At 68.0% G+C, this 52,802-nt stretch carries 60 protein-coding genes and 1 tRNA gene (2 of these 61 only partly in view); 39 read left to right on the top strand and 22 right to left on the bottom strand.

Features of this window, described 5'->3' with window-relative positions; translation table 11 throughout:
• The 3 genes in view from ACIRGA_RS12950 to ACIRGA_RS12940 are tightly spaced (at most 56 nt apart) and all read right to left on the bottom strand, a layout consistent with a single transcriptional unit that may run on beyond the window.
• Positions 1-466, bottom strand: the 5' portion of a protein-coding gene (locus ACIRGA_RS12950; RefSeq protein WP_400940124.1) for a hypothetical protein. 257 nt of this gene lie to the left of the window's left edge; the window shows 466 of its 723 coding nt (coding positions 1-466); the start codon lies at positions 464-466; its stop codon lies beyond the left edge, outside the window.
• Between the two features lie 56 nt (positions 467-522).
• Positions 523-723, bottom strand: coding sequence for a hypothetical protein (locus tag ACIRGA_RS12945; RefSeq protein ID WP_400940121.1), 201 nt, complete (start codon positions 721-723; stop codon positions 523-525).
• Positions 723-1,028, bottom strand: coding sequence for a hypothetical protein (locus ACIRGA_RS12940; protein WP_400940119.1), 306 nt, complete (start codon positions 1,026-1,028; stop codon positions 723-725). The genes ACIRGA_RS12945 and ACIRGA_RS12940 overlap by 1 nt, the downstream gene beginning before the upstream one ends.
• 116 nt (positions 1,029-1,144) lie before the next feature.
• Between ACIRGA_RS12940 and ACIRGA_RS12935 the strand changes: the two genes are divergently transcribed.
• Positions 1,145-1,492 (top strand): winged helix-turn-helix domain-containing protein, encoded by a 348-nt coding sequence (locus ACIRGA_RS12935; RefSeq protein WP_400940116.1) that lies wholly within the window; start codon positions 1,145-1,147, stop codon positions 1,490-1,492.
• Here ACIRGA_RS12935 and ACIRGA_RS12930 read toward each other — a convergent pair.
• Positions 1,461-1,667, bottom strand: a complete 207-nt coding sequence (locus ACIRGA_RS12930; RefSeq protein ID WP_400940114.1) for a hypothetical protein — start codon at positions 1,665-1,667, stop codon at positions 1,461-1,463. The genes ACIRGA_RS12935 and ACIRGA_RS12930 overlap by 32 nt on opposite strands.
• Before the next feature lie 192 nt (positions 1,668-1,859).
• Here ACIRGA_RS12930 and ACIRGA_RS12925 point away from each other — a divergent pair, with 192 nt between their 5' ends.
• The 4 genes from ACIRGA_RS12925 (at position 1,860) to ACIRGA_RS12910 (ending at position 5,052) form a co-directional block, all read left to right on the top strand.
• Positions 1,860-2,933, top strand: coding sequence for an AAA family ATPase (locus ACIRGA_RS12925; RefSeq protein WP_400940113.1), 1,074 nt, complete (start codon positions 1,860-1,862; stop codon positions 2,931-2,933).
• Positions 2,923-3,471, top strand: coding sequence for a kinase (locus ACIRGA_RS12920; RefSeq protein ID WP_400940110.1), 549 nt, complete (start codon positions 2,923-2,925; stop codon positions 3,469-3,471). Before ACIRGA_RS12925 ends, ACIRGA_RS12920 begins: the two co-directional genes overlap by 11 nt.
• A 75-nt stretch (positions 3,472-3,546) precedes the next feature.
• On the top strand, positions 3,547-4,476 hold the full coding sequence (locus tag ACIRGA_RS12915) for an NAD(P)-dependent oxidoreductase (RefSeq protein ID WP_400940108.1): 930 nt from the start codon (positions 3,547-3,549) through the stop codon (positions 4,474-4,476).
• Positions 4,477-4,536: 60 nt separating this feature from the next.
• Complete coding sequence (locus ACIRGA_RS12910; RefSeq protein WP_400940106.1) at positions 4,537-5,052, top strand: hypothetical protein; 516 nt, start codon at positions 4,537-4,539, stop codon at positions 5,050-5,052.
• A 69-nt stretch (positions 5,053-5,121) separates the two neighbouring features.
• Here the strand turns inward: ACIRGA_RS12910 and ACIRGA_RS12905 are convergent, their stop codons facing one another.
• On the bottom strand, positions 5,122-5,418 hold the full coding sequence (locus ACIRGA_RS12905) for a hypothetical protein (protein ID WP_400940103.1): 297 nt from the start codon (positions 5,416-5,418) through the stop codon (positions 5,122-5,124).
• A gap of 522 nt (positions 5,419-5,940) precedes the next feature.
• On the opposite strand from ACIRGA_RS12905, the gene ACIRGA_RS12900 reads away from it, so the two are divergent.
• Genes ACIRGA_RS12900 through ACIRGA_RS12885 form a run of 4 tightly spaced genes read left to right on the top strand, consistent with a single transcriptional unit; the run spans position 5,941 to position 9,569 of the window.
• Complete coding sequence (locus ACIRGA_RS12900; protein WP_005167132.1) at positions 5,941-6,201, top strand: hypothetical protein; 261 nt, start codon at positions 5,941-5,943, stop codon at positions 6,199-6,201.
• 1 nt (position 6,202) lies between these two features.
• Positions 6,203-6,448 (top strand): hypothetical protein, encoded by a 246-nt coding sequence (locus ACIRGA_RS12895; protein WP_400940100.1) that lies wholly within the window; start codon positions 6,203-6,205, stop codon positions 6,446-6,448.
• Between the two features lie 15 nt (positions 6,449-6,463).
• Positions 6,464-9,205 (top strand): FtsK/SpoIIIE domain-containing protein, encoded by a 2,742-nt coding sequence (locus tag ACIRGA_RS12890; protein WP_400940098.1) that lies wholly within the window; start codon positions 6,464-6,466, stop codon positions 9,203-9,205.
• Positions 9,198-9,569 (top strand): hypothetical protein, encoded by a 372-nt coding sequence (locus ACIRGA_RS12885; protein WP_400940096.1) that lies wholly within the window; start codon positions 9,198-9,200, stop codon positions 9,567-9,569. Before ACIRGA_RS12890 ends, ACIRGA_RS12885 begins: the two co-directional genes overlap by 8 nt.
• 72 nt (positions 9,570-9,641) lie before the next feature.
• Here ACIRGA_RS12885 and ACIRGA_RS12880 read toward each other — a convergent pair whose 3' ends face one another.
• Positions 9,642-12,032 (bottom strand): endonuclease/exonuclease/phosphatase family protein, encoded by a 2,391-nt coding sequence (locus ACIRGA_RS12880; protein WP_400940336.1) that lies wholly within the window; start codon positions 12,030-12,032, stop codon positions 9,642-9,644.
• Between the two features lie 246 nt (positions 12,033-12,278).
• On the opposite strand from ACIRGA_RS12880, the gene ACIRGA_RS12875 reads away from it, so the two are divergent.
• Together ACIRGA_RS12875 and ACIRGA_RS12870 are read left to right on the top strand one after the other, a co-directional pair.
• Positions 12,279-13,607 (top strand): BNR-4 repeat-containing protein, encoded by a 1,329-nt coding sequence (locus ACIRGA_RS12875; protein ID WP_400940093.1) that lies wholly within the window; start codon positions 12,279-12,281, stop codon positions 13,605-13,607.
• 125 nt (positions 13,608-13,732) lie between these two features.
• Complete coding sequence (locus ACIRGA_RS12870) at positions 13,733-13,903, top strand: hypothetical protein (protein WP_400940090.1); 171 nt, start codon at positions 13,733-13,735, stop codon at positions 13,901-13,903.
• A 170-nt stretch (positions 13,904-14,073) separates the two neighbouring features.
• Here the strand turns inward: ACIRGA_RS12870 and ACIRGA_RS12865 are convergent, their stop codons facing one another.
• The gene (locus tag ACIRGA_RS12865) at positions 14,074-14,520 is read right to left on the bottom strand and encodes a limonene-1,2-epoxide hydrolase family protein (protein WP_400940088.1); all 447 of its coding nucleotides are present in this window, start codon (positions 14,518-14,520) and stop codon (positions 14,074-14,076) included.
• Between the two features lie 93 nt (positions 14,521-14,613).
• Between ACIRGA_RS12865 and ACIRGA_RS12860 the strand changes: the two genes are divergently transcribed.
• The gene (locus tag ACIRGA_RS12860; RefSeq protein WP_400940086.1) at positions 14,614-15,159 is read left to right on the top strand and encodes a DUF305 domain-containing protein; all 546 of its coding nucleotides are present in this window, start codon (positions 14,614-14,616) and stop codon (positions 15,157-15,159) included.
• A 42-nt stretch (positions 15,160-15,201) separates the two neighbouring features.
• Positions 15,202-15,289: transfer RNA gene (locus ACIRGA_RS12855), tRNA-Ser, on the top strand.
• 47 nt (positions 15,290-15,336) lie between these two features.
• On the opposite strand, the gene ACIRGA_RS12850 is transcribed toward ACIRGA_RS12855, so the two are convergent.
• From ACIRGA_RS12850 to ACIRGA_RS12840, 3 genes are all read right to left on the bottom strand, one after another.
• Positions 15,337-15,543: a CsbD family protein gene (locus tag ACIRGA_RS12850; protein ID WP_037334843.1), complete on the bottom strand. Its 207-nt coding sequence runs from the start codon at positions 15,541-15,543 to the stop codon at positions 15,337-15,339.
• 85 nt (positions 15,544-15,628) lie between these two features.
• Complete coding sequence (locus ACIRGA_RS12845) at positions 15,629-16,081, bottom strand: nucleoside deaminase (protein WP_400940334.1); 453 nt, start codon at positions 16,079-16,081, stop codon at positions 15,629-15,631.
• A gap of 23 nt (positions 16,082-16,104) precedes the next feature.
• Positions 16,105-16,587, bottom strand: a complete 483-nt coding sequence (locus ACIRGA_RS12840) for a tRNA adenosine deaminase-associated protein (protein ID WP_400940083.1) — start codon at positions 16,585-16,587, stop codon at positions 16,105-16,107.
• Between the two features lie 76 nt (positions 16,588-16,663).
• On the opposite strand from ACIRGA_RS12840, the gene ACIRGA_RS12835 reads away from it, so the two are divergent.
• The 9 genes from ACIRGA_RS12835 to ACIRGA_RS12795 all read left to right on the top strand — a co-directional run bounded on the left by ACIRGA_RS12835 (position 16,664) and on the right by ACIRGA_RS12795 (position 24,919).
• The gene (locus ACIRGA_RS12835; protein WP_400940081.1) at positions 16,664-17,893 is read left to right on the top strand and encodes a M20 family metallopeptidase; all 1,230 of its coding nucleotides are present in this window, start codon (positions 16,664-16,666) and stop codon (positions 17,891-17,893) included.
• Positions 17,894-17,926: 33 nt separating this feature from the next.
• The gene (locus ACIRGA_RS12830; protein WP_400940078.1) at positions 17,927-18,397 is read left to right on the top strand and encodes a heme-degrading domain-containing protein; all 471 of its coding nucleotides are present in this window, start codon (positions 17,927-17,929) and stop codon (positions 18,395-18,397) included.
• A 156-nt stretch (positions 18,398-18,553) separates the two neighbouring features.
• Positions 18,554-19,642 carry a chitinase gene (locus ACIRGA_RS12825; protein ID WP_400940076.1) on the top strand — a complete coding sequence of 363 codons (1,089 nt, stop codon included), beginning with the start codon at positions 18,554-18,556 and terminating at the stop codon, positions 19,640-19,642.
• 391 nt (positions 19,643-20,033) lie between these two features.
• Positions 20,034-20,969, top strand: coding sequence for a dihydrodipicolinate synthase family protein (locus ACIRGA_RS12820; RefSeq protein WP_400940074.1), 936 nt, complete (start codon positions 20,034-20,036; stop codon positions 20,967-20,969).
• A gap of 429 nt (positions 20,970-21,398) precedes the next feature.
• Positions 21,399-22,424 carry a fatty acid desaturase family protein gene (locus ACIRGA_RS12815; protein WP_400940072.1) on the top strand — a complete coding sequence of 342 codons (1,026 nt, stop codon included), beginning with the start codon at positions 21,399-21,401 and terminating at the stop codon, positions 22,422-22,424.
• On the top strand, positions 22,421-22,600 hold the full coding sequence (locus tag ACIRGA_RS12810) for an RGCVC family protein (protein ID WP_400940070.1): 180 nt from the start codon (positions 22,421-22,423) through the stop codon (positions 22,598-22,600). The genes ACIRGA_RS12815 and ACIRGA_RS12810 overlap by 4 nt, the downstream gene beginning before the upstream one ends.
• 9 nt (positions 22,601-22,609) lie before the next feature.
• Positions 22,610-22,768: a DUF6307 family protein gene (locus ACIRGA_RS12805; protein WP_170064532.1), complete on the top strand. Its 159-nt coding sequence runs from the start codon at positions 22,610-22,612 to the stop codon at positions 22,766-22,768.
• A 144-nt stretch (positions 22,769-22,912) separates the two neighbouring features.
• Positions 22,913-24,256 carry a diaminopimelate decarboxylase gene (gene lysA / locus ACIRGA_RS12800; protein ID WP_400940068.1) on the top strand — a complete coding sequence of 448 codons (1,344 nt, stop codon included), beginning with the start codon at positions 22,913-22,915 and terminating at the stop codon, positions 24,254-24,256.
• A gap of 168 nt (positions 24,257-24,424) precedes the next feature.
• Positions 24,425-24,919: an Lrp/AsnC family transcriptional regulator gene (locus ACIRGA_RS12795; protein WP_400940065.1), complete on the top strand. Its 495-nt coding sequence runs from the start codon at positions 24,425-24,427 to the stop codon at positions 24,917-24,919.
• Positions 24,920-24,988: 69 nt separating this feature from the next.
• Here the strand turns inward: ACIRGA_RS12795 and helR are convergent, their stop codons facing one another.
• Complete coding sequence (gene helR / locus ACIRGA_RS12790) at positions 24,989-27,193, bottom strand: RNA polymerase recycling motor ATPase HelR (RefSeq protein WP_400940062.1); 2,205 nt, start codon at positions 27,191-27,193, stop codon at positions 24,989-24,991.
• Positions 27,194-27,370: 177 nt separating this feature from the next.
• Positions 27,371-29,182 carry a LamG-like jellyroll fold domain-containing protein gene (locus ACIRGA_RS12785; RefSeq protein WP_400940059.1) on the bottom strand — a complete coding sequence of 604 codons (1,812 nt, stop codon included), beginning with the start codon at positions 29,180-29,182 and terminating at the stop codon, positions 27,371-27,373.
• 77 nt (positions 29,183-29,259) lie between these two features.
• On the opposite strand from ACIRGA_RS12785, the gene ACIRGA_RS12780 reads away from it, so the two are divergent.
• Positions 29,260-29,787 (top strand): hypothetical protein, encoded by a 528-nt coding sequence (locus ACIRGA_RS12780; protein WP_400940056.1) that lies wholly within the window; start codon positions 29,260-29,262, stop codon positions 29,785-29,787.
• Here ACIRGA_RS12780 and ACIRGA_RS12775 read toward each other — a convergent pair whose 3' ends face one another.
• On the bottom strand, positions 29,788-30,252 hold the full coding sequence (locus ACIRGA_RS12775; RefSeq protein WP_400940053.1) for a DUF6328 family protein: 465 nt from the start codon (positions 30,250-30,252) through the stop codon (positions 29,788-29,790).
• Positions 30,197-31,159, bottom strand: a complete 963-nt coding sequence (locus ACIRGA_RS12770) for a DMT family transporter (protein ID WP_400940051.1) — start codon at positions 31,157-31,159, stop codon at positions 30,197-30,199. Before ACIRGA_RS12770 ends, ACIRGA_RS12775 begins: the two co-directional genes overlap by 56 nt.
• 83 nt (positions 31,160-31,242) lie before the next feature.
• Here ACIRGA_RS12770 and ACIRGA_RS12765 point away from each other — a divergent pair, with 83 nt between their 5' ends.
• Positions 31,243-31,794, top strand: a complete 552-nt coding sequence (locus ACIRGA_RS12765; RefSeq protein ID WP_400940049.1) for a superoxide dismutase — start codon at positions 31,243-31,245, stop codon at positions 31,792-31,794.
• Here ACIRGA_RS12765 and ACIRGA_RS12760 read toward each other — a convergent pair.
• Together ACIRGA_RS12760 and ACIRGA_RS12755 are read right to left on the bottom strand one after the other, a co-directional pair.
• Positions 31,791-32,192, bottom strand: coding sequence for a TIGR03667 family PPOX class F420-dependent oxidoreductase (locus ACIRGA_RS12760; protein ID WP_400940045.1), 402 nt, complete (start codon positions 32,190-32,192; stop codon positions 31,791-31,793). The two genes, ACIRGA_RS12765 and ACIRGA_RS12760, sit on opposite strands and share 4 nt — an antisense overlap.
• Before the next feature lie 43 nt (positions 32,193-32,235).
• On the bottom strand, positions 32,236-34,194 hold the full coding sequence (locus ACIRGA_RS12755) for a DUF2339 domain-containing protein (RefSeq protein WP_400940044.1): 1,959 nt from the start codon (positions 34,192-34,194) through the stop codon (positions 32,236-32,238).
• Between the two features lie 483 nt (positions 34,195-34,677).
• Between ACIRGA_RS12755 and ACIRGA_RS12750 the strand changes: the two genes are divergently transcribed.
• The 8 genes from ACIRGA_RS12750 to phoU all read left to right on the top strand — a co-directional run bounded on the left by ACIRGA_RS12750 (position 34,678) and on the right by phoU (position 41,938).
• Positions 34,678-35,055, top strand: coding sequence for a hypothetical protein (locus ACIRGA_RS12750; RefSeq protein WP_400940041.1), 378 nt, complete (start codon positions 34,678-34,680; stop codon positions 35,053-35,055).
• 40 nt (positions 35,056-35,095) lie between these two features.
• Positions 35,096-35,488 carry a hypothetical protein gene (locus tag ACIRGA_RS12745; protein ID WP_400940038.1) on the top strand — a complete coding sequence of 131 codons (393 nt, stop codon included), beginning with the start codon at positions 35,096-35,098 and terminating at the stop codon, positions 35,486-35,488.
• A gap of 18 nt (positions 35,489-35,506) precedes the next feature.
• Entirely contained in the window at positions 35,507-36,652 is a 1,146-nt protein-coding gene (gene dusB, locus ACIRGA_RS12740) for a tRNA dihydrouridine synthase DusB (protein ID WP_400940036.1), read from the top strand.
• A 22-nt stretch (positions 36,653-36,674) separates the two neighbouring features.
• On the top strand, positions 36,675-37,508 hold the full coding sequence (locus ACIRGA_RS12735) for an alpha/beta fold hydrolase (protein WP_400940034.1): 834 nt from the start codon (positions 36,675-36,677) through the stop codon (positions 37,506-37,508).
• 58 nt (positions 37,509-37,566) lie between these two features.
• The gene (idi, locus tag ACIRGA_RS12730) at positions 37,567-38,151 is read left to right on the top strand and encodes an isopentenyl-diphosphate Delta-isomerase (RefSeq protein ID WP_400940031.1); all 585 of its coding nucleotides are present in this window, start codon (positions 37,567-37,569) and stop codon (positions 38,149-38,151) included.
• Between the two features lie 93 nt (positions 38,152-38,244).
• The gene (locus ACIRGA_RS12725) at positions 38,245-38,973 is read left to right on the top strand and encodes a GGDEF domain-containing protein (protein ID WP_400940028.1); all 729 of its coding nucleotides are present in this window, start codon (positions 38,245-38,247) and stop codon (positions 38,971-38,973) included.
• A gap of 827 nt (positions 38,974-39,800) precedes the next feature.
• Entirely contained in the window at positions 39,801-41,195 is a 1,395-nt protein-coding gene (locus ACIRGA_RS12720; protein WP_400940331.1) for an LCP family protein, read from the top strand.
• A gap of 80 nt (positions 41,196-41,275) precedes the next feature.
• Positions 41,276-41,938, top strand: a complete 663-nt coding sequence (phoU, locus tag ACIRGA_RS12715) for a phosphate signaling complex protein PhoU (RefSeq protein ID WP_016337999.1) — start codon at positions 41,276-41,278, stop codon at positions 41,936-41,938.
• Positions 41,939-42,530: 592 nt separating this feature from the next.
• Here phoU and pstB read toward each other — a convergent pair.
• The 6 genes from pstB to ACIRGA_RS12685 form a co-directional block, all read right to left on the bottom strand.
• A complete protein-coding gene (gene pstB / locus ACIRGA_RS12710; RefSeq protein WP_005152681.1) occupies positions 42,531-43,307 on the bottom strand; it encodes a phosphate ABC transporter ATP-binding protein PstB in 777 nt (258 codons plus the stop codon).
• 10 nt (positions 43,308-43,317) lie between these two features.
• Positions 43,318-44,235, bottom strand: coding sequence for a phosphate ABC transporter permease PstA (gene pstA / locus ACIRGA_RS12705; RefSeq protein WP_400940025.1), 918 nt, complete (start codon positions 44,233-44,235; stop codon positions 43,318-43,320).
• 2 nt (positions 44,236-44,237) lie between these two features.
• Entirely contained in the window at positions 44,238-45,155 is a 918-nt protein-coding gene (gene pstC / locus ACIRGA_RS12700) for a phosphate ABC transporter permease subunit PstC (RefSeq protein WP_400940329.1), read from the bottom strand.
• Positions 45,156-45,356: 201 nt separating this feature from the next.
• Positions 45,357-46,481, bottom strand: coding sequence for a phosphate ABC transporter substrate-binding protein PstS (gene pstS, locus ACIRGA_RS12695; RefSeq protein WP_400940023.1), 1,125 nt, complete (start codon positions 46,479-46,481; stop codon positions 45,357-45,359).
• Positions 46,482-46,710: 229 nt separating this feature from the next.
• Positions 46,711-47,586, bottom strand: coding sequence for a mycothiol synthase (gene mshD, locus ACIRGA_RS12690; RefSeq protein WP_400940021.1), 876 nt, complete (start codon positions 47,584-47,586; stop codon positions 46,711-46,713).
• A gap of 63 nt (positions 47,587-47,649) precedes the next feature.
• Positions 47,650-48,399, bottom strand: a complete 750-nt coding sequence (locus ACIRGA_RS12685) for a DNA-binding response regulator (protein WP_400940019.1) — start codon at positions 48,397-48,399, stop codon at positions 47,650-47,652.
• Positions 48,400-48,543: 144 nt separating this feature from the next.
• Here ACIRGA_RS12685 and ACIRGA_RS12680 point away from each other — a divergent pair, with 144 nt between their 5' ends.
• From ACIRGA_RS12680 to pxpB, 7 genes are all read left to right on the top strand, one after another.
• Entirely contained in the window at positions 48,544-49,437 is an 894-nt protein-coding gene (locus ACIRGA_RS12680; RefSeq protein WP_400940016.1) for a DUF2993 domain-containing protein, read from the top strand.
• A gap of 7 nt (positions 49,438-49,444) precedes the next feature.
• The gene (locus ACIRGA_RS12675; protein ID WP_400940014.1) at positions 49,445-49,864 is read left to right on the top strand and encodes a TlpA family protein disulfide reductase; all 420 of its coding nucleotides are present in this window, start codon (positions 49,445-49,447) and stop codon (positions 49,862-49,864) included.
• 226 nt (positions 49,865-50,090) lie between these two features.
• Positions 50,091-50,525, top strand: coding sequence for a DUF4395 domain-containing protein (locus tag ACIRGA_RS12670; RefSeq protein WP_400940011.1), 435 nt, complete (start codon positions 50,091-50,093; stop codon positions 50,523-50,525).
• Between the two features lie 21 nt (positions 50,526-50,546).
• Positions 50,547-51,383, top strand: coding sequence for a sulfurtransferase (locus ACIRGA_RS12665; protein WP_400940008.1), 837 nt, complete (start codon positions 50,547-50,549; stop codon positions 51,381-51,383).
• Positions 51,383-51,691, top strand: coding sequence for a DUF1416 domain-containing protein (locus ACIRGA_RS12660; RefSeq protein ID WP_038521338.1), 309 nt, complete (start codon positions 51,383-51,385; stop codon positions 51,689-51,691). The genes ACIRGA_RS12665 and ACIRGA_RS12660 overlap by 1 nt, the downstream gene beginning before the upstream one ends.
• 306 nt (positions 51,692-51,997) lie before the next feature.
• Entirely contained in the window at positions 51,998-52,621 is a 624-nt protein-coding gene (locus ACIRGA_RS12655) for an FABP family protein (RefSeq protein ID WP_400940005.1), read from the top strand.
• 10 nt (positions 52,622-52,631) lie between these two features.
• Positions 52,632-52,802: the beginning of a 5-oxoprolinase subunit PxpB gene (gene pxpB / locus ACIRGA_RS12650; protein ID WP_400940002.1), read on the top strand. The gene runs 441 nt beyond the window's last position; the window shows 171 of its 612 coding nt (coding positions 1-171); it begins with the start codon at positions 52,632-52,634; its stop codon lies beyond the right edge, outside the window.

The raw sequence follows: 52,802 nt of genomic DNA, 5'->3' as shown, positions 1-52,802 counted from the left end.
ACGGCATCCGCGCTACCTCGTGGAACACCGACCGCACTCGCGGGACCCGGGCCTGGCGGTCCGTGGCCGCGTCGGCCTCGTGCTGGGCCAGCATCCGGACCTGCGAGGCCACGTCACGATAGATCCGGGCGCGGCGGTGCATCACCGCATCCGACGTGCCCTTGACCAGGACGCGAGCGTTGGCCGTCAGCTGGTCGGCCAGCCGATCGAACCGGCGCACCACCAGCGTCTCGACAGTCTCGGTGTGCAGCGGCAACACCAGCGGGTTGCCCGCGGCCAGATCCACCTCGGCCTCGACCAGCAACGCGAGCTGGGCGGCGACATCGCGGTAGACCGTCGACCGCAGCGCGGTGACCTCGACCGGCAGCCCGGACGCCTCCAGCACGGTGGCGTTGCGGGTCAGCAGCGCCGCCAGGTCACGGAACTTCGTGACGATCACGGCGGCCGGGTCGGCGTATCCAGGCATGGCGGTACCTCCACAACAAAGGCGAGAAAGTGGGAAAAGTGAGCGAAAAGGTCAGCTCAGAAACTCGTGTGACGAACGGTCACCAGCAGCGGAATCAGCCGCATGGCCTGCACACCGTGCGGACCGGGAATCTCGGAACGGAGCGCGGTCTCCGTGGCCTCCAGCCACTCCCGGCACCGCGACACCGGAGCGGTCTTCGGCGGCATCGACGCGAACAGCTCGGCGAACACGGCCGGGACGAACAACCGGGCGCCCATCACGCCACCTCGCCGAAGTCGTAAAGCGCAGCCAGAACACCGGTCGACTTGCCCTGCATCGACAGCCCGCCCATCAGGACCGACGACAACTCGAACACCGGAGCCGGGGTGATCGCCACCTCGAACTCCGCCAGCGACATCGCCGCGAGATCTTCTTCCGGCAACTCGAACACCGGATAGCCAGCCTCAGCCGCGGCCAGTGCCTCATTAGCCATATCCAGGGCGACCTCGACATCACGGGCATCGGAGCCCAGGCCAGTGGTGCCCGGGTCGCTTTGGTGGTGGGTCGGTCGTGCGGTCCTCATCGGAAGTTCCTCTCGGTTGTGCTGACCTAAGTCAGACTAGAGCGATACATGTCAGTTGTCGCTAGACCGTTCGAGTGATCTAGGTCGGTATGTGTCGGTCCGGCTAGGATGTGCCCATGACCGCCAAGTACGAGAAATTTGCGGAGATAATCCGGGGCAGGATTCGTAGCGGTGAGCTGGAACCTGACGAAATGCTGCCTGGCTATCGCGTCCTTGCGGAGCAGGTAACGGGGTACTCGCCGGGGACCGTGCAAAAGGCCCTGCAAGTCCTGCTGAACGAAGGCTGGCTGTCGGTAACCCCTGCTGTCGGCTATTTCGTCAACAGGCCCCCTGCGGAGTCACCAGACACTTTGGACTTCACGAGCGAGCTGGCGGCCCTCAAGTCGGCCCTGGGAGAGTTGACCGAGCGTGTCGAGCGTCTCGAAACAGGCGCTATCCGTTCCGGATCGACCGGAAGAACGTGATCAGGCTGTCGATCACGTCGCCGCCGCCGTCAAGGGCGTCGGTGGCGATACCTGCGGATTCTCCGGGAGCCTTGATCACCATCACGACCAGCGCAATTACGACCGCTGTGATGATCAGCTTCTTGAGGATGCCGCCGCCGGTCTTGATGTTGAAGGGGTTGTTCTTGCTGGCCATGTCCGCCTCCTGCTGTCTCGGTTGGAGCGAGGTGCTCGCTGTCTGGAACCGAGTTTTGCGAACCGGGTCACATGTCGGTGACCTCCGACACATGTCAGTGACACTGAGCCGACAACACCAGCCGACAACACCGACAAGTACCGACAACGCCGACAAGCAATGTCACCTGCCAGGGTCGGGGAGTGAGGATCAATGACTCAGCACCGCGAAACCGTGCTGGTTGCACAGCAAGAACTGGGCCGCGTGCTGGCGCACTGGCGCGGCACTGCTGGCCATGGCCAGCACGGCCTGGTCGACTTGCTGAAGCGGGCGGTCCACAACGGCGATGCGCCGCGCGTGCACCCCTACACCCGATCCTCACTGGCCAATTTCGAAGCAGGGCGCCAGCGGCCGGACCGACTCTTCTGCGAGTGGGCCGACGCGACGCTCAAGGCGGGAGGACAGATCGTGCTGGCATATGAGGCGATGGAGCAGGCCGTAGCAACGCTGCATGAACGCTCACGACCAACCGCGACGACGAACGCAGCAGAGTGGCGCCGCGGGGATCACCACGTGGCGCAAGCTCCCGCCGGGTCGCGGCTAGACGACGTCATTCACAACGCATTCGCCGACTCCGACGCGCCCGAGTCCGGCGCACTGGAAGGTCAGGTCTTGGCTGCGCACCAGCTGGCTACCGAGCAGGACCACGCTCTCTCGATGACGTTGGTCACCGGCTTCGCAGGATCGGGAAAGGGTTCGTTCGCGGAGTTCCTGGCCAAGGCCACACGCTGGGCTCAGCTGAACAAAGACACTCAAACCAGGCCGGTAGTCGAACAACTCCTTCTCGCGCTCGGCGGTGACCGACACGACCGCCATTCCGAGCTATACCTGGAAAAAGTCAGGCCTTACGAATATCGCGCCCTGATGGACACGGCAATGAAGAACCTCGACGCAGGCGTGTCGGTTGTGGTCGACGCGCCGTTCATTCGCGAACTGGGCGACGACGCGTGGATGGCCCGGCTACAGAACAACTGCCGCGCTCGCGGCGCGACGCTCTCGGTGATCTGGGTGCGTTGCGACGTCGAGTCCATGTACGACTACTTGTCTTACCGGGCCGCGCCTCGTGACACCTGGAAGTTGGAGAACTGGCAGGAATACATCGCCGGGATCGATCCGGATTTCCGACCGTCTTTCCCGCACTACCTGGTGGACAACAGGCTGAACGCCGCCACCACCCTGGTCGAGCAGGCAGATCGGATTGTGAAGGCGATGCGCCATGGCGAGTAGTCGCGGTGTCCTGCTCTACGGCCCGCCGGCCGCGGGAAAGGACACCATCACCGAGCAACTGATCACGATCGGCCCGTACACGCATTTCCAGCGGCTCAAGGTCGGACCGGGCCGGACCAGCGGCTACCGCATGGGCACAATCGAGCAGCTGACGTCGTTGCGCGAGCGGGGGCAGGTGATCTACGAGAACCAGCGCTACGACTCGGCCTACGTCGTCGACCGAGGCGAACTGGACAGCATCGTGCGCGAGCACGAGCAGGTTCCGGTGCTGCACATCGGCCAGGTCGATGCCATCCACGCGATTCGGCGCGGGTACCCGCTGATCTGGACAGTCGTGATGGTGTTCTGCCCTCGGGAGGAAGCAGAGAAGCGGCTCGTCGAGCGGAACGACGCGCGAGTCGACGAGCGGCTGTCGGTGTGGGACGAGACCCTCGCCGAAGCGGACCTCGCGCTGTTCGACCTGGTCGTGAACACCGGCGCGTTCGAGCCTGCGCATGTCGCGACGGCGATCGATTGGTGTCAGCGCCACCGCCAGTAGTCCATGCCCCGTGAGGGCAGGCCCCCTGAGCACACTCTCCGCTTCCCCTCTGAGACAGGGAAAGGACGGTTTCGCATGACGAAAGTCCTTATCAGTTGCGAGCCCGACGACCAGATAGGCGCCGACCTCCTGAGCTCGTTCGAGGACGTCGAAGTCCTCCGCTACGACCCGAACGAGTCCGTACTTACCGAGGCACAGCGGCAAGCCGAGATCCTCGTGGTTTCATTCCGGGGGAGCCATCGGCCGATCCCGCTGGTTTCCCAGCTCCCTCACCTGAAGATGACTCAACTCCTGTCGGCCGGAACCGACGAATGGGCGCCGCACGTGCCCCCTGACGTGGTTCTCGCCAGCGCTCGCGGCGGCCACGCGCATTCTGTCTCCGAATGGGTCCTGTCCGCGGTTCTCTGCCTCTACCGAGGCTGGCCTGCCCTGCTGGACTACCAGCGCGAAGGTATCTGGGCGCACCGCAAGGTCGCCCCCGACACCGTCGCGGGGAAACGGGTTCTCGTCATCGGCGCCGGCCACATCGGCACAGCCTCGGCTGAGCGACTTCGCAAGCTCGATGCCGCCACCACGCTGGTCGCAAGTACCGCACGGGGTGGTGTGCATGGCGCCGACGACATCCCGAATTTGATCGCCGACCACGACATCGTCGTCATCGCGGCGCCGCTGACCCCTGACACACGCGGATTGGTCGACCAGAAGTTCCTGGCGACGATGTCTGACGGCGCACTGCTGATCAATGTCGGCAGAGGCGAAATCGTCGACACCGACGCGCTTATCCCCGAACTCCGAAACGAGAGGTTGCGCGCGGCACTGGACGTAACCGCTCCGGAGCCATTACCGCCGGGCCACCCACTATTCAGCTGCCCTGGCGTCATCATCAGCCCGCACATGTCGAAGAACGTTCCGGGCACCGCGAAACGCTGCTACGAAGTCGCCGTGCAGCAGGTCAAGACTTTCCTTGACGGGGGCGTGCCGTCGAACATCGAACTACGTCGCTAGCCGCTGTTTGTGCAGGTACTGCCGATTTCCGAAGTTTCCAGCTAGCCTCGAAGACAGGCGTTGATCGCGCAGCAGGGGGTACAGGGGATGAGTGGACGACCTGAAGAAACCGCAGGCGGATACAACGACCGCGGCGCCGATGACTATGACGAGAATGCGTGGCAGGAGTTCACGCCGTGGAGGCCAGGTGATCCGAGCACAATCAACGAAGCGCCCGCCAGTTACGCGGCCAACGCATTCGTAGACGACCGCATCTACCGGCCGGCCGGTGGCAACACGGCAGAGGACGCAGACAGCGGAACGAGCCAATCACGAACAGGACCGGACGCACGGGAATCGCGCACACGCTGGTGGACCGAGGCAAGCGCACCCCCGAAATACAAGGCGGGCGACCAGGTGAAGAGCCGTGACGCGATCGGTGGGCCTTTCATGCGCCACGTCGACCCCGGCACCCGCGGGGAAGTGGTGGGCAAGCGCAGCGGCCTCTTCGGCGACGAATACCTCAAGGTCAAGTTCAGCAACGGCTACGTCGAAGAGGTCAAACCCGACGCTGTTCAACGAGACACCTGGTTCTGAGGAGGCAGGGTTGTCCGTAAACGACGAAGGCCGCCAGCGACTCCGCTGGCGGCCTTCGTTTGATCAAGCTCAGCTCGACTCTCCCGCGCCTGGCTGAGCGCCGCCGAGCAGGCCGACAATCTGCTGCAACGAGCGGTTCACAGTCGCGAAGCCCTCGCGCATCTCCTCGCGAAGGTCGACCTGGTCCTGGCGCAGCGCGTTCAGCGTCCCGGTGTGAGCGCGCAGCTCAGCCCGCACCTCCGCGACATCGCGATCCGCGCCGGCCGCCAGCACCCGCGCCGCGGCGGCATCGGCGGACCGATCACTCAGGTCAGCCACCAGCCGCTCAAGCCGTGCCACACGCTCCGCCAGCTCCTCGTCAGCCATGAGTCCGATCCTATCGTCAGTGCGGGGCGTGTCAGTACGCCTCGCGAACGGGTGAAATGTGGTCGTGCTCCTCGACAGCGCCGCGCCACCGAGCACCGGTGAACAGGTGAAAGCAAGCCGCTCAGTCTGACGGTGGCCCGGCCCGGCCCACACTCAACGTGACCACCGGGCCGACCTACTGAGGGCTGAATCTCAGTCCCCCAGTGGGGCGCGATAGTCTCAGTCCTAGTCTCATTCGCCCCGGTTCAAGGAGGTTCGTCAGAGTGTCCAGAACGCTTTGACCTGGGGAAATGGGGTACACGGACTTCCGTGTACGGAGGTACGCAGACTTGGAAAGCGTGTTGGGTTCACGCCCTCGCAGGTTCGAATCCTGTATCCTCCGCCGTCAGCAAGGCCCCGGACGTTCCGACGTCCGGGGCCTTGTTGATTACTTAGCAGGACCTTCACTTAACAGAGTCAGTTGATCACGCTAAGTTTAATAGTGGTCGTTCCAGCCCCCGACGTCCCAAGGAGTCCGCCAAAATGGCCGGAGTCGAAGAGATCCGCGCTGGTATCGCGCTCGCGAACGAGAAGGCATCCGCGAGCATCGCCGCACTTCAGCAGGCAGCGCAGTCTCTCGAAGAAGCCCAGCTTTCGCTTTCCCAGGCCACCCAGGGCAGCACTCAGCACGAGGTGAGCCAGGCTCACGGGCTTCTCGCCGAGGCCCTGCAAGGCATCACCGGTATGCAGAGCACCATCCAGGCGGGCATCTCGTCGGCCGAGTCGTACTCGACCCGTCTCTGACATGTACCTCGAGGAACTGCACCAGCTGCTGACGGCCGTCCAAACCGGCCTCGCCGACGGACGAGCCCATGCCGAGCGGGCCAGAAGCCTGCTCGAGGAGTCCCGGCGCGCCATCGTGGAACCCCAGGCCCAAGCCGTGCCATGGGTGCCGTCGCAGCTGGCGCAGGCCGACGAGGGAATGGAAAACCTCCTGACGCGCCTTTCCGCCGCTGACGACCTGGTCAGCGGTTACCAATCCCGCCTCTGAGATTGGCCAGCCGGTATGGGCAGCAAAGCGAGTGAACAGCGCAATCGAGTCGCGACGGCGCTCGAGCGGGTCCGGCACCAGATCGGGCTCGTCCTCGGCGCCGCCGCCGGCGCCCGCCAGGCCGCCGAGGCGGAACTGGCCAAACTGCAGCTGGAACAGCACATCGTCCGGGTGGGGATGAACAACTCCACTTCGGAGCAGTACACCGAATGGTCGCGGCATCCCGCCGCGAACGAGGTGTTCGGCCTGCTCGGCAGCGTGCGCGGCCAGTTCTACGCCGACTGGGAAGCGGGCCCGAACGCGTTGCGCGAACTCGTCGCGAACAACGCTCCGGGGCCCGCGAGCCAACAGCCCGGCAACTGGCTCGGCCGCGTCGGCGGGAATCCCGGCATCACCGCGCCCGGGCTGTGGCGCGTCGGCTCGGCGACCGTGGCGGGCAAGGACGTCCCGCGCACTTTCGACGTCGCGGTCCCCCTGCTCGACGAGTCGCATCTGTCCATCACGTCGGCGCCGAAGACCAGGGCCGCGGTCGACGGCATCGTGCAGAACCTGCTGATGCGGATCCTGAGCACGTTCGAACCCGGCGCGGTGCGGATCCATCTGTGGGACGTCGGGCAGCTGACCGCGATCCTCCCCGACCTGTACCCGCTGAGCCGCACCAGCGCGCTCACGTTGTACGACCCGGGACGGCTCGAGGACCTCCTCGACGAACTGGCCGGGCACATCCGCCGCATCCACGCGACCGGGATGCAGGCGGGGCACACGTCGCTGCGGGAGATCCGGCGGGCGAGCGGCCAGCGCGTCGAACCGTTCCGCGTCGCGGTGCTCTACGGCAACGGCGAAACCCTCGAACCGGAACGCGCCCGCGAACTGAAACGGGTCGCCACCGGGGCGCTCGCGGCCGGGATCTGCCTGATCCTGATCGACGTCCCGACCATGCTGTCGACGTCGGTCGAATCGCTGAGCCTGCACGACGAACGGCACGCGACGAGCAGCATGACCGGCCCCGACCTGATCGTCGACCTCGATCCGCCGATGCCGTCCGGGCAGGTCATCCGCGCCGCCGGGCGGATCGCCGAAGCGCTGATCGCCAAACAAGGCGGGCCGCGCGCGTTCGCCGACCTGCTGCCCACCGAGCTGGGCAAGGAGAGCTCGGCGCGGGAACTGCGGGCACCGGTCGGATTCTTCGAGGGCGAGGCGGTGGAGGTCGTCATCGGCGACGCCAGCCCGCACGTGCTCATCGGCGGGCCGAGCGGTTCGGGGAAGACGAACTTCCTGTATTCGCTGCTCGGCAGCCTCGCGGCGCGGTACTCGCCGGACGAACTCGCGCTGTACCTGCTGGACTTCAAGGAGGGCGTGTCGTTCGCCGGGCTCGCGCCGGGGCGGCGGGACGCCAGCTGGCTGCCGCACGCCAAGCTCATCGGGGTCAACGTCAACACCGACCGCGAGTTCGGCCTGGCACTGCTGCGGTTCCTCGCCGACGAGCTGCGACGCCGGTCCGCCGCGGCGAAACTGCACGAGGTCACGAACCTCGCGGACCTGCGCGAGCAGGACCCGGGCGGGCACTGGCCGCGGATCGTCGCGGTGATCGACGAGTTCCAGTACCTGTTCGCCGGCCGCGACGGCGTGACGGCGACCGCGACCCAGCTGCTGGAGGACATCGCGCGGCGAGGCCGCTCGCAGGGCATCCATCTGGTGCTGGCGAGCCAGGACGTCGCCGGGATCGAGGCCTTCTGGGGCAAACCGGCGGTGTTCGAGCAGTGCACGCTGCGGATCGCCATGCCGAAGGCGCGGCGGGTCTTGTCCGAGACCAACAACGCGGCCGTCTCGGCGCCGAAGTGGCACGCGGTGATCAACCACGATTCCGGTGTGGCGCACGGGAACCAGCTCGCCCACGTGCCGGACGCGAGCAGCAAGGACGTCTTCAACAAGCTGCAGCACCGGCTCTGGGAGCAGTACTCGGAGTCGTTCAAACGGCCCCGGCTTTTCGACGGCGCGCATTCCCCTGTGCTGGAACAGTTCCCGGCGTTCGCCGACCTGAAGCCGACGGACCGGCCACGGGCCCTGCTCGGCCAGTCCATCGACGTCGACGAGGCCGCCTGCGGGGTCGAGCTGCCGAAGGCACCGGGGCGGAACGTCGCCGTCCTCGGCGCGGCCACGGCCGAGGCATTGTCCATTATGGACTCCGCCGCGCGTTCGCTGGCCCGCCAACATCCGCACGGCTCGGTGGAGTTCGTGCTCTCGTGTCCCATCGAAGCGTCGGTCCCCGCGGTGGCCGAGCTGGCCGAGCGACTCCGCTCGGAGGGCCACCACGCGACCCTGGTCGACGATTTACCCGCCCGGGTAATCGATATCGCGGAAAATCTGTCCTCTTTGGACAAGGCGCAGGTGTTGTTGCTTTACGGCGTCGACGCTTCGATTCCCGCCCTGGAGGCGAAGGCGCCCGGACAGCTCAAGAGCGGTTTGGATCAGCTTCGGGTGCTGCTCAAGCAGGGCCCGACGCACGGCGTCCACACCATCGGCTGGTGGCGCAGCATCGCCCGGCTGAAGGACACGCTCGGTTTCGCGGGCACCGACGACATCGGCACCTGGGCGGCGTTGGACGTCCAGGGCAACGAACTGTCGCCGTTCGCCGCCGGGCAGGTCGTGCACTGGTCGCCGCGGCCCGGCCGCGCGCTGTTCTTCGACCGCACCACCCACGGTGCCCCTGAGGTGATCATCCCGTTCCAGCGTCCGGAAGGGCTTCTCGATGGATGACGGCATCACCGCGGCCATGCGGTACAAGGAGATCGTCGGCCTCGCGCGCGCTTCGGCGGAGAACCTCCGGAACTGGGAGATCGGCCGCGCGGACGAACTGGAAGCCCGGCTCGCCGAGGCGCACCAGGCCGTCGCGGACGCCGCCGAACGCGAGCAGCGCGCCGTCGACCGGTGCACGCGCTGGTGGAAGATGGCGCAGCACAACGTCGAAGGGCTCAGCTGGCTGCCGGAGGACGAAGAGCCGCGTCCGGTGCTGACCGCGCGGGCCGGGTACCTGGAGAAGTACCTGGAAGAGGTCAAGCCGAGCTACCAGGAACTCGTGCAGGCCGTCCTTTCCCTGGGCTGGCGCGCCAAACGCTCCTGACCTGCCCGCGTTTCGTCCTCTGGATGCGGTACTTGCGCGTGCAAGTACCGCATCCAGAGGACTAATTGCGGGTCATGGGCGCCCGAAGACGCGCTCCAGGTAGTCCGCCAGGTCCCAGAACGCGTCCTGGACCGGGTTGCCGGCGCTCGGCCGGAACCGCAGCACCTGCGGGTCGTGGTCGCTCGCCTGCTTCGCGAACTCGGCGTTCAGGTGGACGACGTCGTAGTCGATCCCGCGCGGCGCCTTCGACGCCAGGATGTGGTCCAGCACCTGCGACTGGCCCTCGAAAACGTAGCTGTACCGCTCGTTCTCGGGCAGCGACGCGATGAGGTCCTTCAGCGCGCCACCGGCGGTCAGCGTCTTCACGGCGGGCGAGAACGGGTAGTCGTTCAGGTCGCCGGCCACGACGACGTTCGCGTTCTTGTCCGAAGCGAGCAGCTTGTCGACGAAGCCCCGGAGCAGGGTCGCCTGCTTGGCCCGCTGCACCTCGGAACTCCGGACCGGCGGCTGGTTGCGGCCGTGGGTCGGCTGGTCGCCGCCCTTGGAGTTGAAGTGGTTCGCGATGACGAACACGGTGCGGCCCTGGAAGACGAACTCGCCCGCCAGCGGTTTGCGGCTGGCTTCCCACGCCTCGTTCCCGGGCTCGACCCGGCCGGGCGAGACGGTCAGGTGGGTCTTGCCGCGTTCCTTGACCACGTCGACGGGCGTGGTCGCGGTACCGCCTGGCCGGTCCACAAAGGACACCCGAGCCGGGTTGAACAGAAAGCCGACGCGGATGTTTCCGCCCGGCTGACCGCCGTCCTTGCCGTTCTCCGGGTCGATCTGACGCCACTCGTAACGCGGGCCGCCGGCGGCGACGATCGCGTCGACGAATTTCTTCAGCGTCTGGTCCGCGGCGACGGTGCCGTCGTTCGTCGGCCCGTTGTTGTCCTGGATCTCTTCCAGATTCAGGATGTCCGGCTTCGCAAGGTTGGTGGCGATGGCCTTCGCCAGCTCGCCGAACTTCTCCGCACTGTCCAAAGCGGACAGATTCTCGACGTTGTAGGTCGCCACGGAAAGCTCACCGCCGCGCTGCGCACGAGTACTCTCCCGCTGCAACCCGTTGTCCTTGGCGGCGCCCAGCTTCGTCGCGAACAGCGTGTAGCCGCCGAAGTTGCTGTACTCGACCGGGCCGGAGGTCTCGCCGGTGAGCACGTCGCCGGTGTTGACCTTCGGGAACGGCTGCTCGGCGAACGGGATCAGCGACGCGACCTTGAGCACGCCGGTGTTGAGCCGGTCGTAGTCCAGGTACACCGCGCCGCCGCGGACGCTCGGGTTCTGCCGCGGCTTGGTGGTCACGTAGAGCTCGTTGAACGACGACGTCGGGCCGACGACGCGCGCGTCGGAGACGCTGACGATCTCGCTTTCGTGCGTCTCCCAGAAGTCCAGCGAGTACTTCGCCGGCTCCAGCGGCAACGGCTCGATGCTGCCGCCCGGTGCGGGGGCGACGATGTCCGGGACCGTGTCCGGCGTGACGACGGTCGGTGCGGGCAGGGCGTTCCCGCTCGACTCGACCGTCCACTGTGCACTCGTCAGCTCGGTGAGCGACTGATACGGCGAGGTCGCCGGAGCGTCCGGGTAGAACTCGCGGACGGTGCCGGTCGCGGTCACCGCGTCGCCGACGGCCACGGCAGGCGTGGTCGAACCGGTGAAGACGAACAGCCCCTCGCTGGTGCGCGGGTCGGCGTCGGGCGCGGGGTCGGTGATCCAGAACCCGCGCGCCGAACCGAAACCCCGGATCCCGGTCACGACGCCGGTGGCCCCCGCGACCTTCCGGTCCTTGAGCGGCGAGATCCGCGTGGTGCCCTGGATGTCGTGGATCTTCGCGTCGACCGGCGGCGGGCCGGTCTCGCCCGGCGTCTCACCCTTGCCGTTGGTCGGAGTGGGCGCGCCGGAGGTGAAATCGGCGGCGTTGTCGTCGGTGTCCGCGAGCGTCGCGCCCCTGGCGACGGACGCGGTGTTGGACGGCGCGGGCGCCGCGGCCCCCTCACGGATGACGGCGGTGGAGCCGAAGCCGACCAGATCCTTGATCCGGGAGTCGGCCGCGCAGTCGGTGGCCGTCTTGCAGGTCAGCGCCGTGGTGCCCTGGACGAGCGCGATGGTCCCGGCGGTCGCGGACAGGGCCAGCGAGCCGGTGGCGTCCGGCGTCGGCAGCGCGACGGTGCCACCCGAACCCTTCGCCTGCGCGACGAGGTACCGCGCGCCCGGCGCGACACCGCCGGCCAGCGGCGTGACCTGCCAGCTGTTCCCCGACGCCGGCGCGTACTGGACGCTGAAGCCGTCGAGGCTCACCGCGGCCGTGCCGCGGTTGGCGAGTTCGACGAAGTCGTTGGTCAGCATGGCGCCGGAATTGCCGCCACCGCCGTAGACCTCGGCGATCACGGCGTCGGCGCTGGGCGCGGCGAGTGCGGCCGGAGCGGTCATGCCGCTCACGACCAGGCCGGAGGCGACGGCCGCGGTCAGCGCCCTTCTCCGGGCAGCACGTCGGGATGTGGTCACGCTGAGTCCCCTTTTCACAAGATCGGTCGACGCATACTCCCCCGAACAAGTGAAATGAGGAAGACGACAAGACAACGATTCGTCACGGCTAGCCCGTTCGGACCCTGGTTTCGCCGTGTTCCCGCGTGAGAAGATCGAACTCCGCCGCCTGTCACACCAGGAGGCGTCTTCATGCGCAGACTGCTTTGCGCGCTCATCGCGGCCGGTCTCGTGATCCCGGTTCCCCCGGCGGCCGCCAAGCCACCGGAGAAAGCCGCGTTCGACGTGATGACCCCGGCGAGCACGGTCGCGTCCCGCACCGACCGGCGGCCGAACGCGGGCGGGGTCTTCGATCCGGTCGCGCGCAAGACCTTCATCTCGTGGTCCGGCAAGGCCGCGGACACCTACGTCCAGGCCTACGACCACCGGACCGGGGACTGGACCGCGCCGAAGAAGATCGCGGACGGGGAGTCCGATCCGCACAACTACCCGACGATGCTGCTGGCGGGCGACGGACATCTGCTGATCTTCCGCGGCATGCACAACACGCGGACCGTGATCAGCCGAGCGCCACTCGCCCATTCCCTCGACGGCACCTGGACCACTACCGAAGTGCCCGAGGGCGACTCGGCGAGCTACCCGATGCCGGTCAAAACCGTCGACGGCACGCTGTTCCTGTTCTACCGCGAGACCACGAACGAGCTGGATCCGACGGCGAACTCCGACTTCCGGCCGATGAAGTACCTCGTTTCCCGCGATCACGGGAAGACGTGGAAGAACTCGGTGCAGCTGACCGGGAAACGGTGGGCGTTCGGCTCGCTGGGCCGGGCGGACCACATGGACGAGATCTACGTCGGACAGCTGCGTTACCTGCCGTCGACCGGGCGGATCCAGTTCGTCTACACGCTCGCGGGCGGCGGGCCGTCGCAGCACAAGCACGACGTCTACCACCGGAACGTCTACTACCTGTCGTTCGACGTCCGCACCCTGCGATTCTTCTCCGCGTCGGGCCACGATCTCGGCACGCAGGTCGACGACGCCGAGCAGGAGCGGTATCTCAAGGTCGTCGAGACCCCGCTCGAACTCCCCGGCGGGCTCAAGTCGCCGGACTACATCCTGCAGGTGGGCACCCAGCGGGACGGCAAACCGTTCGTCACCTGGTTCCAGTTCGACGCCGCGGGCTCGCCGCGCGATTTCGCGGGCGCGTGGAACGGCCGGGACTGGGAAGTGCGGGAAGTCGCGAACGGACTCCGATTGCGCGAGATCGAACAGCTCAATGGCGGCACTTGGCGCGTTTACGCGACACGAGACGGGCTGCCGAACATCGAAACGTTCCTGCTGGAGAACGGCCGCGTCTGGAAACCGGAAACCTTGATCACCACGCCGAAACCGGTCCAGCGCGTCGAAGTGATCACCGGTTTCCGCGACCCCGCCCGCATTCTGGCGACCGGAGCGTCCAGTGCCCGTGACGTCTCCGTGGCCGACGGTGACATTTATGTCGCGGGAGCCCCGCGCAGATAGCCCATTGGTGTTCCCCTGCCTTAAATGAACCTCAAGTCCGGGTACAACCCGGCATTCCCGGAGCTACCTTTGGCGACGTGAGCGAGGACACAAATCCTCCCTCACGTCGCCGGAGGAGGTGTCCGATGAACTGGCTCATCGTCGGTACGGCACTGGTTCTGCTGCTGAGCATCGCCATGGCCGTCGACCTGCGCGACCGGAAACGCGGCGGGCGCCCGGTGGCCCCTTTCGGCGGCGCACGGCTCGACGCCGTACTGCGCGAGGCCGACTTGGGCGAGCGGCACATGACCTTCTGACGCTCGCCGGGGAGGGCGAGCAGGGGGAACTGGGGGCGCACCGCCGGTGCACGGGACCCGTCGGGGGAGGACGGAGCCCGTACACCGGCGGTGCGTCATTTCCGCACTCGCGTGATCAGAGGCGTAACTCGCGTGATCAGAGGCGTCACTCGCGTGCTTGGAGGCGTAACTCAGCGCTCGAGTTCCTGCCGCGCCTTGTACTTGCCGATGAGCGACTTCGCGCCGGCGACCGCCGCCTTGCCCGCGCCCTTCGCGCTCGCCGCCAGGAACGTCGTCCAGTCGAAGTAGTCGCGCCACAGCACGATCCGGCCGTCGCGCACTTCGAACGTGCCGCACACCCAGAACTCGGCCTCCCACGAACCGCGCCGCAGGACGTCGGTGCGCTCGGTGAGCACGATCGGCCCGTCGGCGGCGATGTGGTGGGTGCGCGCCTCGAACCCGCTTCCGTAGCGGGCCATGGTGCGCAGCTGCTTCTCCACCGCCGAAAGGCCGCGGGCCGGGGGCAGCGGGACGTTCTGATAGACGATGTCGATCGCGACGAAGCCCAGCGCGCGGTCGATGTCGAACTCTTCGAGGGCCTGAAGGAAACCGGTCACCACGGTCTTCGGATCCGTCATGCCCGCCAAGGCTAATCCGGTTTTGAACCGCCGGAAGGTCACAGCCGTATCACAGAGCGGAGGGGCCGGTTTTCCCTGACTACGGAGGTATCGATGCGACGGCGACTGCCGATGGCCCTGTTCGCGCTGGTCGTCTGGGCGCTCGCGGGCTGCTCGACGGCCACGGGCGCCGCACCGGCGACACCGGGCGCCAACCAGGCCGACATCACCTTCTCCCAGCAGATGGTGCCGCATCACCAGCAGTCGATCCAGGTGGCGAACCTGGCCGCGGAACGGTCGGCATCCGAGTACGTGAAGGCCACCGCGGCCAAGATCGTCGAGGCGGAGTCGGCCGAAGTCCGGACGATGACCGCCTGGCTCCAGTCGTGGAACGCGGCCGTGCTCCCCGCGGCGGGCCACGCCGGGCACGCGATGCCCGGGATGATCACCGAAGGGCAGGTCGCGTCGCTGCAGAACCTGACCGGCGCCGAATTCGACAAGATGTGGCTCCCGCTGATGGCCGAACATCTGCGCAACGGCGTCGCGATGGCCAAGACCGTGCTGTCGTCGGGCGAGCACGCCGAGACGAAGGCGCTGGCACACGAGATCGTCGAGAACCAGACGGCGGCGATCGGCGAGATCACCGCGCAGCTTTCCTGACCCCCTGAAGGCCCTCCAACGCCCTCCGGTATTGTTCTCGGCGGTGGCGTGTCCGAGCGGCCGAAGGAGCACGACTCGAAATCGTGTGACGGTTAATACCCGTCCGTGGGTTCAAATCCCACCGCCACCGCAGCGAAGAGCCGGTCTCCACGGAGACCGGCTCTTCTGCGTTCGCGGCTACTTGTTGAACTTGTCCTTCAGGTCCTGCACGCCGCCTTCCGCGCGGTCGCGCAGGTCGTGCCCGGCCTCCTTGACCTCACCCTTGGTCTGGTCGGCTCGGCCGGAGTTCGCGAGGTCCTGGTTGTCCGTCTTTTCGCCGAGCTTCTCCTTGGCGGCGCCGATGGCCTGCTCGGCCTTGTCCTTCGCCTTGTCGAAAACGCTCATGGCGGATGTTCCTCCTTAGACCGCGGCCGCCGTTTGCGGCCGCCTGTCCGGAGGGTTACCCGGGAAGCCGGGTCCGACACATCGATCACCCGGTGCGGTTACCCCGTTGCCCGTGGAAGAAGTCTTCGAGCAGGGCCGCGCATTCGGCCTCCAGCACCCCGCCGAGGACTTCCGCGCGGTGGCTGAGCCGCCGGTCGCGGACGACGTCCCACAGCGACCCCACGGCCCCGGTCTTGGGCTCCCAGGCGCCGAAGACGACCTTCTCGACCCGCGCCATCACGAGGGCGCCGGCGCACATCGTGCACGGCTCCAGGGTCACCGCGAGCGTGCACCCTTCGAGCCGCCAGCCGTCGCCGTAGATCTTCGACGCGGCTCGCAGCGCGAGGATCTCCGCGTGCGCCGTCGGGTCGCCGAGCTCTTCGCGGGCGTTGCGCGCGGACGCGAGCGGGGTCCCGTCCGGCGCCAGGACGACGGCACCGATCGGCACGTCTTCGCCCGCACCTCGCGCCGCCGCGATCGCCGCCCGGACGGCGGCGATGTCGGCGGCGGAGGCGGCGGGGCTCAGATCTCGTCCAGGATCTTGGTGAACTCGGGGGCGAATCCGCACCGCTGCGCGACCATCTGGAGCTGTTCGTCCGGATAGAGGTCGACTTCGCCGACGATCACCTGCAGCTCGGCCCCGGGCAGTCCGAGGTCGGACAGGATCTCCAGGTCGCCTTCCGGCCAGACCGCGTCGTCGTCCTCGTCCGGCGGGTCGACTCTCAGCACGTCGAGGACGTCGGCGGCGATGTCGTAATCGAGCGCCGCGGCGGCGTCGGACAGCAACAGCGACGGCCCTCTCGGACTCGGCCGGACGATCACGAAGAACTCGTCGTCCACCGCCAGCAGCCCGAACGCGGCACCTGTCGAACGCAGTTTGCCCAGCTCCGTGATCGCAGCGTCGAGCTCGCCGAGCGCCCCCGGATCAAGAGAGCTGCACCGCCACCGACCGTCCTCCCGCACCACGGCCACCGCGAACCCCGTGATCGGCTCTTGCACCGCCATGCGCACACCGTATTCCGCCCGCATTCGGAACGCACGCACGGTGCGCCCGAAGCGCCGCATGCGCCACTATCGAGACATGACCGGACCCACCGACCTGCCCACCCTCCCCGACTCGCGCTTCGCCGGTTTGCTGGACGAAGCCCGTGCTCTCCAGACGAAAACCGTGGAGCTCCGCCGGGAGATCCACCGGAATCCGGAGATCGGCCTCCACCTGCCGAAGACCCAGTCCTCGATCAAAGCGGCCCTCGAGGGCCTGCCGCTGGAGATCACCGAGGGCAAATCGACCACTTCGCTGACCGCCGTCCTCCGCGGCGGGAAGCCGGGCCCGGCGATCCTGCTCCGCGGCGACATGGACGCGCTGCCGCTGCACGAGGACACCGGGCTCGACTTCGCCTCCGAAGACGACGGCGCGATGCACGCCTGCGGGCACGACACCCACGTCGCGATGCTGGCGTCGGCGGCGCGGCTGCTCTGCGAGCACGTCGACGAGCTGGCCGGTTCGGTGGTGTTCATGTTCCAGCCCGGCGAAGAGGGCGAGCACGGCGCGCGCCACATGATCCACGAAGGCGTGCTCGACGCCGCGGACGAGCGCGTCGAGAAGGCCTTCGGCCTGCACATCTTCACCCAGGTCGCGTCCGGCATCGTGCAGACGCGGCCGGGTCCGATCATGGCGTCGGCGAACAGCTTCCACGTCACCGTCACCGGCCGGGGCGGGCACGGTTCCGCGCCGCACCAGGCGATCGACCCGGTGCCGGCGGCGGCCGCGATGGTGAGCGCGTTGCAGACGATGGTGACCCGCAAGGTGAGCGTGTTCGAGCCCGCGGTGGTGTCGGTAACCCGCATCGAGACGGGCACGACGACGAACATCATCCCGGAGACGGCGTTCCTCGAGGGCACGATCCGCACGCTGTCCGAGCGGACGCAGGCGTTCGTGCGCGAGGAGCTGCCGCGGGTGTGCGAGGCGGTCGGCGCGGCGCACGGCGTCAAGGTGAGCGCCGAGGTCCTTCCCGGCTACCCGGTCTCGGTGAACGATCCGCGGGTCGCGGGCCGGGTACTGGAACTGGCGGCCGAGGTCCTCGGCGCCGGCAACTCCGAGGTCATGGAGAACCCGGTGATGGGCGCGGAGGACTTCTCCTATGTCCTGCAGCGGGTGCCGGGCGCGTTCGCGTTCCTGGGGGCCTGCCCGCCCGAGGCCGATCTGGCCACAGTGGAGGCGAACCACTCGAACCGGGTGGTCTTCGACGAAGACGCGATGGCCAACGGCGTGGCGATGTACGCCGCCTTCGCCCTCGACGCCCTTCGATAGCCTTTACACAACAGCGTTGATTTAATGGGTGCCATGAGCGATGACACCCTGGCCGTCCTGGCCGCACAGGAGGAGCGCCTGGTCTTCCGCCGGTTCGACAACGAGACCGCGCTGAAGCTGGGCGCTCACTTGCTCGCGGCGGCACGGGACCGCGCCCTCCCGGTGACGGTCTCCGTGCGCCGCGGCGGGCAGCGGCTGTTCCACGCGGCACTGCCGGGCACCTCGGCCGACAACGACGCGTGGATCGACCGCAAGAGCCGCGTCGTCGACCGATACGGGCACAGCTCGTTCCTCGTCGGCGAACAGTTCCGCGCGAAGGGCACGACGTTCGAAGCCGATTCCCGGCTCGATCCGGATCTGTACGCCGCGCACGGCGGCGTGTTCCCGGTGATCGTCGAGGGAGTGGGCCCGGTCGGCACCGTCGGCGTCTCGGGCCTGCCCCAGGCCGACGATCACGCGTTCGTCGTGGAGCAACTGGAAGCCTTCCTCGCCGAACTGTCCTAAGTAGACTATCCACGGAGTTGTCCACAGGTTGTTCACGTGTGGACAACTCCGTGCGGCGGCGGCAAAACCGGACGAGTTCCGGTGATTTCTTGACAAAATCCCTAGTGGTCTAGTCCAATCTCTGACGTGATCTAAACCACATCAGAGGGAGTCCCCATGCGCCGGAAAGCCGCCGTCGGCATCGTTTTCCTCTTACTGAGCCTGCTGATGCCCGCCGCGGCGCACGCCGCGATCCCGGCCCACGCCCTGGTCGGCTACCTGCACGCGAGCTTCGCGAACGGCTCCGGCTACACGAGGATCGCCGACGTTCCCGATGACTGGGACATCATCGACCTCGCCTTCGCCGAGCCGACTTCCGTGACCTCGGGCGAACTCCGGTTCGGTCTGTGCCCGGCGACGGAATGCCCGAACGTCGAATCCGAGGCGGAGTTCATCGCCGGGATCAAGGCGCAACGGGAGAAGGGCAAGAAGGTCGTCATCTCCGTCGGCGGCCAGAACGGGCAGGTTCAGCTGACGACGGCCGCCGCGCGGGACGCGTTCGTCAGTTCAGCGAGCGCCATCATCGACAAGTACGGCCTGGACGGGATCGACATCGACTTCGAGGGCCACTCGCTGTCCCTGGATCCCGGCGACAGTGACTTCAAGAACCCGAAGACGCCCGTCGTGGTCAACCTGATCTCCGCGTTGAAGACGTTGAAAGCCAAGTACGGCGACGGCTTCGTGCTGACGATGGCGCCGGAGACGTTCTTCGTCCAACTGGGACACCAGTTCTACGGACCGGGTCCGAACGGGAGCGCCGATCCGCGTTCCGGGGCCTATCTGCCGGTGCTCCACGCGCTGCGGGATTCGCTGACCGTGCTGCACGTCCAGGACTACAACTCCGGCCCGATCATGGGCCTCGACGGCCAGTACCACACGATGGGGACCGCGGACTTCCACACGGCGATGACCGACATGGTGCTCACCGGCTTCCCCGTCGCGGGCGACGCGGCGAACGTCTTCCCCGCGCTGAAACCGGAACAGGTCGCGATCGGCCTGCCGGCGTCACCGTCGGCGGGCAACGGGCACACGACGCCGTCGGAGGTGGGGGCGTCGCTGGACTGCCTGACCAAGGGGAGCGGCTGCGGCGGGTACAAGCCGCGCGGCACCTTCCCGGCGCTGCGCGGACTGATGACCTGGTCGATCAACTGGGACAAGTTCGGCGGCTGGGAGTTCTCGAAGAACTTCACTTCGTACTTCGGCTGACGTCCCGGGGCCGGCACGGGTCCGCGGCACGGTCAAGTGGGTCGCGAGTGGCGTTTCGGGTTCCATTGAGGGGTAAGTCAAACGTGGCGCGGGCTCTCTCCGCTGACGTCCAAGCGCCGCTGAGTGTCCACAAGGGACAGTTTCTGGCTGCGCGATGTCCGGTTCATGTCTATATGTACGATCCCGGCCGGGGCCGAAGGCTCCTTTCACCGCATTAGACGCGGCGAAGGGAGCCTGCATCCCACCATCGGCCCGCCCGGGAACACGCCACGTTCGACCTTGAGCCTGACCCGAAACGCCACTCACGACCACGGTGACCGAGCGTCCCAACTTTCAGGACAATCGTCCTGCCGTGCTAACCTGAGGCGTCACATCATATATCAGATAGGACATGCCAGTGACCTCCTCCTCACGGTTCGACGAGCGGAAACGGCGGCTGTCCGGGGTCGTGGCCATCCCGGTGACCCCGTTCGACGCCGACGGCGCCGTGGATCCGGGCTCCTACGCGAAGCTGGTGGACAGGGTGATCACCGCTGGGGTCGAGGTCGTGACGCCGAACGGGAACACCGGCGAGTTCTACGCGCTGGACGAGGCGGAGGCGCGGCACTGCCTGGAGCTCGCGGTCAAGGCCGCGGCGGGCCGGGCGAGTGTGGCCGCCGGGGTCGGGCACGACGTCCGGACGGCGATCGGCGCGGCCAGGCACGCTCGCGACGCGGGCGCGGATCTGCTCATGATCCATCAGCCGGTGCATCCGTACGTCTCGGCGGACGGCTGGGTCGAGTACCACCGCGCCATCGCGGCGGCGGTTCCGGAGCTGGGTGTCGTGCTGTACGTGCGCGACGCGCGGATCGAAGGCGAGCGGCTGGCCAAGCTCGCCGACGCCGCGGAGAACGTCATCGCCGTGAAGTACGCGGTGCCGGATCCGGTGCGCTTCGCGTCGGTGGCGCGGGACGCGGGGATCGATCGCTTCACGTGGATCGCCGGCCTGGCGGAGCTGTCGGCGCCGGGCTACTTCGCCGTCGGCGCGACCGGGTTCACGTCGGGGCTGGTGAACGTCGCGCCGTCGCTCTCGCTGGAGATGTTCCGCGCGCTGCGCGACGGCGACTTCCGCGGCGCGATGGCGTGCTGGGAACGCGTCCGGCCGTTCGAAGAGCTCCGGGCCGCGGACGGTAACGCCAACAACGTGAGCGTGGTGAAGGAAGCGTTGGCACAGCTGGGTTTGTGCCGTGCCGACGTACGCCCGCCGAGCCGTCCGCTGACCGTCGGCGAACGCGGCGAGGTCGCCGCGATGCTCGAAAAAGGGGGACCGCGCCAGAGGATTTTCTGACCGGGTGCACGCGTGCTGGACGTGCACCCGGCGACAGGTCAGAGGTCGTGGCCATCGACGATCGCGGCGTGGCCCTGATGGGCGCCTCGGGGCGCGCGGTACGGCGCGGCGGGCGGCTGCTCACCGGCGGAGCCGGTGGGACCATGAGCGCGAAGAACGATGTCTGGCCGGTGCTCCTGTCTCCGATCGATACTCGCGACCGGACGGAACCGGGGGAAATTTCCCTCGATGTCTTCGACTGTACGCCAGATCGTGCTGCTTTGGTGAATTGCTTCCGCTCCACCGTCGTGGCACGCTGGAAGAAGACCACGGAGCGTCCGTGGCGTGTTGTGGTACCAGTGCCCTTCTCGGCCGAACCAGACCCCTTCGGTGTTTGCGAACCCGTTGCTGGATTGCCCACTTTCACGAACCAGAACGGTGTGATCCCCCATGACCTCCACTCAGACGAGGCAGGGCAGCGACTTCGCCGAACTGTCCAAATTGGTCAAGGAAGCCGGCCTCCTCGACCGGCGGCGAAAATACTACGCGGTGAAGATCGCGTTGAACCTGCTCGCTTTCGCGGGCGGCTGGGTCGCCTTCGCGCATCTCGGGGACTCCTGGTGGCAGCTGTTCCTCGCCGCCTTCTTCGCGATGATGTTCACCCAGCTCTCCTTCATCGGACACGACGCGGGGCACAAGCAGATCTTCCGCGGCCGCAAGGCGAACGACGTCACCGGTTTCGTCCACGGTGGACTGACCGGGCTGAGCTACGGCTGGTGGATCGGCACGCACAACCGCCATCACGCCAACCCCAACCACGAGGACGAAGACCCGGACGTCAACCTCGCCGCGCTCATCTTCACCAAGGCCCAAGGCACCGAGCGGCGTGGTTTCCTGCGCTGGATGGCGAAATACCAGGCGTTCCTGTTCTTCCCGCTGCTGTTGCTGGAAGGCCTGAACCTGCACGTGTCGAGCGTGACGGCGATCTTCCAGCGCGGTTTCAAGCGGCGGAAGATCGAATCGGCGCTGATGCTGGCCCATATCGCCGCGTACCTGACAGCGGTGTTCGTGGTCCTCTCGCCCGGTGTCGGCTTCGCCTTCATCGCCGTGCACCAGTGCCTCTGGGGCGTCTACATGGGCTGCTCGTTCGCCCCGAACCACAAGGGCATGCCGACGCTGTCGGCCGGCCACAAGCTCGACTTCCTGCGCAAGCAGGTGCTCACCTCGCGCAATGTGCGTGGCGGTCCCGTCGTGGACTTCGCGCTCGGCGGGCTCAACTACCAGATCGAGCACCACCTGTTCCCGAACATGGCGCGGCCGAACCTCAAGCACGCGCAGGTGATCGTGCGCGAGTTCTGCGCGAAGCACGCCATCGACTACGCCCAATGCGGCTGGGCGGCGTCGTACGGCCACGTGCTCCGGCATCTGCACGAAGTCGGGGCTCCTTTGCGTGCTCAACCGGCAGGCGCGCGATGACCTCCGCCCGTTCCCTCGGCGACGTCGCCGAGCCCCCCGCCGACGACCGCTGCCCGGTCTGCCCGCATCCGCTGTCCGCGCACGACACGATCGCCCGCCGCTTCTGCACCGCGACCGCGGCCGGCGGGTTCAGCCGCGGCTGCACCTGCGCCACGAAACCCGAAACAACCGAATAGAGGATCGTCATGAACGCCGACACCGTCCCCGTTTCCCGCTACGAGATCCGGGTCGACACCGTGAAGAAGATCGTCAACGAACACACCGACCTCGGCAACGAGGCGGCTTTCGCGCTGGCCGTGCACATGGTGCGGGCGCTCGACACCGTCCCGGAGCCCGTCCGCTAGACGGATGTGGCCGGGGTTACTCGCGCGTTAACAAGGCGTCAGCGAGACCCCGGAACGTGTCAGGGACACGTTGCCGGAACGGCCGGGCCGGGTCGATCGGAGTTGTGCTGATGAGGCACTGACCCGATCGACGCGGAGGTAACCGTGACGCTTAGCGAGCTCCTGCCCAGCCTCGGTTGCGAGGCCGCCGACCACCTCGAACCCGGGGTCTGGCCACGGAGCACCCGGCTCGGGCCCGGCGGGGAACTGCTGTTCGCCGGCGCGCCGGTGTCCCACCTCGCCGCGAGGTTCGGGACACCGGCGTACCTGCTCGACGAGGACGAGGTCCGGCAGAACGCCCGCGCGTACCGCCGGGCGCTGCCCGACGCCGAGGTGGCGTACGCGAGCAAGGCGCTGTGCACCCGCGCCGTCTTGCGCTGGGTCGCCGAGGAAGGGCTTTCCCTCGACACCTGCTCGGCGGGCGAGATCGCGGTGGCACGGTCGGTCGGCTTCCCCGCCGAGCGGATCCTGCTGCACGGCAACGCGAAGACCCCCGAAGACCTCAAAGCCGCCTTGTCCTACGGCGTCCGCAGGATCGTGGTGGATTCGCTCGACGAGATCGAACAGCTCGGCGCGCTGGCCACCGGCGCGCAGCAGGTGCTGATCCGCGTGACCCCCGATGTCGCGGCCGGCACGCACGCGGCGATCACCACCGGTACCGAAGGGCAGAAGTTCGGTTTCTCGCTGCGCGAAGAGGTCCGCGACAATCTCCGCCGGGCCGTGTCCGCCGTGCTCGCGCAGCCCGGGCTCCGCCTGGCCGGGCTGCACTGCCATATCGGTTCGCAGGTGTCGCGAGTGGATTTCTACGAACTGGCCGCCCGCAAGATGATCGGGGTGCTCGTCGCGCTTCGTGAGAGCCACGGCGTCACCCTGCGCGAACTGGATCTCGGCGGCGGGCACGCCGTGCGTTATCTGCCCGGTGACACGGGTTTCGACATCGACGGCTATGTGCGCCGTCTGCGTGTCGCGCTCGCTTACGAATGCACCTCCCACGGCTTCCCCCCGCCGAAGCTGACGATCGAACCGGGCCGGGCGATCGTCGGCCCGGCGGGGATCACCGTGTACCGGGTTTGCGCGGTGAAACGCGGTTCGCGCACTTTCGTCGCCGTCGACGGCGGAATGAGTGACAACGCGCGGCCCGCGCTCTATGGGGCGGCGTACACGGCGCGCCTGATCGGCAGGCGCAGCCGGGCCGCCCGGCGGCCGATGACGGTGGTCGGACGGCACTGCGAATCGGGCGACATCCTCGCCGACGGGCTCTCGTTGCCCGACGACGTCCACCCCGGCGACCTGCTCGCCGTCCCGTGCACCGGGGCATACCACCACTCGCTCGCGTCGAATTACAACCTCGTCGGCAGGCCGCCGGTGGTCGGCGTCTCCCGCGGTACGGCGACGCTGCTCGTCCGCCGCGAAACCGAGGAGGACCTGCTGAAACGCGATCTGGGCTGACGAGTCGTCCGAAAACCTCGGCGGCCGGCCTGTCAGGCGACAGATTCCCTCGTGTGAAGGCGCCGAGAAAGAGAATCACGACAAACAACTTAACGGCGGTAGCATTCTGGACACTTATCGATACGCTGCGCGACAAGAATCGCATGCCGAAACAAAGGGAGGGACGGCATGGGTGACGAACCACGCGCGCAGATGGAGCAGCGCACACCTAGAGGTTTGGACAATACCGATCGCACTCTGATCGCTCTACTGCAAGTCGACGGGCGGGCCTCGTTCACGGCCTTGGCCAAGGCCGTCGGGTTGTCGGAGGGCGCCGTGCGGCAGCGCGTCCAGCGGCTGCTGCGGGACGAGACGATGCAGATCGTCGCGGTCACGGATCCGGCGAACGTCGGGCTCGGCCGTCAGGCGATGGTCGGGATCAAGGTCCAAGGCGATCCGCGGGCGGTCTCCGACCAGCTCTCCGGAATGCCGGACGTCCACTACGTCGTACTCACGGCGGGGGGCTACGACCTGCTCGCCGAGGTCGCCTGCCGGGACGACGAACACCTCTTGAGTGTGCTGAACGACGACATCCGGCCCATCCCGGGTGTCGTCAGCACCGAAACGCTGATTTACCTGAAACTGGCAAAACAGACATATGCCTGGGGCAATCTGACCAAGTAGGCCCTGTTGGGTCGTGAGTGGTAAGGATGGCCAGAACCGCCCTTACCACTCACGACACGTTGGCATCCGCTAGACGCAGTGCAGATACACGTCGGGAGTCCGCCGCCCGGAATCTAGACCGCGGAGGACTTTCGGCAGCACCCCGCCGTACAAGACCCCGAGCCGCTGCGTCGCCCGCGTCAGCGCGACGTACAGCTCCGCCTCACCGTTCGGGCCGTCCGCGAGGATCCGCTCCGGCTCGACCACCAGGACGGCGTCGTACTCCAGCCCCTTGGCCGCGGACGGCGCGATCGCCCCGGGCACCCCCGGCGGCCCGATGACCACCGCCGTCCCCTCGCGACCCGCCTCCTCGCGGACGAACTCGGCGATCTTCTCTTCGATGTCCATTTTGGACACTCGACGCGCCCATGGCCGCACCCCGCACGACCGCACCGATTCCGGCGGGACGACGTCCGGCGCGAAACTCGCCAGCACCGCGGCCGCCACGGCCATGATCTCCGACGGCGTCCGGTAGTTGACGGTCAGTTTCCGGTACACCCAGCGATCGGCGACGTACCGGGAGAGCATCGCGTCCCACGACCGCGCGCCCGACGGCGACCGGCGCTGCGCGAGATCCCCGACGACGGTGAACGACCGGCTGGGACAGCGCCGCATCAGCACCCGCCAGTCCATTTCGGACAGTTCCTGCGCCTCGTCGACGACCACGTGGCCATAGGTCCAGTCCCGGTCGGCGGCGGCGCGTTCGGCCAGATCCCGCTCGTCGCGTTCGGCGAACCGGTCCGCCAGTTCCTCCGCCATCAGCACGTCCGTCGGCCGGAGCGCGAACTCGTAATCGTCGTGATCGTCCTCGACCTCGACGATCTCCAGCACCCGCTCGGCGTATTCCTTCCGCGCCAGGCGCTCCCGTTCCTCCGCCCGGCGTTCGGCGGTGCGGTCACGGCCGAGCAGTTCGACGGCTTCGTCCAGCAACGGCACGTCGGACACCGTCCACGCGTCCGCGTCTTCGCGGAACAGCGCCGGATCGGCCCCGGCCGCCCGCAACCGCTCTGGCGAGGCATAGAGGTCACCCAGCAGCCGCTGTGGCGTCAGCGACGGCCACAGGCGGTCGAGCACCGCGCGGAGCTCCTCGCTGGCCTCCAGGTCCCGGTGGGCGTTCTTGAGCATCTCCGGGCGCGTGTGCTCGTCGTCCCTCGGCAGCCAGCCCGCGCCGAGCCGGTCGACAGCGCGCACGGCGAGCTCGGAAATCACCTCGCGTTCGAAGACGGCCTTCGCCTCGTTGTGCAGCAGGCCGCTTTCCCGGGCCACCTCGCGTGCGGCGGCCGCGACCTCGGCGTCCAACGGCACGGTGACGTCGTCGAGCTCGATCGGCTCCGCCTCGGCGGGTAGTTCCTGCCGATCCGCCACCGCGGCCGCCAGCACGTCCAGGATCGCCAGCGAGCCCTTCAGCCGCTGGACCGCCGGCGGATCCTCGCGTTCGGTGCGCAGGCCGGCGACGAGGTCGCCAGGCGTCGCGAAAACGACGCTGGTCTCGCCGAGCGACGGCAGGACCCGGCCGATGTGGTCGAGGAAGCCGCTGCTGGGCCCGACCACGAGCACGCCGCGGCGTTCCATGCGCTCCCGTTTCGTGTACAGCAGGTACGCCACCCGGTGCAGCGCCACGGCCGTCTTCCCGGTCCCGGGGCCGCCCTCCACGACGACGACACCCGGGTGGTCCAGCCGGATGATCTCGTCCTGCTCGGCCTGGATCGTCGCGACGATGTCCCGCATCCCCTCGCCTCGCGGCGCGTTGACCGCGGCCAGCAACGCGACGTCACCCCGTTCCCCCGCCGATTCCGGGCGGCCGAAGACCTCGTCGGCGAAGTCGAGGACCTCGCGTCCGAGCGTGCGGAATTGACGGCGCCTGGCCATTCCTTCCGGCGACGCGCCCGTCGCGCAGTAAAACGCGCGCGACGCCGGCGCCCGCCAATCCAGCACCAAGGGTTCGTAGTCGTTCTCTTCGTCGAAAAGGCCGATCCGGCCGACGTACGAACGTTCTCCCGAAAGGGCGTCCAAACGACCGAAACAAAGGCCCTCGTCGGCGATCTTCAGCCTGGCCATCTCGCGGGCCTTCGCACCGACGGACACCTCGCGGTCGGAAAGCGCGAAGCCTTCTCCGCGCAGCGCACCGGCATACGCCTCGCTCACACGCACGCGCTCGGCGTCCAGCCGCCCGTAGAGTGACGCGACGTACCGCCGCTCGGATCGCAATTCCTCGTCGTACCCCTGATTTGACAAGTTCCCCTCACAGCGGTTAGACTGACAACACATTCGGCGTACTGATCGACATTCTCGATTAGGCGCCGATTTTCTATTGTCCACCGCTTGTCAAGAGGGACCCCGCATTCCTCCGGAAACGACCGTGCGCGATAATGGGGGCGAACACCCGCCATTACCGCGCACGATCCGGCGCACTCAGCCGAGCATGAACTCGCGCGGGTCCAGCGCCCTTCCCACCACACGGACGTCACCAAGCCAGCCGTGAAACGCCTGCTCGACGATCGAGTCGTAGGCGTAGGCGCCGATCAGCCACGATCCGCCGGGGTTCGCGATCCCCGCCGCCGGCGTCTTCGGGTTCCGCAGTACCGGGCAGCCGTCGACGTAGAGCGTCGTCCGCCTGCCGTCGTTGACCGCGGCGACGTGGATCCATTCCCGCAACGCCAGTTCGTGCCCCCAGCAGGTGGAGATCCCGTTCTGGTTCACCGGGAACACCGCCCACTGGAACGCCGCTCCGTCCGAAAGGGACAGTGTGGCCGACGGCTCGCCGGGATCGTCACCGGTCTTGCCCGCCTTGCCGCCCGAGCCTTGCCTGCCGAAGATCGCGGCCCAGGAATGCTTGCCGTCCTTGAAATCCTCGGGCAATTTCACGAACGCCTCGACGGTGTAGCCGCGCGCGAACGTCTCCGCGTTCATCGGCGCGGAGTCCGCCGTGCGCAGATACCCGCCGCGAGCCGGCTTTTTGCCACCGTCGAACCGCAGGCTCGACCTCGACGGCTGCCGCGCGGAGAACTCGCCGGAGAATCGCAGCGCTTCAGGCGCGCTGCCGGGCAGGGTCACGCGGACCAGGTCGTTGCCCCGGCCGGAAAGGTCACGGACGCTGTCGACAGGCGTGCCGTCACGGCCCTCGAACCGCCAGTACGCCACGGTCCCGCGGATCAGCTGACGTTCGGCGGGCCGCGCGGGCGGCACCGGGATCGGCGCGAAACCCGCGAACCGCGACTCGAAGTCGATCTCCAGGCTGAAGTAGTCCGCCGGTCCGGTGCGTTCGATCTCCTGACGCTGCAGCTCGTTCAGCCGCGGCGCCTGGTCCGCGAGCCACGGCGAGACCGTACGGACGTCGATCACCTTGCGCGCGAGGTCGAACCGGTAGAGCCGGATCATCGCGCTGCCGCCGTAGTACCGGTCCTGGTAGTTGGCGATGTGCAGATGGACGTCGTGCCCGGCGTTGTTGCGCTTCACCGTGCGGCCGGGCGGCCAGTAGTGCCCGTTCAGCGTCAGGAAGATCTGGTCGTTCCCGGCGATCAGCTCGTCCCACACCTTCTGCCCGAACTCCGAGAACTGCGCCTGTCCCGCCTCGTCGGCCCATACCAATTCGTGGATGGTCAGGATCGCCGGGAGCCGCGGATTCCGCGCGAGCACCGACCGCGCCCAGTCCAGCCCGCCCGCCGACGGCCGCCAGTCGAGCGCGAGCAGCAGCCACTCACGCCCACCCGCGCGGAAGACGTGATGGCTGTTGTAGCCGTCCGGGCTCGCGCCGCGGAAGGTCCGCGAACCCCGCTGCCGCTGCGGCCCGAACGCGTCGAGGTACGGCGTGCGGCCGCGCTGGTCGTCGGTCGAGGACTTGATGTCGTGGTTGCCCGCCAGCGTGCTGTACGGGAACCGGCGCCGGTCGAGGTGCTGGAAGGACCGGCTGATCTGGTCGAACTCGCCCGGCTGCCCGTTCTCGGTGAGGTCGCCGAGATGCGCCAGGAAGACGATGTTCTCGTCGCCGCCGGTGACGTACCGCAGCGTGGCGTCCAACGGCGCGGGGTCGCCGCGGTCGGCGTCGAACAGGTACTGGGTGTCGGGCAGGACCGCGAGGGTGAAGCGGCCGTCATCGGTATCCGGGCCACGACCGAAGGCCGCCGAGGCGGCGGGAGCACCGAGCGCGGGTAACGCGGAGACCGCCGCACCGGCGCCGAGCAGGCCCGCGCCGCGCAGGAAGGTCCGTCTGGAGGAGTCGTTCACGGCCGCAACCTACGGTCGCGGAGGCAACGCGTCCCGAACCGCGGATGAACACTTGCCCCGCTCGGTAGCTTCGTCACATGGGGAACGTCAAACGCTGGCCCGTGCTCGCCGGGGTCGGTGTGGTGGTGGCCGCGGCAGGCTGGTGGATCGTGGACGAGATGCCGACGGTGGACGACGCCGTCGCCAGGGAGGCGCTGCCGCCGATCGACGAGCATCTGCGCGCGCTCGCCGGTGCCGGCGACGCGAAAACCCGCTGGGTGTGCACGCAGAAGGTGATCGAGACCAGGCCGGACGGCGACCAGGTCAAGATCGGCCTGGTCGCGAGCTGCGACGAGGTCGAGAGGGACGCCGGCGGGCTCGTCACGCGCGCCGGATTCCGGCGGCAGCCGATGGTCTACCGCGTCGAACGCACTCCCGGTGGGTTCCGCGTACTCGATCGGAAGGTCGCGGAAGACGGCGCGGGCCACTCTCCTTCGGTCAAGGAGATGTTCTCGTGGGTCGGCGCCCGCCGGGTGCTCGGCGGCGCGAGCCCGGACGACCCGAAGTCCGTGTCCGCCGCCGCTTTCGGCCTGCCCGAAAGCACCCCGGTGCGCACGGGCCGGTGATCAGTCGCCGTTGTGGTCGATCATCCTCGGCACCACGAACCACATGACGACGAACAGCGTCGCGGACACCACGCCGAAGAGCGTCATCGCGATCGGGCCGAAGACGACCTTGGCGATGAGCGAGACGGTCGTGGTGATGGCGGCCGCGAGACAGCCGAGCCCGATCAGGACGGACCGGTTGCCGTAGGTGAGGATCCGCTCACGGTTACCGGTGCGGAACAGCAGCCGGTGCCACGCGGCGGGAGCCGTCAGCAGCACCGTCGAGCTGACCGTGAGCAGGACGGCCGTCAGATGGACGGACTTCTCGAACCCGCTCGCCTTGTGGAACTCGTCGGTGAACACCACCGTGAGCAGGAAACCGAACAGGATCTGGACACCGGCCTGCGCGACCCGCAGCTCCTGCAGGAGCTCACTGACGTTGCGGGTCAGGCGTTCGTTCTTCGTCTCGCCGGTGTGCTCGACCATGCGGCGGCTCCAAGACCATCGGTTGACGCCTGACCTTTTCATGCCAGCCGAGCGACGTCACGGCCACGACCACCACGGCGAGGCCCAGCCACTGAGTACCCGACAAATCGGCGTCCAAGCACAATACGCCGATGACGGCCGCCGTGACGGGGAACGCCAGCTCGGCCAGCGTCGCCCTGGCGGCGGGCGTCGACCGCAAGCCCACGTAGTACAGGCTCAGCGCCAGCAGCCCGGGGACCAGCGCGAGCAGAGCGAGCCCGAGCGCGTTGTCCCAGCCGACCGCGAACTCGCCGCCCTGATAGGCCACGATGCCCGCGGCGACCGGGAGCCCAACGGTGAACCGCAGGGTGGTGACCTCCTTCGGCGCCAGTTCGGTGGACAGCAGCCGTCCGAGCACCGTCCCCGCCGCCCACAACGCGGCCGCGCCGATCGCCAGCAGCGCCGCCTTCGCCGCGGCGAGCTGGATGTTCAGCGGATCCTTGAACGCCAGCAGCCAAGCGCCGAGCAGCGCCGGGATCGCGAAGAAGGCGTACCCCGGGCGGACCCGCTCACGGAGTACGAAATACGCCGCCAGCACGGCGAACACCGGCTGGAGCTTCTGCAGCACCAGCGGCGTCACCGGGTCGCCCAGTTTGAAGGCCGCGGTGAACATCGCGGTCGCGAGCGCGGAGGATCCGCCGCCGATGGCGAGCACGGCCAGCCATTCCCGCGGGCCGGTCCGGCGCAGCGCGCGGAAAGCGCCGGGAATGAAGGGACTCAGCACGAGCACCACCAGCAGGTGCTCCCAGAAGACGACCGTGGCCGCCGGGAGCGCCTCGGCGAGAGGAAGCCTCAGAAGCCCGTCGGTGCCCCAAAGAGCGGCGGCGACCGCGACCAGCCAGGTGCGATCCGGAGGATTTGTACTCACTTACCCTGCCCATAGTTTGAGAATGATCGCCCGACGGAGTGACCACCCTGGCGTGTCCGATTCGGGCGGACTAGGCAAGGGGCATGCGCCCCGTCCCCGCACTCACCCTCGCCCTGTCCACCGCCGCGCTGGCCCTGACCGCCGGCGCCGGACCGGCCACCGCCGCCCCCGGCTCCCCGGTCCACGTGATCACCGCCAAGAGCGGCCTCACCGGCTACAAACCCGAACTGGTGCCGCCCGGCGCCCGCGCGCACGTGTTCGGGTTGACCTCCAAGGCCTTCGGCACCTCGACCGCGGTCCTCGTGACCGGCCTGCTGCCCAACCGTGAATACGGCGCCCACGCGCACACGAAGCCGTGCGGTGCCACCGGTGATCTCGCCGGACCGCACTACCAGAACGTCGAAGACCCGGTGAAGCCGTCGGTGGATCCGGCCTATGCCAACCCCCGCAACGAGATCTGGCTCGACCTCACCACCGACGCCACCGGCCGCGGCGTCGCCGTGTCCAAAGTGGACTGGACGTTCGGCGATCGGCGCGCGCATTCGATCGTGATCCACGAAACGCATACGCACACCGACCCCGGCCACGCCGGGACCGCAGGGGCGCGGCTGGCCTGTGTGACCGTCGACTTTTAGAAGCCCCAGGTGCGTTCGGGCCGGATCCTGATCCGGGTGCTGTACTCCCGGTCGAACTTCGGGACGTCGTAGTCGATCGCCGGGTAGTGCTTCTCGTACTTGTCGAGGAAGCCCGGCTGCTCCGACGCGAGACCGTCCGGCAGGATCTCGGCCCGGCCGCCGATCACCAGGATCGAGCCGCCGTGCTCGTCGCTGTTGAAATGGAGGCTGACCTCGGGGTTGGCTTCGATGTGGCGGGTCTTCGCCGTGTCCGGCTGACTGAAGACGATGAAATCCTCACCGTCGAGGACGAACCACACCGGGCGGGGCGAAGGGCGTCCCTTCGGGCTGATCGTGGTCAGCCAGGCGACGCTTTCCTTCGCCCGCTCGGCGAGCCGTGGGTCGGGTCGGTAGCTCATGAACCGACCAACCACGACCCGGCGGCTTTTCTTCCTGGCCCGCTCAGCGGGACGCGACGAGTTTCGCGTAGCGCGTCCCGGCGCCGAGCAGCACCAGGCCGGCGATGAGGAAGGCCGCGACCCGGGCCAGGCCGTCGAGCGCCGAGAGGTCGAACAGCACCAGCTTCAGCACCGCCGCGCCGACCAGCACGAAGCCGATCACCCGCAGGTTGACCGCCGAGATGCCGCGGATGAGCAGCACCAGCGCGGCGACCGTCCAGGACACCGTGATCACCACGTGGCCGAGCAGGAAACCCGACCGGCCGGGGACCACCAGCAGCGCACCGGACAGCACCATCGCGCCCGCGCCGTAGAGCCCGCAGACCCCGGCGAAGAGCCACGGCACCACGTTCTCCGACGCGGCCTTGAACAGCCCGAGGCGGTGCGAGACCCACGGAAGTGTGATCGAGGCGGCCAAGATCGCCAGCGCCACCAGGAAGGCGGCGGCGAGACGGGCGTCCGGGCGCTCGCGGACCACGAAGAACAGCGTCGGCTGGACGTCGAAGGCCAGCGCGATCATGCCGCCGATGACGGCGAAGCCCATCCCGCCGAAGAGCGCCACCTGCTTCTTCGTCCACAGCGCGACCAGCGCCAGCAACACCGCTTCGCCGATGAGGATCCCCGAACGGGCACTGCCGTCGAACAGCGTCATCGTCGTCTGCAGGGCCGCGACGAGCCCGGCGGCACCCGCGAGCTCACCCGTCCAGCCGTCGAACCACTGCCCGGCCGCCCACACGCCGAGCAGCACCAGCGCGACCGACGCGGTCACGATCACGGCCGAGGTCTTCGGCAGGAACAACGCGGCGAGCAACGACGGGGCGGGGGCGACCGCGAGCAGGGCGAGCCCGGCGGCGTCTCCCGGCCGCTTGAGGGTGACGATCAGGGCCAGCGCGAGAGCGGTGCCGCCCGCGGCCAGCGCGGCGGCGGTGTTGGCCACGCTGCCGCCCAAGCCGACGAACGCCGTGCTGCAGACCGAGGCCAGCAGCGGCGGGATCCCGGTCGCGACCGCGACGGACGGCCACGACTGGCGCAGCTGCACCGGCGTCGAAGCGATCTGGACGACAAGAAGGAACGCGACCAGCTGCGGGGTGAAACCCTGCGTGATGATGGGCGCGCAGATCACGCAACCGAGCACGACGGCCGTCGCGAGCAGCGACGACTTCCACCGCACGGCCAGCAGCAACCCGCCGACCGCGATCAGGAGCCCGATCGCGAGACCGGCGTAGGCCGGGAGGTATTCGTACATCGTCGTCGCCGCGATGGCGTCGAGGTACAGCGCGCCGATACCGGTCGCGGCGAGCGCGAACGCGCCCGTGCGGCCCGCCGGCGTGCGGTGCAGGCGGAGCCCGATCCCGACCAGCGCCGCGCCGAGCACGGCACCGCCGATCACCCGCGGCACCGGGCCGAACCAGCCACGCTGGATCGCGAGCACGAGGAACAGCACGATGCCGAGCAACGTGACCGCGCCGCCGATCCAGGCCAGCAGCCTGCTGCCGGCGCCCTCCTTGCCCAGCCGTTCGGCGAGCGACACCTTCGGGGCGGGCTGGTACGGGCGGTAGGGCTGCTGCGGCTGCTGGTACTGCTGGCGGTACTGCTGCTGCCACTGCGCGTACTGGGCCTGCTGATATTGCTGCTGCTGGTACTGGGCCTGGTATTGGGGGTGGCGCGGGTCCGTGAAGTAGCGCGGGTGCGGCTGCTGGGGCACCTGCGGCTGGGGTTGCTGCGGTTGTGGCGGCTGCTGTCCGGCGGGCTGCTCGGCCGGCTCTTGGGTCGGCTGCTCGGCCGGCTCCTGGGCCGTCCGCGGCTGTTCTGCTTGCTCAGGCGTCTCTTCGCGCTTCGGCTCCGTCTCGGACTGGACGGTCCGCAGCTCGGTGCCGACCCGCGCGAGGCGGGCCCCAAGGTCGTCGATCTCCCCGGCGAGCCTGAGGAGCACATCCCCATCGGTGGTCATGGCGATCAGCATGCGGCCTGAGGCGCGCCGAGGGATCCGTAGCACTACTCAATCGTGATGACGATGTGGTCGCGACCTGCAAGATCATCGCGACCGGGCCCACACCCGGAGCGCTCGCAGAAGGTCGGCATTCTTACGGCAGCTTGCCGTGTCCGTGGATCTGCCGACGCGTCCGCCGCTGATCTGCCGCGTTGCGCAACCGCAACGAGACGACCTTGTTCATCCCATCTCGGGAGATGTCTAGCCCGGGCTTGACGCTTGCGTCTACCCCTGCCTAGACATACTGAGACGACGAGAGGTCATCAAGAAGATCGCTGTCGCCGCCAGGCGGCAACGCGCGGCGTGGATTCTGGAACGGGAAGGTGCCGACCACACCATCTACACCTTGAACGGCGTGGTGGTGCCCATCCCGCGCCATACCGAACTGGGCGAGGTCTTCGCCGTCGACATCTTCAAGGAATGCGAGGGCGTCCTCGGGAAAGGATGGTGGAGGAAGTGAAGACCTACCACGCCGAAGTCACTCGCGATGGAAAGTTCTGGCTGATCCGGGTCCGCGAGATCGACCGCTCGACCCAGGCTCTCCGCTACAAGGACGTCGTGACGATGGCCAACGAGCTCATCGAAATCATGGACGGCGTCGGAAACGACGAGTACGACCTGCACCTCGAGGTGCACCTGCCGAGTTCCGTGAAGGACCACCAAGCCCGCGCCGAAGTCCTGCGCGAAGAGGCCCAGCGCAAGCAGGCCGAAGCCGCGGCCGAACACCGTGCGGCAGTTCAAGAACTGCTCGCCCTCGGGATTTCACAACGCGAAGCGGGCGAGGTGCTCGGCATGTCTTTCCAGCGTGTCAGTCAGTTGGCGAAGACGTCCTGACGTTCCGACCTGCCGTCGGGACTTTCTCCATACTGGATGGATGAACCCCGGCGAAACGCTCCTCAGCACATCCCGCACTTTCCAGCTGTGGCGATACGGCGCCGGGCACTCGCAGTTGATCCTTCGGTCCGGGTTCAGGCCGGAGGCCGATCCCGTCGAACTTCTCTTCGAAGGCGTCCGGTCAGTGCGCTTCGACAACCTTCACTTCCCCGAGCTGACCGTGTGGAGAGACGAAGACGAAGTCATCGAGAACGAGAAGTACCGCTTCCACAACCTGCGGATCGAATTGAGGTCCCCGAAGCACACGGGTGTGATCACCGCCGGTCGCATGACCTACATCGACGGGACCTACATCGACGGCACGATCAAATGGTGGGTGACCGCTCCTCGCGGCGGCCTCATCGGCGATGGTGACCGGCCCACCTGCGAGTGACAGACACCACAAGCGACAATGGAGGACGTGACCGCCACCCTGAGCAAGCCCAGCCTGAAGATCGGCCCCTACGAGGTCGATCCGCCGGTCGTGCTCGCTCCCATGGCGGGCATCACCAACGTCGCGTTCCGGCAGTTGTGCCAGGAGTACGGCGCCGGCATCTACGTGTGCGAGATGATCACCGCCCGCGCGGTGGTCGAGCGGCACCCCGGCACCATGCACATGATGACCTTCGGCGAGAACGAAAAGCCCAGGTCCATGCAGCTTTACGGGGTCGACCCCAAGACCATGGCCGAGGCCGTCCGCATCATCACCGGCGAGGGTCTCGCCGACCACATCGACAGCAACTTCGGTTGCCCGGTGGCGAAGGTGACGCGCAAGGGCGGCGGCGCGGCGTTGCCGTTCAAGCGCAAGCTGTTCGCCGACATCGTGCGCGAGTCGGCGAAGGCCGCGGCCGAGGCGGGGGTGCCGTTCACGGTCAAGTTCCGGGTGGGCATCGACGACGATCACCTGACATACCTCGACGCCGGGCGTATCGCCGAGGCGGAGGGCGCGGCGGCGGTCAGCCTGCACGCGCGCACCGCCGCGCAGCGCTACTCCGGCCAGGCCGACTGGACGAAGATCGCGGCGCTCAAAGAAGCCGTCACCAGTATCCCGGTGCTCGGCAACGGCGACATCTTCTCCGCCGAGGACGCGCTGCGCATGGTCGACGAGACCGGTTGCGACGGCGTCGTGGTCGGCCGTGGTTGCCTGGGCAGGCCGTGGCTGTTCGGCGAGCTGGAAGCCGCCTTCGCCGGTCGCCCGCAGCCCACTCCGCCGAATCTCGGCGAGGTCGCGAAGGTGCTGCGCCGCCACACGGAACTGCTCGTCGAGCACGACGGCCACGACAAGGCCATGCGCGACATCCGCAAGCACATGGCTTGGTACTTCATGGGTTTCCCGGTCGGCTCCGAACTTCGCCGCGGCTTCGCGATGCTGTCCGGCATGGACGAACTCGACGACCTCATCGCCAAGCTCGACCACGACGCGCCGTTCCCCACCGCGGCCACGGGTCCGCGCGGGCGGCAGGGTTCGCCGGGCAAGGTCACGCTGCCGCACGGCTGGCTCGACGACCCGGACGACGACTGCGTCCCCGAAGCCGAGGACATGCACTCGGGCGGCTGACCGCCCCCGTAAAGTCGGCGTCGTGATCGAGCAGCTGAGCATCCCCACCGACGCCGGTTCCTTCGACGCCATCGCGGCGGGCCCCGAAGACGGGCGCCCCGTCCTGCTGCTGCACGGGTTTCCCGAGGCCGCGGTGGAGTGGGAGCACCAGGTCGCGACGCTCGGCGTGCTCGGTTATCGCGCGGTGGCCCCGGATCAGCGCGGCTACTCGCCGGACGTCCGGCCGGAACAGGCGTCCGAATACGGGATCGACGACCTCGTCGGTGACGTCATCGCGATCGCGGATCGCTTGGGGTGGAACGAATTCGATCTCGTCGGGCACGATTGGGGCGGCGCCGTCGCGTGGTGGACGGCCGACGCGCATCCCGGCAGGCTCCGCAGTCTCGCCGTGGTTTCGACGCCGCATCCGGCGGCGCTGGCGGAGGCCATGAAGACCGACGAGGATCAGCATCTCCGGTCGGCGTACATGACCGAATGGCGGCAGACCCGCGTCACCGAACGGCGGATGCTCGAGAACAACGCCGACGCGCTGCGCCGCATCTTCGACTGGAAGGTGTCGCCGAGCAAGGTCGACGAGTACGTCCGGCGCCTGTCCGAGCCGGGCGCGCTGACCGCCGCGCTCAACTGGTACCGCGCCGGCCGTCCCGGCGGGAAGATCGGCCCGATCGAGGTGCCGACGCTCTACATCTGGAGCACCGAAGACGCCGCCTTCGGCTCGACTGCCGCGCTCGACACCGCGAACCGGGTCACCGGCCCGTACCGCTTCGAGATGATCGAGGACGTCTCCCACTGGGTCGTGGAGGAGGCTCCCGAAGCCGTCACTTCTTTGCTCGTGGAGCACCTTTCGTCCCACTAACAGGGGTAACTCTGGTCGCGGTACCGGTTACAGCGAGCCTGCTGGTTCAGTGGGGCCGATGAACAACATGACGGAAGTGGACACCGAACGCATCGTCTACGTCACCGAGGACGGCGAGCCGACCGGCGAAACCGCGCCCAAACTGGCCGCCCACCACGAGCACACCCGGCTGCACCTGGCGTTCTCCTGCTATCTGCTGCGCCGCAGCGACCAAGCCCTGCTGATCACCAGCCGCGCCGCCAGCAAGAAGGTGTGGCCCCGGGTCTGGACCAACAGTGTCTGCGGGCACCCCGCACCGGGTGAACCGATCGAGGAAGCCGTCCGGCGGCGCGCCGCCTTCGAGCTCGGACTGCCCCGGCTGAACGGGCTCCAGTGCGTACTTCCGGCGTACCGCTACTCCACTCCGCCGTTCGAAGGCGTGGTCGAGAACGAGTTCTGCCCGGTCTTCGTCGCCTGGGTCGACGAAGATCCGGAACCGCATCCGGACGAGGTCGGCGACTGGCGCTGGCTGAGCTGGAATGATTACGCACTGTTGCTGAATGACGATGTGACTGACGTGAGTTACTGGGCGAAAGATCAGTTTTCGCAGCTCAAAGATGTCGAGCCGTTTTCGTCGCTTACAGAAAGGAACTCCGGTGCGTGACAATGGCGCCGGACCGTCGTCCTGTTGAGCGATATTCACTTTGGCCCGTACTCATACCTCAAGAGATCCCTCCTATACGACGAAAACCAATTCGTGGCGGAGGTGAGCGTGGCAGCCGACGACGAGGCCGCGCTCCCACCGGGCGCGCCGACCACCGATCTGCTCAGCCTCCACGAGTCCATCGCCGGGGTATTGGCCACTCAGGGCGACTGGCGACGCGCGTACCACCACCTCAAATCCGCCTTCGACCTCGCCAGGGCGGGCAGCCTGCGTGACACGCTGACGTCCAGCTACAACCGTCGCTACCTCGACCAGTGGCTGCACGGCCGGGCCGTCGACCACCAAGGGCCCCCCGGCGTCGCGATCGCACTGGTCGACCTCGACCTGTTCAAGGAGGTCAACGACACTTTCGGGCATCTGGTGGGCGATCGGGTGCTCCGCGAAGTGGCCGATCTGCTGCAGCAGGGGCTCCCGCCGGAGGCGTTCTGCGCCCGCTACGGCGGCGAGGAGTTCGCGCTCGTCATCCCGGACGTCGACGCCGCCCGCGCCGTGCGGATCGCCGACACCGCCCGCATCCGGGTGGCCCGCCATCCGTGGCGCCGGATCCGTCCCGGTCTCTCGGTGACGATCAGCGTGGGACTGGCGCACGAAAGCCGCGCGGAGCCGGGTCTCGCGGCCGAACCGGAACGGCAGTTGCGCAAAGCCGACGCTTTGTTGTATGCGGCGAAACGGGCGGGACGAAACAAAGTGGCCTATCGGGATAAGGAATCTTCACGCACGATTCCGCATCCGATGAACGCCTCGGAGTCCGCGGGCGCTTAGCCGCGCGCCGTCCGCTCGCCATCCACTCACACAGTCGACCGTCCCACTCTGCGTAGCGGTTTCGCACCATTTAACGAAGCTTTAACCACGACCGCTCACCCGATCGCATGGACCGTTCGGCGCTTCTCGGTACCTTGGGTGAAGAAAATTCCGGGATGGTTGTCGTCACGAACCTGAGGTGTCCGTACGATAACGAAAGAGCTTCGACGCCAGGCCTGAAAGGAGACCGAGTGCCCGACGAGCACCACAACCCCGGGACCGGTCGCCACAGCCACACCGACAGCGGCACCGGTGAGCGCGGCCGCAGGGCTCGACGCCGCTCGATGGACACCCACGGCGGGATCAGCGTTTCCGACGTCGTCGCACGTCATACCGGTGAACGCCCGATCTTCGACCCCGCCGCCGAAGCGCCCGCTCCGCGCCGCCTTCGGCAGAGCGAGCCGTCGTCCGAGCCGCCGAGACCCGGCACGCGAGCCGCTCGCACGGAGCCGCCCGCACCTCGTCGTTCTCGTCCGGCCGCCCCCGCCGAAAGCCCGGCGCCCGCGCCTCGCGCGGCCAGGCCCGCCACGCCGCCGGCACAGGCACCGCGGAACCCACAGCCCCCCGAGACCCCGCGCCCGCCTCGCGCGCGCCGTACTCCGCAGGCCGCGCCCAGCCCCGAAGCGCCGACGCAGCGCCGCCCACCGTTGGCAGGCCCCGGCGCGCAGCAGCAGCCCGCGGCGCCGCCGCCCCCGCGCCGTCCCCGCCGCCCGGCGCAACGGCCGGTGCAGCAGGCACCGATCTCGCCGCCGCCGTCCGCACCGTCCGGTGTCCCGCCGCGGTCCGAGATGGACCGGCTCACGATGACCGACGAGCTCGAAGCGATCGACGACGCGACGATCATCAAGCGCAAGATCGACCACACGCTCGCCCGGTTTTCCGCCGCGCACGACGAACTCGAGGCCGAAGAGGCCAAGAAGCGCGAGCGCCGCGAACGTCTCGCCCTGCGCCCCGCCGCGCTGCTGGAGCAGACCCGCACGGCGCTCCAGCGGGTGGTCACGACCACCGATCCCGACCCTGCCGAGGAATCCGCGCCGCAGACCCGGCTGCAGGAGAAGAAGGAACGCAAGACCAAGCAGACGGCCAAGGCGGGCCGGATCGCCGCCGCCGTGGTCGCCGCGCTCGTGTTCCTCTCGATCGGTTCGGCGTGGGGCGCCCAGACCTGGTTCGACGCGAAGTTCAACAACGTCGCCTCGCTCGACGAGGACTCCACCGACATCCAGGACGCCGCCGGCCAGACCGGCGACGAAAACTTCCTGATGGTCGGCTCCGACACCCGTGACGGCGCGGCCGCCGAAGACGGTGTCGGCGACGCCGAAGGCACGCCGGGCGCCCGGTCGGACACGGTCATGATCGCGCACGTCCCCGCCGACCGGCAGCGCGTCGTGATGGTGTCCTTCCCGCGTGACCTCGAGATCAGCCGCCCCGAATGCAAGCGCTGGGACCCGGCGACGTCGTCGTACAAGGAAGAGACCTCGCCGGCGCAGAAGATCGCGAAGCTGAACACGGCCTACGCGGTCGGCGGCCCGCAGTGCGTCACGAAGGTCATCCAGCAGATCACCGGCATGAAGATCAACCACTTCGTCGGGATCGACTTCAACGGCTTCAAATCCATGGTCGACGCCGTGCAAGGCGTCACCGTGTACAACGAGCGGCCGGTCGACGACGAAACCCTCGGCATGGTCATCCCGCAGGCGGGCGAAGTGCGGATCTCCGGCGATCAGGCGCTGAACTACGTGCGGGCGCGGCACGTCAAGGGCGACCCGACGTCGGACTACGGCCGGATCAAACGACAGCAGGCCTTCCTCGGCGCGCTGCTGAAGACGGTGATGTCGAAGGACGTCATCCTGGACACCGGCAAGCTCAGCGGCTTCATCGACGCGTTCGCCAAGGCCACCTTCGGCGAAAACCTCGGGATAAAGCAGATGATGACGCTGGCGAAGTCGATGCGCGGCATGGGCTCGGACAAGGTCAAGTTCCTCACCGTGCCCACCACCGGCGAGGCGAACAAACGCGGCAACGAGGTGCTGGTGCAGAGCAGGACGAAGGCCGTCTTCGAAGCGCTGATCAACAACACGCCGCTGGAAGAGAAGGCCCCGGCGCCTCCCGCGAGCGACACCGCGTCGGCTCCGACCAGCTCCGCCAAGTCCGGCGGCGCCAAGAAGAGCAGCAGCTCAGGCTGAGGATCATTCGTTAGTCCGGGTTCATGTCAGGTTCACTCTGGGATGCGGCTTTTGGCCCCTCTTCCCCGTAGGGTTGGGCCATGCGTGAGGCTTACCATGTCGAACTCGAACAGCTCGCCGAGAACCTAGCGAGCATGTCGCTCCAGGTCGCCGACGCGATGGAGCGGGCGACCCGGGCGTTGCTCGAGGTCGATCTCGGACTCGCCGAGCAGGTCATCAGCGACGACGCGAAGGTCGACGACGCGCGCGCCGAATGCGAGGAGCAGGCGTACGCGCTGCTGGCTCTGCAGGCACCTGTCGCGACCGACCTCCGGACCGTCCTCGCCGCGATCCACGCGGCGGAAAGCCTGGAGCGGATGGGCGATCTGGCGCTGCACGTGGCCAAGGCCGCGCGCCGCCGCCACCCGGACCCCGTGCTGCCCGAAGAGGTGAAGGCGGACTTCGCCAAGATGGGCGAGGTCGGCGTGAGCCTGGCCCGGCAGGTCGAGCAGGTCATCAAGTCCAAGGACGTCGAGGCCGCCCGCACGATCGAGTCGGACGACGACGAGGTCGACGAGATCCACAAGCACCTGTTCACGGTCATCATGGACCGGAACTGGGACCACGGCGTCGCCGCGGCCGTGGACGTCACCCTGCTGGGCCGCTTCTACGAGCGCTTCGCCGACCACGCCGTCTCGGTCGCGCGCCGGATGATCTTCGTGGTGACCGGCAAGATGCCCGGCTACGGCCCGGACGAGCTGTAATCGCTGTCGCGAAGGGGCCCTTCACCGCATCTCACGCGGTGAAGGGCCCCTTCGTCGTGTCACGGCCGGGCCGGCCCCCGCGCGGGTCGTGGGTGGGGGGGTGGGGGGGGAGACCGCGCGCCCCCCCGCGCCCACCAGGGCCGGCCCGGCCCCCCCGCCGCCGGCGGGGGGGGGGGGGGGGGGGGGGGGCGCCCCCCCCCCCCCCCCCCCCCCCCCCCCACCACCTGTACCGCCCGGCCACCGCCGCACTCGCTCGCCCCTGCAAGGTGACCTTCACGCGCAGTCGTTGTGACTACTGGGGCTGGTGGTGTTGCTGAGGCCGGGTGGCGATCGCGTAGTCCGTGAAGGCCTCCTTCCCTACCTTCAGGGTAGGCAAGGAGGCCTTCACGACCCCTGCGATCACCTGTACCGCCGCTCGCCTGGCCCTTTGAGCTGCAGGAAGGTGTCGCGAAAGCCACTTTCGGGACATCCAACGTCGCGAAAGTGGCTTTCGCGACGCCTCGCCGCCGCCAGACCAGACCCCAAGCGCGTGAAGGCCCCCTTTCCTCGGCTGAGCCGAGGAAAGGGGGCCTTCACGCGCAAAGAAAGAGACTCAGCCGAACCGCCCCGAGATGTAGTCCTCGGTCGCCTTCTCGTCCGGATTCGAGAAGATCTTCTCGGTGTCGTTCAGCTCCACCAGCCGTCCCGGCTGGCCGACGCCCGCCAGGTTGAAGAACGCGGTCTGGTCCGAGACCCGCGCCGCCTGCTGCATGTTGTGCGTCACGATGACGATCGTGTACTCCTTCTTGAGCTCACCGATCAGGTCCTCGATGGCGAGCGTCGAGATCGGGTCGAGCGCGGAGCACGGTTCGTCCATCAGCAGCACGTCGGGCCGCACGGCGATCGCCCGCGCGATGCAGAGCCGCTGCTGCTGACCACCGGAGAGGCCGCCGCCCGGTTTGTTCAGCCGGTCCTTGACCTCGTTCCACAGGTTCGCGCCGCGCAGGGCGCGCTCGGCGACCTCGTCGAGCTCCTTCTTGCCCTTGGTGCCGCCGAGGCGCAGGCCCGCCACGACGTTGTCGCGGATGGACATCGTCGGGAACGGGTTGGGGCGCTGGAACACCATGCCGATGGTGCGGCGGACCTGCACGGGGTCGACCCCGGCGCCGTAGATGTCCTCGCCGTCGAGCAGCACCTCGCCCTCGACGCGGGCGCCGGGGATGACCTCGTGCATGCGGTTCAGCGTGCGCAGCACCGTCGACTTGCCGCAGCCCGACGGGCCGATGAACGCGGTGACGTTCCGCGGCGGCACCGAGAGGGTGACGCCGTCCACGGCGTGGAATTTGCCGTAGTAGATGTCCACGTCTTTGACGTCGATTCGTTTGGCCATCTCAAACAGCTCACTTCTTCTTCGGGGCGACAAGACGGGCAAAGAGCATGGCGAGGAGGTTCACGATCGCGATGATCAGTACCAGGGTGAGTGCCGCACCCCAGATCCTGTCGAACGCGACGGTCCCTTCGTCGAACGGGTTGCTGACCCGTTCGTTGTTCATCAGAAGTGGCAGTGCGGCCTGCTCGCCACCGAAGATGTCCCAGTTCACGTAGGCGGAGTACCCCACGAGGACCAGCAGCGGCGCGGTCTCGCCCATGACCCGGGCGAGCGCCATCATGATGCCGCCGATGATGCCGGACAGCGCGGTCGGCAGGACGATCTTCATGATCGTCTTCCACTTCGGCACGCCGAGCGCGTAGGAGGCTTCGCGCAGGTCGTCCGGGACGATCCGCAGCATCTCCTCCGACGAGCGCACGACCACCGGGATCATCAGCAGCACCAGGGCGAGCGACACGGCGAAACCGCTGCGCGGGAGGCCGAACGTCGTGATCCACAGCGCGTAGATGAACAGCGCCGCGACGATCGAGGGGACACCGGAGAGGATGTCCACCATGAAGGTCGTGACCTTCGCGAGTTTGCCGCGGCCGTACTCGACCAGGTAGATCGCGACCAGCATGCCGATCGGGACCGCGATGACCGCGCAGACCAGGCCCTGCAGCACCGAACCGATGACCGCGTGCACGACGCCGCCGCCGACCTCGTCCGACAGCACCGAGCCGAAGTCCTCGGTCCACCAGTTGCTGTAGGGGATCCGCTTGACGCCGTTGATGACCACCGTGGCGAGCAGCCACACCAGCGGCACGACGGCGATCAGGAACGACAGCCAGATCAGTCCCGTCGCGAGGCCGTTCTTGACCTTCCTCGCCGTGCTGACCTGCTGGAAGGCGGGGGTGCTGGCGGGGGTCTTCTCGAGCGTGGTGGACATGCTCAGTCCCCCTTCTTGGCGATGACGGATCGCGCGATGAAGTTGACGACGAGCGTCAGCAGGAACAGCACGAGGCCCGCGGCGATGTACGCGCCCGCCGAGATCTCGTTGTTGAGTTCCGCGTAGTCCGCCGCGATCTTCGAAGCGAACGTCGCGCCGCCGTCGAAGAGGCTCCAGGTGAACTCGCGGCCGACCGCGCCGGTCAGGATGATCGCGAGCGCGATCGTCTCGCCGAGCGCGCGGCCGAGGCCGAGCATCGAAGCGCCGATGTACCCCGCCTTGCCGAACGGGAGCACCGTGGTGCGGATGACCTCCCAGCGGGTGGCGCCCAGCGCCAGCGCGCCTTCGATATGCGGGGTCGGCGTCCGCTCGAACACCTCACGGGACAGCGAGGTGATGATCGGCAGGATCATCACGGCCAGCACGATGCCCGCGGTGAAGATGGTGCCGCGCAGGTCCGGCGAGACGTTGCCCGCCGCGAAGAGGGGGATCCACGAGAAGGTGTCGTTGACCCATTGGGAGAACGGCTCGATCGCCGGCGCGAAGACCATCAGGCCCCACAGGCCGTAGATGATCGAGGGGACCGCGGCGAGCAGGTCGATCACGTACGCGAACGGCTTCGCCAGCCGCTTCGGCGCGTACTGGGTGAGGAAGAGGGCGATCCCGAGCGAGACCGGCATCGCGATGATCAGCGCCAGCAGCGACGAGTACACCGTGACCAGCAGCAGGCCCATGATCCCGAAGCGCATGTCGTCCGGGGTGGTCTGCCAGACCTGGCTGGTCAGGAAGTTCACGTTGTCGGCCTGGAGTGCCGGGATGGCCTGCACCAGCAGGAACAACCCGATCAGGCCGATCAGCGAGACGACGAAGACGCCGGCTCCGGTGGTCAGGATCTGGAAGATGCGGTCACCGGGTCGCACCGTCCTGGAATTGGGGCTCGCGAGGCGCACCGAGGACTCCTCGGGCGGTGACGCGGCAGGTTGCTCCGAAATCGGATCCTCCGTGAAGGTCTCGCGGACGCCAGAACGCCCACCGGGGTCGCCGGTGGGCGTACTGGGCGAAGACGAATCGCTCATCGACTACTTCTGTCCAGCCTGGTTACCGATCAGCCTCGTCGACGGTCAGGCGATGGCCTTGACGGCGGTGAGGACCTTGTCCTGCAGGCTCTGCGGGATCGGGACGTAGCCCTTGTCCGAGAGCGGCTTCTGACCGTCGGTGGCGGCGACGTTCAGGAACGCCTTGACGGCCTTGGCGACCTCGGCGTCCGCGTACTTGGAGCAGACGATCTCGTAGGTGGCGAGGATGACCGGGTAGGCGCCGGGCACGTTGCTGGAGTAGATGGAGTCCAGGTCGAGGGCCAGGTCGTTCGTGCCCTCCTTCTTGAACTTCGCCGCGTCGAGGGCCTTGGCGACGTTCGCCGCGCTGAGCTCGACACCACCGGAACCGCTGTCGATCAGGGCGGCGTTGAGGCCGTCCTTCGCGAACGCGGACTCGACGTAGGTGATGGCGCCGTCTGCGGCCTTGACCGCGCTGGCCACACCGTTGGACTTCTCGGCACCGTTACCGACGCCACCGTTGAACTTCTTGCCGTCGCCCTGGGTCCAAGCGCCCTTGGACGCGACCTTCAGGTACTTCTGGAAGTTGTCCGTGGTGCCCGATTCGTCGGTGCGGGAGATGACCTGGATGGCCTTGTCCGGCAGGTTGACGCTCTCGTTGCCCTTGACCGCCTTGATGGCCGGGTCGTTCCACTTGGTGATGCCGCCGTTGAAGATCTTGGCGGTGACCTCGGGGGTCAGGGTCAGCTTGTCGACGCCGGAAACCTTGTAGGCGACCGCGACCGGGCCGACGACGAGCGGGAGGTTCCACGCGTCGGAGGCGCAGCGGGCCTTGGCCTTCTCGGCCTCTTCGGCCTTGAGCGGCGAGTCGGAACCGGCGAAGTCGACCTGGTTCGCGTTGAACTGCTTGATGCCGGCGCCGGAACCGCTGGGGTTGTAGTTCACCTTCTGGCCGGAGCACTTGGCGGCGTAGGCCTGCACGAAGATGTCGATCGCGGTCTTCTGCGCGGACGAGCCCTCGGCCGAAAGCGGGCTCTTGCCGCCGCACTGGACGTCGGCCGCGCCGCTGGGAGCGGCGGCGGCACCCGTGCTGCCGGGCTTGGTCGCCGCCGGGTCGGATCCACAGGCGCCGAGCACGAGGGCGGCGGTGGCCACGATGCCGATCGCGCCCGCGGGCCGCATGATCTTCACTGCATTTCCTCCACTGGGAGACTTTCGCCGGATCGGTGGAACGGGAGCGTTCCCTCCGGACCCGGACATTAAGCACCGACAGTGGACAGGCGGCCGTCTAAGGGTGAACGGCAAGTGAACAAGGCGGCCGATGTGAGCAGCGCGACTACTCCGAAAGTGGCCCGTGTCCCGCCCGTGACCTGCGCGTCTGCTCTCCGTGACCGGTCAAGTGCCGCCCGTGTGAATACGGTTACCGTGCGTATTGAACGTCTACCTCGTATCGGGTGAAGCCGAGCTTCGAATACACGGCGAGTGCGGGCGCGTTGTCCCCTTCGACGTACAAGATCACTTGCCCGAGCCCGCGATCACGGAGATAGCGCAGCCCGGCCAGCGTGAGAGCCTTCCCGAGGCCTCCGCCTTGCGCGTCCGGGTCGATGCCGACGACGTAGACCTCGCCGGCGGGCTCGCCGCCGAACCGGCCGGGGACCGCCTCGTGGACCTTCGTCCAATGGAAACCGATGACCTCGCCGTCCTCCTCCGCGAGGAAGAAGCCCTCGGGGTCGAACCAGGCGTCCTGCTCGGTCGCCCGGACCTCGTCGGCGGTCAGCGCGCCCTGCTCGGGGTGCCAGTCGAAGGCGCGGGCGTTGACGCGCACCATCGCTTCCTCGTCCTGACCGGGGACGAACGTGCGCAGCGTGACGCCCTCGCGCGTCACGGGCTCCGGCCAGTCGGCCGTCTCGACGTCCGCGTGCAGGATCAGCAGTTCGCGAGCGCGTTCGAACCCTTCGGTCCCGGCGAGATGCACTGCGCCGGGGTGATCGCCGTGCGCCCAGACGCGCAGCGGTTTCCCCGCGGCCTGCTCGACGAGCGCCCTGGTGAGCGCCCTGCCGTGACCGGAGCGGCGGTGCGCGGGATGGACGAACAGTTCGGCGACCTGGTTGCCGTGCGAATCGCCCGCGGTGTCCAGGTGCGCGTACGCGACCAACTCGCCGTCGACGTGACCGAGGAGGTGCCGCCCACCGTCGAAACCGGTGTCTTCCGGGCGGCCGTCGGCCTCGCGCACGGCGAGGAGGAAGTCGTGGACCTCTTCCGTGTCCGGTTCACCGGTCCAAGCCAGATCGAGCATGAAATCGACCCTACCCGGGAACCCGGCACCTGCCCGAGCGTCTTGTCAGGCAGGAGAGGGGACTCAGTGCGCGGAAAACTCGCTCGGCTCGTAGACGCTCGCGTCCGGGGCGACGGCCTGCTTGGCCGCGCTGCCCTTCGAGGGCCGCTCGAACTTGTAGCCGACATTGCGCACGGTCCCGATCATCTGCTCGTGCTCCGGCCCCAGCTTCGCGCGCAGACGCCGGACGTGGACGTCGACCGTGCGCGTGCCGCCGAAGAAGTCGTAACCCCAGACCTCCTGCAGCAGCTGCGCGCGGGTGAACACCCGGCCGGCGTGCTGCGCGAGGTACTTGAGGAGTTCGAACTCCTTGTAAGTGAGCTCGAGAGTGCGCTTGCGCAGCTTCGCGGTGTAAGTCGCTTCGTCGATCACCAGGTCACCGACGCGGAGCTCGGCGTCGACCTGGGAGGCGCTGCCGTCGCGGGTGGTGACCAGCCGCAGCCGGGCGTCGACCTCGGCGGGACCGGCCGTCGGGAGGAGGATGTCGTCGGTGCGCCATTCCGCGCTGACCGCGACCAGCCCGCCTTCGCCGACGACGGCGATGACCGGCGTGGAGGCTTCGTCCTCACCGGCGCCCTTGAGCAGACGGCAGAGGCTCTTCGCGGAGGCGAGATCGGTGCGCGCGTCGAGGACGATGACGTCGCGGTGGCCGGCGTCGAGCAGCGCGGTCACTTCCGGAGCACGGACGCGTACGGTGTGGGGCAGCAGATCCAGGGCGGGCAACACCGAGGTGGCATCCGCTTCCGCGGTCAGTACCAGAAGGTCCAGGCTCATCGCCGCACCGCCTTCATATCGTGGTCGCCTCGAACGTGGCGACCGCCGGTGCTTAGTGAGAATAGCGGGTGAACAGCCGAGGACCTACCCCGTGCTGGATCGATCACACCTGCCCAAAGAGGTTCACGAAGGAGATTCGACGCAATGGTGAGCAGGCCCGTGGCGCAGGACGACCGACCCTCTCCCGGCCGGTCCGCCAAGCGAGGAAAGCGCCGTGGCCGGGGCTGGCTCATCGCCCTCGCGGTACTGGTGGTCCTGCTGGTCGGGGCCGATTTCGGGGCGGCGGCGTTCGCCGAGCACACGATCTCCCAGAAGGCCCGCCAACAGCTCGACCTGGCCAACGATCCGGCGGTCACGGTGCACGGTTTCCCGTTCCTGACCCAGGCCCTATCCGGTGACTACAGTCACATCACCATCAACGCCCAGGGCGTCGCCGTTCCGCCGAAGCTGCGTGACGTGGACTTCAACGCGGACATGAGCGACGTCACGGCGCCGCTCTCGGACCTGACGTCCGGCAACACGAAGTCGATCGTCATCGGCACGCTCAAGGGCGAGGTGACGATCAAGGCCGCGGACATCGCGCGGCAGGCACCGCTGGACAAGATCGAGAACCTCAAGATCGAACCGGTCACCGAGGACTACGTCCGCAACGGCGACAGCGGCCAGGGCGAGACGAAGCCGACGGCGACCAACGAGAACGGCGAGCCGGTGGACACCGCCAGCGCCGGGATCCGGGTGTCGGGCAACGTCCAGATCGCCGGGCAGAAGGTGGAGATCTTCTGCTTCGCGATGATCGAACTGGACGGGCAGAAGATCCGTCTCGAGCCGAAGCGGCTGCAGTTCGGGAATGACAAGGAGACCACCGTCGTTCCCCAAGCGGTACAGGACGCGCTGCTGCCGAACTTCAACGCGGCCATCGACACCGGCGCGATGCCGTTCTCGGTGACCCCGACGTCGGTGCGCGTCAACAGCGGCTCGGTGACCATCAAGGGTGAAGGCAAGAACGTCGCCTTCAGCGGAGCGAAGCCTCAGGGGTGATTTGCGGATGACCGGAGTGTGGGTGCTGCTGGGCGTCTTGGTGCTCGGCGGGGTCGCGGGCGCGCTGTTACAAGCGCGCAACGGCCGGATCCGCGCGGCCAAGCCCGGCGCGCCCACTCTGCCCGGCCGCGTCTCGGACGCCCTCTCACCCGAAGGCGTCACCCTGGTCCAGATCTCCACGACGTTCTGCGCGCCGTGCCGCCACACCCGCGCGATCCTGTCATCGCTCGCGGACAAGACCGACGGCCTCTCGCACGTCGATCTGGACGTCACCGAAACCCCCGAAGTCGCCCAGGCACTTTCGATATTGCGGACTCCGACGACGCTGGCCTTGACGCCGGACGGCCGGGAGGTCTTCCGCGTCGGCGGCGTTCCCCGTGGTCAGGAGCTTCTCGAAGCCCTGAAGCCCCATCTGGCGAACGTCTGATCCCGAATTTTGGGAAGCGTCCCAAGGTGTGAACACGGTTCCCAACCTGAGGGAGCTCTGCGTACCCTCGTGCCCGTGAACAGGCTGCCCCGAACCTTGCTGACCCAGCGCCGCGCAGTGGATCTGTGCCGCGTTCGCAGCAGCCTGTGTCCCGGCGTCCGCTGAACCTCGCCTGCGCGTGCCCGCACGGCACGCATCTCCTTCCCTCTCGTTCGCAGGAGGAACCATGTCCGCAGGACCGGCCGTCGACCCCCGTGGTCCGCGTTTCGCCGCCATCCTGACGACGATCGTGCTCGCGGTCGTGCTCATCACCCAGTGGTGGCCACTGCTCGCGGCGCAGGCGGTGGTGTTCGCGATCGGTGCCTTCGTCGGACTGAAGCCGGCGCCGTACTCCCTGATCTATCGCTACCTCGTCGCGCCGCGGCTCGGCCCGACGACCGAACGCGAGGACGCCGCCCCGCTGCGGTTCGCACAGGCCGTCGGGTTCGTGTTCGCCGTGGCCGGCACCGTCGGTTTCGCCGCCGGCCTGACCGCGCTCGGGTTCGTCGCCACGGCGTTCGCGCTGTTCGCGGCCTTCCTCAACGCGGCGTTCAACTTCTGTCTCGGTTGCGAGATGTACCTGCTCATCAAGCGTTTCAGCCCCAGCCCTCGCGCGTCCTAACCCAGAAAGAGAGTCAGCTCCATGAGCCGTGAAGACGTCCTGGTCACCACCCAGTGGGCCGAGGAGAACCTGGACACCCCGGGTGTCGTGTTCATCGAGGTCGACGAGGACACGACCGCGTACGACAACGGACACATCCGCGGTGCGGTGAAGTTCGACTGGCGCAAGGACCTGCAGGACGGGGTCCGCCGCGACTTCGTCAACAAGGAGGGCTTCGAGAAGCTGCTGTCCGAGAAGGGCATCTCGAACGACGACCGCGTTATCCTCTACGGCGGCAACAACAACTGGTTCGCCGCCTACGCCTACTGGTACTTCAAGCTCTACGGCCACGAGAACGTGCAGCTGCTCGACGGCGGCCGCAAGAAGTGGGAGCTCGACGGCCGCGAGCTGAGCTCCGAGGACGTCAAGCGCGAGCCGACCGAGTACAAGGCCAAGGAACAGGACCTCTCGATCCGCGCCTTCCGCGACGAGGTCGTCCAGGCCATCGGCGCCAGCAACTTCGTCGACGTGCGCTCGCCCGACGAGTTCTCCGGCAAGCTGCTCGCCCCGGCGCACCTGCCGCAGGAGCAGTCGCAGGTCCCCGGCCACATCCCGGGCGCGCTGAACGTCCCGTGGGCGAAGGTCGCCAACGAGGACGGCACCTTCAAGACCGAGGAAGAGATCAAGGAGCTGTACTCCGACGAGGGCCTCGACGAGTCGAAGTCCACGATCGCGTACTGCCGGATCGGTGAGCGTTCGTCCATCGCGTGGTTCGCGCTGCACGAGCTCCTCGGCTACGACCAGGTGAAGAACTACGACGGTTCATGGACGGAATACGGCTCGCTCGTCGGCGTGCCGGTCGAGTTGGGAGCCAAGTGATGGCAGACGACAGCTGCGGCGCGCCGGTCCAGGAGGCCACGCCCGCCGATTACGACACCCGCGGCCAGGTCGTGCTGGCCGGCAAGGTCACCGGTTCGGAGGGCCCCGTCGGCGGCGCCTTCGTGCGGTTGCTGGACGGCGGCGGCGACTTCACCGGCGAAGTGGTCTCGTCGGCCGACGGCGACTTCCGCTTCTACGCGGCCCCCGGTGACTGGACGGTGCGCGCGCTGCACCGCTCCGGCAACGGCGAAGCCTCCGTCACTGCGCAGGGCCCGGGCGTGCACCAGCTGGCCATCTCGGTCGCCTAAGACGGGCTGAAGGGGCCCTTCACCGCTCCATCCATGCCCCCGCCGCCGCCCTCAACTGAGGCGCTGCGCGCCCCGGCCTGGATTCCAGCGGTGAAGGGCCCCTTCGTCGCGTCACATGCGGTGAAAGCGTCCTTCAGCTCCTGTGGGCACTGCCACGCGACCTCGGCAGGCCTGTCCGGGCAGGTAGCGACTAAAGTGCGTGGCGTGGAGATCCTGTTTACGACCCTGCTGGTGCTCGCCGGCGTCGCGATCACCTGGTTCGCCGTGTACGTCGTCTACCGGCTTTACGCGGACCAGCGCTGACCCATGACGGCTAGTGGCGACGAGGCCATCCAGGCCGCGGAAAAGCGCGCGGAGAACACGCGCGACCGGAACCTTCCCCAGTTCGACGACATGCCCGTCCCGGGCGACACGGCGAACCTGCGCGAGGGTCCGAACCTCAACGACGCCTGCTTGGCGCTCCTGCCGCTCGTCGGCGTCTGGCGTGGTGAGGGCGAGGTCGACTACCCGACCATCGAGGGCCCGTACCGGTTCGGCATGCAGCTGACCATCGCGCACGACGGCCGCCCGTTCCTCACGCACGAGGCGCGTGCCTGGCTGCTCGACGAGGACGGGAAGGTCATCCGTCCCGCCGCGCGCGAATCCGGGTTCTGGCGCCCGCAGGCCGACGACACGATCGAGCTGCTGCTGACCCACAACACCGGCATCGTGGAGCTCTTCTACGGCAAGCCGCGTGGCAAGGCCTCGGTCCCGGCGTGGGAGTTGGGCACCGACGCGGTCGTCCGCACGTCGACGGCCAAGGACGTCACGGCTTCGCAGCGGCTCTACGGCATCGTCAACGGCGAACTCGGCTACGTCGAGGAGCGCGCCATGATGGGCCAGGAACTGCAGCCGCACACGTCGGCGCTGCTGCGTCGCGTGGTGGGCTGACCTCTTTCCCATGCGGTGGCGTGCCTACGGCGAGCACGCCGCCCTGCTCGACTGTGCTTCCCTCACCGAAGCGATGGCCGCGCACGCGACGATCTCGTCCGCGCGCCCGGCCGGGCTCACCGAACTCGTTCCCGGCGCCCGCAGCCTGCTCGTGGTGGAAACCCCGGGCTCGGGCGCGCTC

Origin of the sequence: Amycolatopsis sp. NPDC102389 (assembly GCF_044765885.1) — a bacterium.
GTDB lineage: Bacteria > Actinomycetota > Actinomycetes > Mycobacteriales > Pseudonocardiaceae > Amycolatopsis.
The sequence above is the reverse complement of the archived record's forward strand: the minus strand, read 5'-3'. Positions and strand labels throughout refer to the sequence as shown.

Coding starts and splice junctions, on each gene's coding strand:
- ACIRGA_RS12945 (WP_400940121.1), bottom strand. CDS start 723: ATGGGCGCCCGGTTGTTCGTCCCGGCCGTGTTCGCCGAGCTGTTCGCG.
- ACIRGA_RS12940 (WP_400940119.1), bottom strand. CDS start 1,028: ATGAGGACCGCACGACCGACCCACCACCAAAGCGACCCGGGCACCACT.
- ACIRGA_RS12935 (WP_400940116.1), top strand. CDS start 1,145: ATGACCGCCAAGTACGAGAAATTTGCGGAGATAATCCGGGGCAGGATT.
- ACIRGA_RS12930 (WP_400940114.1), bottom strand. CDS start 1,667: ATGGCCAGCAAGAACAACCCCTTCAACATCAAGACCGGCGGCGGCATC.
- ACIRGA_RS12925 (WP_400940113.1), top strand. CDS start 1,860: ATGACTCAGCACCGCGAAACCGTGCTGGTTGCACAGCAAGAACTGGGC.
- ACIRGA_RS12920 (WP_400940110.1), top strand. CDS start 2,923: ATGGCGAGTAGTCGCGGTGTCCTGCTCTACGGCCCGCCGGCCGCGGGA.
- ACIRGA_RS12915 (WP_400940108.1), top strand. CDS start 3,547: ATGACGAAAGTCCTTATCAGTTGCGAGCCCGACGACCAGATAGGCGCC.
- ACIRGA_RS12905 (WP_400940103.1), bottom strand. CDS start 5,418: ATGGCTGACGAGGAGCTGGCGGAGCGTGTGGCACGGCTTGAGCGGCTG.
- ACIRGA_RS12900 (WP_005167132.1), top strand. CDS start 5,941: ATGGCCGGAGTCGAAGAGATCCGCGCTGGTATCGCGCTCGCGAACGAG.
- ACIRGA_RS12895 (WP_400940100.1), top strand. CDS start 6,203: ATGTACCTCGAGGAACTGCACCAGCTGCTGACGGCCGTCCAAACCGGC.
- ACIRGA_RS12890 (WP_400940098.1), top strand. CDS start 6,464: ATGGGCAGCAAAGCGAGTGAACAGCGCAATCGAGTCGCGACGGCGCTC.
- ACIRGA_RS12885 (WP_400940096.1), top strand. CDS start 9,198: ATGGATGACGGCATCACCGCGGCCATGCGGTACAAGGAGATCGTCGGC.
- ACIRGA_RS12880 (WP_400940336.1), bottom strand. CDS start 12,032: ATGACCGCTCCGGCCGCACTCGCCGCGCCCAGCGCCGACGCCGTGATC.
- ACIRGA_RS12875 (WP_400940093.1), top strand. CDS start 12,279: ATGCGCAGACTGCTTTGCGCGCTCATCGCGGCCGGTCTCGTGATCCCG.
- ACIRGA_RS12870 (WP_400940090.1), top strand. CDS start 13,733: ATGAACTGGCTCATCGTCGGTACGGCACTGGTTCTGCTGCTGAGCATC.
- ACIRGA_RS12865 (WP_400940088.1), bottom strand. CDS start 14,520: ATGACGGATCCGAAGACCGTGGTGACCGGTTTCCTTCAGGCCCTCGAA.
- ACIRGA_RS12860 (WP_400940086.1), top strand. CDS start 14,614: ATGCGACGGCGACTGCCGATGGCCCTGTTCGCGCTGGTCGTCTGGGCG.
- ACIRGA_RS12850 (WP_037334843.1), bottom strand. CDS start 15,543: ATGAGCGTTTTCGACAAGGCGAAGGACAAGGCCGAGCAGGCCATCGGC.
- ACIRGA_RS12840 (WP_400940083.1), bottom strand. CDS start 16,587: ATGGCGGTGCAAGAGCCGATCACGGGGTTCGCGGTGGCCGTGGTGCGG.
- ACIRGA_RS12835 (WP_400940081.1), top strand. CDS start 16,664: ATGACCGGACCCACCGACCTGCCCACCCTCCCCGACTCGCGCTTCGCC.
- ACIRGA_RS12830 (WP_400940078.1), top strand. CDS start 17,927: ATGAGCGATGACACCCTGGCCGTCCTGGCCGCACAGGAGGAGCGCCTG.
- ACIRGA_RS12825 (WP_400940076.1), top strand. CDS start 18,554: ATGCGCCGGAAAGCCGCCGTCGGCATCGTTTTCCTCTTACTGAGCCTG.
- ACIRGA_RS12820 (WP_400940074.1), top strand. CDS start 20,034: ATGCCAGTGACCTCCTCCTCACGGTTCGACGAGCGGAAACGGCGGCTG.
- ACIRGA_RS12815 (WP_400940072.1), top strand. CDS start 21,399: ATGACCTCCACTCAGACGAGGCAGGGCAGCGACTTCGCCGAACTGTCC.
- ACIRGA_RS12810 (WP_400940070.1), top strand. CDS start 22,421: ATGACCTCCGCCCGTTCCCTCGGCGACGTCGCCGAGCCCCCCGCCGAC.
- ACIRGA_RS12805 (WP_170064532.1), top strand. CDS start 22,610: ATGAACGCCGACACCGTCCCCGTTTCCCGCTACGAGATCCGGGTCGAC.
- ACIRGA_RS12795 (WP_400940065.1), top strand. CDS start 24,425: ATGGGTGACGAACCACGCGCGCAGATGGAGCAGCGCACACCTAGAGGT.
- ACIRGA_RS12780 (WP_400940056.1), top strand. CDS start 29,260: ATGGGGAACGTCAAACGCTGGCCCGTGCTCGCCGGGGTCGGTGTGGTG.
- ACIRGA_RS12775 (WP_400940053.1), bottom strand. CDS start 30,252: ATGGTCGAGCACACCGGCGAGACGAAGAACGAACGCCTGACCCGCAAC.
- ACIRGA_RS12765 (WP_400940049.1), top strand. CDS start 31,243: ATGCGCCCCGTCCCCGCACTCACCCTCGCCCTGTCCACCGCCGCGCTG.
- ACIRGA_RS12760 (WP_400940045.1), bottom strand. CDS start 32,192: ATGAGCTACCGACCCGACCCACGGCTCGCCGAGCGGGCGAAGGAAAGC.
- ACIRGA_RS12755 (WP_400940044.1), bottom strand. CDS start 34,194: ATGCTGATCGCCATGACCACCGATGGGGATGTGCTCCTCAGGCTCGCC.
- ACIRGA_RS12745 (WP_400940038.1), top strand. CDS start 35,096: ATGAACCCCGGCGAAACGCTCCTCAGCACATCCCGCACTTTCCAGCTG.
- dusB (WP_400940036.1), top strand. CDS start 35,507: ATGGAGGACGTGACCGCCACCCTGAGCAAGCCCAGCCTGAAGATCGGC.
- idi (WP_400940031.1), top strand. CDS start 37,567: ATGAACAACATGACGGAAGTGGACACCGAACGCATCGTCTACGTCACC.
- ACIRGA_RS12720 (WP_400940331.1), top strand. CDS start 39,801: ATGGACCGGCTCACGATGACCGACGAGCTCGAAGCGATCGACGACGCG.
- phoU (WP_016337999.1), top strand. CDS start 41,276: ATGCGTGAGGCTTACCATGTCGAACTCGAACAGCTCGCCGAGAACCTA.
- pstB (WP_005152681.1), bottom strand. CDS start 43,307: ATGGCCAAACGAATCGACGTCAAAGACGTGGACATCTACTACGGCAAA.
- pstA (WP_400940025.1), bottom strand. CDS start 44,235: ATGTCCACCACGCTCGAGAAGACCCCCGCCAGCACCCCCGCCTTCCAG.
- mshD (WP_400940021.1), bottom strand. CDS start 47,586: ATGCTCGATCTGGCTTGGACCGGTGAACCGGACACGGAAGAGGTCCAC.
- ACIRGA_RS12685 (WP_400940019.1), bottom strand. CDS start 48,399: ATGAGCCTGGACCTTCTGGTACTGACCGCGGAAGCGGATGCCACCTCG.
- ACIRGA_RS12680 (WP_400940016.1), top strand. CDS start 48,544: ATGGTGAGCAGGCCCGTGGCGCAGGACGACCGACCCTCTCCCGGCCGG.
- ACIRGA_RS12675 (WP_400940014.1), top strand. CDS start 49,445: ATGACCGGAGTGTGGGTGCTGCTGGGCGTCTTGGTGCTCGGCGGGGTC.
- ACIRGA_RS12670 (WP_400940011.1), top strand. CDS start 50,091: ATGTCCGCAGGACCGGCCGTCGACCCCCGTGGTCCGCGTTTCGCCGCC.
- ACIRGA_RS12665 (WP_400940008.1), top strand. CDS start 50,547: ATGAGCCGTGAAGACGTCCTGGTCACCACCCAGTGGGCCGAGGAGAAC.
- ACIRGA_RS12660 (WP_038521338.1), top strand. CDS start 51,383: ATGGCAGACGACAGCTGCGGCGCGCCGGTCCAGGAGGCCACGCCCGCC.
- ACIRGA_RS12655 (WP_400940005.1), top strand. CDS start 51,998: ATGACGGCTAGTGGCGACGAGGCCATCCAGGCCGCGGAAAAGCGCGCG.